At 70.2% G+C, this 55,983-nt stretch carries 52 protein-coding genes (2 of these 52 running past the window's edge); 24 read left to right on the forward strand and 28 right to left on the reverse strand.

The genetic code is table 11. The annotated features are described in order from the left end of the window. Together galE and galT are read right to left on the reverse strand one after the other, a co-directional pair. Window positions 1-521, reverse strand: the 5' portion of a protein-coding gene (galE, locus tag ACIBJG_RS11970; RefSeq protein ID WP_399307312.1) for a UDP-glucose 4-epimerase GalE. 460 nt of this gene lie to the left of the window's left edge; only the first 521 of its 981 coding nucleotides appear in the window; the start codon lies at window positions 519-521; the stop codon falls past the left edge of the window. Next, window positions 518-1,561, reverse strand: coding sequence for a galactose-1-phosphate uridylyltransferase (gene galT, locus ACIBJG_RS11975; protein ID WP_399307314.1), 1,044 nt, complete (start codon window positions 1,559-1,561; stop codon window positions 518-520). The genes galE and galT overlap by 4 nt, the downstream gene beginning before the upstream one ends. Window positions 1,562-1,784: 223 nt before the next feature. On the opposite strand from galT, the gene ACIBJG_RS11980 reads away from it, so the two are divergent. After that, window positions 1,785-3,455: a sodium:solute symporter family protein gene (locus ACIBJG_RS11980; protein ID WP_399307316.1), complete on the forward strand. Its 1,671-nt coding sequence runs from the start codon at window positions 1,785-1,787 to the stop codon at window positions 3,453-3,455. 15 nt (window positions 3,456-3,470) lie between these two features. Beyond that, window positions 3,471-3,767 carry a hypothetical protein gene (locus ACIBJG_RS11985; protein WP_399307317.1) on the forward strand — a complete coding sequence of 99 codons (297 nt, stop codon included), beginning with the start codon at window positions 3,471-3,473 and terminating at the stop codon, window positions 3,765-3,767. A 34-nt stretch (window positions 3,768-3,801) separates the two neighbouring features. Here ACIBJG_RS11985 and ACIBJG_RS11990 read toward each other — a convergent pair whose 3' ends face one another. The 5 genes from ACIBJG_RS11990 to ACIBJG_RS12010 all read right to left on the reverse strand — a co-directional run bounded on the left by ACIBJG_RS11990 (window position 3,802) and on the right by ACIBJG_RS12010 (window position 12,606). Then, on the reverse strand, window positions 3,802-4,497 hold the full coding sequence (locus ACIBJG_RS11990) for a LuxR C-terminal-related transcriptional regulator (RefSeq protein WP_399307319.1): 696 nt from the start codon (window positions 4,495-4,497) through the stop codon (window positions 3,802-3,804). 272 nt (window positions 4,498-4,769) lie between these two features. Next, complete coding sequence (locus tag ACIBJG_RS11995; RefSeq protein WP_399307321.1) at window positions 4,770-6,662, reverse strand: PQQ-binding-like beta-propeller repeat protein; 1,893 nt, start codon at window positions 6,660-6,662, stop codon at window positions 4,770-4,772. 112 nt (window positions 6,663-6,774) lie between these two features. Beyond that, entirely contained in the window at window positions 6,775-8,619 is a 1,845-nt protein-coding gene (locus tag ACIBJG_RS12000) for a PQQ-binding-like beta-propeller repeat protein (protein ID WP_399307323.1), read from the reverse strand. A gap of 251 nt (window positions 8,620-8,870) precedes the next feature. Further along, a complete protein-coding gene (locus tag ACIBJG_RS12005) occupies window positions 8,871-10,622 on the reverse strand; it encodes a PQQ-binding-like beta-propeller repeat protein (protein WP_399307325.1) in 1,752 nt (583 codons plus the stop codon). Window positions 10,623-10,800: 178 nt separating this feature from the next. Continuing rightward, window positions 10,801-12,606 (reverse strand): ABC-F family ATP-binding cassette domain-containing protein, encoded by a 1,806-nt coding sequence (locus ACIBJG_RS12010; protein ID WP_399307327.1) that lies wholly within the window; start codon window positions 12,604-12,606, stop codon window positions 10,801-10,803. Between the two features lie 194 nt (window positions 12,607-12,800). On the opposite strand from ACIBJG_RS12010, the gene ACIBJG_RS12015 reads away from it, so the two are divergent. From ACIBJG_RS12015 to ACIBJG_RS12025, 3 genes are all read left to right on the forward strand, one after another. Continuing rightward, window positions 12,801-13,445: a lipoprotein gene (locus tag ACIBJG_RS12015; RefSeq protein ID WP_399307329.1), complete on the forward strand. Its 645-nt coding sequence runs from the start codon at window positions 12,801-12,803 to the stop codon at window positions 13,443-13,445. 96 nt (window positions 13,446-13,541) lie between these two features. Then, window positions 13,542-13,793: a type II toxin-antitoxin system Phd/YefM family antitoxin gene (locus ACIBJG_RS12020; RefSeq protein WP_399307331.1), complete on the forward strand. Its 252-nt coding sequence runs from the start codon at window positions 13,542-13,544 to the stop codon at window positions 13,791-13,793. Next, window positions 13,790-14,050: a Txe/YoeB family addiction module toxin gene (locus tag ACIBJG_RS12025; RefSeq protein WP_399307333.1), complete on the forward strand. Its 261-nt coding sequence runs from the start codon at window positions 13,790-13,792 to the stop codon at window positions 14,048-14,050. Before ACIBJG_RS12020 ends, ACIBJG_RS12025 begins: the two co-directional genes overlap by 4 nt. Here the strand turns inward: ACIBJG_RS12025 and ACIBJG_RS12030 are convergent. The 6 genes from ACIBJG_RS12030 to rsmI all read right to left on the reverse strand — a co-directional run bounded on the left by ACIBJG_RS12030 (window position 14,038) and on the right by rsmI (window position 19,533). Then, the gene (locus ACIBJG_RS12030; RefSeq protein WP_399307335.1) at window positions 14,038-14,943 is read right to left on the reverse strand and encodes a 4-(cytidine 5'-diphospho)-2-C-methyl-D-erythritol kinase; all 906 of its coding nucleotides are present in this window, start codon (window positions 14,941-14,943) and stop codon (window positions 14,038-14,040) included. The two genes, ACIBJG_RS12025 and ACIBJG_RS12030, sit on opposite strands and share 13 nt — an antisense overlap. Next, window positions 14,940-15,833 carry a 16S rRNA (adenine(1518)-N(6)/adenine(1519)-N(6))-dimethyltransferase RsmA gene (rsmA, locus tag ACIBJG_RS12035; protein WP_399307337.1) on the reverse strand — a complete coding sequence of 298 codons (894 nt, stop codon included), beginning with the start codon at window positions 15,831-15,833 and terminating at the stop codon, window positions 14,940-14,942. The genes ACIBJG_RS12030 and rsmA overlap by 4 nt, the downstream gene beginning before the upstream one ends. After that, complete coding sequence (locus tag ACIBJG_RS12040) at window positions 15,830-17,023, reverse strand: ubiquitin-like domain-containing protein (RefSeq protein ID WP_399307339.1); 1,194 nt, start codon at window positions 17,021-17,023, stop codon at window positions 15,830-15,832. Before ACIBJG_RS12040 ends, rsmA begins: the two co-directional genes overlap by 4 nt. A 116-nt stretch (window positions 17,024-17,139) precedes the next feature. Continuing rightward, window positions 17,140-18,006, reverse strand: a complete 867-nt coding sequence (locus ACIBJG_RS12045; protein ID WP_399307341.1) for a TatD family hydrolase — start codon at window positions 18,004-18,006, stop codon at window positions 17,140-17,142. Between the two features lie 66 nt (window positions 18,007-18,072). After that, entirely contained in the window at window positions 18,073-18,477 is a 405-nt protein-coding gene (locus ACIBJG_RS12050; RefSeq protein ID WP_399307343.1) for a hypothetical protein, read from the reverse strand. 159 nt (window positions 18,478-18,636) lie between these two features. After that, on the reverse strand, window positions 18,637-19,533 hold the full coding sequence (gene rsmI, locus ACIBJG_RS12055; RefSeq protein ID WP_399307345.1) for a 16S rRNA (cytidine(1402)-2'-O)-methyltransferase: 897 nt from the start codon (window positions 19,531-19,533) through the stop codon (window positions 18,637-18,639). Between the two features lie 53 nt (window positions 19,534-19,586). On the opposite strand from rsmI, the gene ACIBJG_RS12060 reads away from it, so the two are divergent. From ACIBJG_RS12060 to ACIBJG_RS12090, 7 genes are all read left to right on the forward strand, one after another. Then, window positions 19,587-21,365 carry a dolichyl-phosphate-mannose--protein mannosyltransferase gene (locus ACIBJG_RS12060; protein ID WP_399307347.1) on the forward strand — a complete coding sequence of 593 codons (1,779 nt, stop codon included), beginning with the start codon at window positions 19,587-19,589 and terminating at the stop codon, window positions 21,363-21,365. A 133-nt stretch (window positions 21,366-21,498) separates the two neighbouring features. Next, a complete protein-coding gene (locus ACIBJG_RS12065) occupies window positions 21,499-23,148 on the forward strand; it encodes a penicillin-binding transpeptidase domain-containing protein (RefSeq protein ID WP_399307349.1) in 1,650 nt (549 codons plus the stop codon). Window positions 23,149-23,280: 132 nt separating this feature from the next. Beyond that, entirely contained in the window at window positions 23,281-23,790 is a 510-nt protein-coding gene (locus ACIBJG_RS12070; protein ID WP_399307351.1) for a YbaK/EbsC family protein, read from the forward strand. Then, window positions 23,787-24,638, forward strand: a complete 852-nt coding sequence (locus ACIBJG_RS12075) for an EamA family transporter (RefSeq protein ID WP_399307353.1) — start codon at window positions 23,787-23,789, stop codon at window positions 24,636-24,638. The genes ACIBJG_RS12070 and ACIBJG_RS12075 overlap by 4 nt, the downstream gene beginning before the upstream one ends. A gap of 44 nt (window positions 24,639-24,682) precedes the next feature. Further along, window positions 24,683-25,045, forward strand: a complete 363-nt coding sequence (locus tag ACIBJG_RS12080; RefSeq protein WP_399307355.1) for a VOC family protein — start codon at window positions 24,683-24,685, stop codon at window positions 25,043-25,045. A 310-nt stretch (window positions 25,046-25,355) separates the two neighbouring features. Then, on the forward strand, window positions 25,356-26,465 hold the full coding sequence (locus ACIBJG_RS12085; RefSeq protein WP_399307357.1) for a DUF1996 domain-containing protein: 1,110 nt from the start codon (window positions 25,356-25,358) through the stop codon (window positions 26,463-26,465). A gap of 116 nt (window positions 26,466-26,581) precedes the next feature. Beyond that, window positions 26,582-28,339, forward strand: a complete 1,758-nt coding sequence (locus ACIBJG_RS12090; RefSeq protein WP_399307359.1) for a discoidin domain-containing protein — start codon at window positions 26,582-26,584, stop codon at window positions 28,337-28,339. Between the two features lie 100 nt (window positions 28,340-28,439). On the opposite strand, the gene ACIBJG_RS12095 is transcribed toward ACIBJG_RS12090, so the two are convergent. The 5 genes from ACIBJG_RS12095 to ACIBJG_RS12115 form a co-directional block, all read right to left on the reverse strand. Further along, window positions 28,440-29,234, reverse strand: coding sequence for an SDR family NAD(P)-dependent oxidoreductase (locus tag ACIBJG_RS12095; protein ID WP_399307361.1), 795 nt, complete (start codon window positions 29,232-29,234; stop codon window positions 28,440-28,442). Then, a complete protein-coding gene (locus ACIBJG_RS12100; RefSeq protein WP_399307636.1) occupies window positions 29,231-30,391 on the reverse strand; it encodes a serine hydrolase domain-containing protein in 1,161 nt (386 codons plus the stop codon). Before ACIBJG_RS12100 ends, ACIBJG_RS12095 begins: the two co-directional genes overlap by 4 nt. Window positions 30,392-30,508: 117 nt before the next feature. Further along, entirely contained in the window at window positions 30,509-31,288 is a 780-nt protein-coding gene (locus ACIBJG_RS12105; RefSeq protein ID WP_399307364.1) for an energy-coupling factor ABC transporter ATP-binding protein, read from the reverse strand. Beyond that, entirely contained in the window at window positions 31,285-32,046 is a 762-nt protein-coding gene (gene cbiQ, locus ACIBJG_RS12110) for a cobalt ECF transporter T component CbiQ (protein ID WP_399307366.1), read from the reverse strand. The genes ACIBJG_RS12105 and cbiQ overlap by 4 nt, the downstream gene beginning before the upstream one ends. Beyond that, window positions 32,046-33,110, reverse strand: a complete 1,065-nt coding sequence (locus ACIBJG_RS12115; protein ID WP_399307368.1) for an energy-coupling factor ABC transporter permease — start codon at window positions 33,108-33,110, stop codon at window positions 32,046-32,048. The genes cbiQ and ACIBJG_RS12115 overlap by 1 nt, the downstream gene beginning before the upstream one ends. Window positions 33,111-33,297: 187 nt before the next feature. Between ACIBJG_RS12115 and ACIBJG_RS12120 the strand changes: the two genes are divergently transcribed. Further along, window positions 33,298-33,675, forward strand: coding sequence for an SsgA family sporulation/cell division regulator (locus tag ACIBJG_RS12120; protein WP_399307370.1), 378 nt, complete (start codon window positions 33,298-33,300; stop codon window positions 33,673-33,675). Between the two features lie 159 nt (window positions 33,676-33,834). On the opposite strand, the gene ACIBJG_RS12125 is transcribed toward ACIBJG_RS12120, so the two are convergent. Together ACIBJG_RS12125 and ACIBJG_RS12130 are read right to left on the reverse strand one after the other, a co-directional pair. Next, complete coding sequence (locus ACIBJG_RS12125) at window positions 33,835-36,072, reverse strand: MMPL family transporter (RefSeq protein ID WP_399307372.1); 2,238 nt, start codon at window positions 36,070-36,072, stop codon at window positions 33,835-33,837. A 130-nt stretch (window positions 36,073-36,202) separates the two neighbouring features. After that, a complete protein-coding gene (locus ACIBJG_RS12130) occupies window positions 36,203-36,775 on the reverse strand; it encodes a TetR/AcrR family transcriptional regulator (protein ID WP_399307374.1) in 573 nt (190 codons plus the stop codon). Window positions 36,776-36,943: 168 nt separating this feature from the next. On the opposite strand from ACIBJG_RS12130, the gene ACIBJG_RS12135 reads away from it, so the two are divergent. From ACIBJG_RS12135 to ACIBJG_RS12150, 4 genes are all read left to right on the forward strand, one after another. Next, window positions 36,944-40,258 (forward strand): S41 family peptidase, encoded by a 3,315-nt coding sequence (locus tag ACIBJG_RS12135; protein ID WP_399307376.1) that lies wholly within the window; start codon window positions 36,944-36,946, stop codon window positions 40,256-40,258. Between the two features lie 401 nt (window positions 40,259-40,659). Next, window positions 40,660-41,658, forward strand: a complete 999-nt coding sequence (locus ACIBJG_RS12140) for a MarR family transcriptional regulator (RefSeq protein WP_399307378.1) — start codon at window positions 40,660-40,662, stop codon at window positions 41,656-41,658. 318 nt (window positions 41,659-41,976) lie between these two features. Further along, window positions 41,977-44,091 (forward strand): RNase A-like domain-containing protein, encoded by a 2,115-nt coding sequence (locus ACIBJG_RS12145; protein ID WP_399307380.1) that lies wholly within the window; start codon window positions 41,977-41,979, stop codon window positions 44,089-44,091. 25 nt (window positions 44,092-44,116) lie between these two features. Continuing rightward, entirely contained in the window at window positions 44,117-44,782 is a 666-nt protein-coding gene (locus ACIBJG_RS12150) for a contact-dependent growth inhibition system immunity protein (protein WP_399307382.1), read from the forward strand. A 70-nt stretch (window positions 44,783-44,852) separates the two neighbouring features. Here the strand turns inward: ACIBJG_RS12150 and ACIBJG_RS12155 are convergent, their stop codons facing one another. After that, window positions 44,853-45,404 carry an ATP-binding protein gene (locus ACIBJG_RS12155; protein WP_399307384.1) on the reverse strand — a complete coding sequence of 184 codons (552 nt, stop codon included), beginning with the start codon at window positions 45,402-45,404 and terminating at the stop codon, window positions 44,853-44,855. Continuing rightward, the gene (locus tag ACIBJG_RS12160; protein WP_399307386.1) at window positions 45,401-45,619 is read right to left on the reverse strand and encodes a hypothetical protein; all 219 of its coding nucleotides are present in this window, start codon (window positions 45,617-45,619) and stop codon (window positions 45,401-45,403) included. Before ACIBJG_RS12160 ends, ACIBJG_RS12155 begins: the two co-directional genes overlap by 4 nt. A 120-nt stretch (window positions 45,620-45,739) precedes the next feature. On the opposite strand from ACIBJG_RS12160, the gene ACIBJG_RS12165 reads away from it, so the two are divergent. Together ACIBJG_RS12165 and ACIBJG_RS12170 are read left to right on the forward strand one after the other, a co-directional pair. After that, window positions 45,740-46,621, forward strand: a complete 882-nt coding sequence (locus ACIBJG_RS12165) for a helix-turn-helix domain-containing protein (protein ID WP_399307388.1) — start codon at window positions 45,740-45,742, stop codon at window positions 46,619-46,621. Beyond that, window positions 46,593-46,775, forward strand: a complete 183-nt coding sequence (locus ACIBJG_RS12170) for a DUF397 domain-containing protein (RefSeq protein WP_399307390.1) — start codon at window positions 46,593-46,595, stop codon at window positions 46,773-46,775. Before ACIBJG_RS12165 ends, ACIBJG_RS12170 begins: the two co-directional genes overlap by 29 nt. 18 nt (window positions 46,776-46,793) lie before the next feature. On the opposite strand, the gene ACIBJG_RS12175 is transcribed toward ACIBJG_RS12170, so the two are convergent. Together ACIBJG_RS12175 and ACIBJG_RS12180 are read right to left on the reverse strand one after the other, a co-directional pair. Then, window positions 46,794-47,222, reverse strand: a complete 429-nt coding sequence (locus ACIBJG_RS12175; RefSeq protein ID WP_399307392.1) for a nucleoside deaminase — start codon at window positions 47,220-47,222, stop codon at window positions 46,794-46,796. Further along, window positions 47,219-48,070, reverse strand: coding sequence for an LLM class flavin-dependent oxidoreductase (locus ACIBJG_RS12180; protein ID WP_399307394.1), 852 nt, complete (start codon window positions 48,068-48,070; stop codon window positions 47,219-47,221). The genes ACIBJG_RS12175 and ACIBJG_RS12180 overlap by 4 nt, the downstream gene beginning before the upstream one ends. Window positions 48,071-48,164: 94 nt before the next feature. Between ACIBJG_RS12180 and ACIBJG_RS12185 the strand changes: the two genes are divergently transcribed. From ACIBJG_RS12185 to ACIBJG_RS12200, 4 genes are all read left to right on the forward strand, one after another. Beyond that, a complete protein-coding gene (locus ACIBJG_RS12185) occupies window positions 48,165-48,638 on the forward strand; it encodes an Lrp/AsnC family transcriptional regulator (protein ID WP_399307396.1) in 474 nt (157 codons plus the stop codon). Window positions 48,639-48,704: 66 nt separating this feature from the next. Beyond that, window positions 48,705-49,037 (forward strand): hypothetical protein, encoded by a 333-nt coding sequence (locus ACIBJG_RS12190; protein WP_399307398.1) that lies wholly within the window; start codon window positions 48,705-48,707, stop codon window positions 49,035-49,037. A gap of 539 nt (window positions 49,038-49,576) precedes the next feature. After that, on the forward strand, window positions 49,577-50,605 hold the full coding sequence (locus ACIBJG_RS12195) for a ricin-type beta-trefoil lectin domain protein (protein ID WP_399307400.1): 1,029 nt from the start codon (window positions 49,577-49,579) through the stop codon (window positions 50,603-50,605). A 275-nt stretch (window positions 50,606-50,880) separates the two neighbouring features. Further along, complete coding sequence (locus ACIBJG_RS12200) at window positions 50,881-51,642, forward strand: lysostaphin resistance A-like protein (RefSeq protein ID WP_399307402.1); 762 nt, start codon at window positions 50,881-50,883, stop codon at window positions 51,640-51,642. A gap of 161 nt (window positions 51,643-51,803) precedes the next feature. On the opposite strand, the gene ACIBJG_RS12205 is transcribed toward ACIBJG_RS12200, so the two are convergent. From ACIBJG_RS12205 to ACIBJG_RS12220, 4 genes are all read right to left on the reverse strand, one after another. Continuing rightward, window positions 51,804-52,052, reverse strand: coding sequence for a hypothetical protein (locus tag ACIBJG_RS12205; RefSeq protein ID WP_399307404.1), 249 nt, complete (start codon window positions 52,050-52,052; stop codon window positions 51,804-51,806). A gap of 88 nt (window positions 52,053-52,140) precedes the next feature. Continuing rightward, entirely contained in the window at window positions 52,141-53,046 is a 906-nt protein-coding gene (locus ACIBJG_RS12210; RefSeq protein ID WP_399307406.1) for an SDR family oxidoreductase, read from the reverse strand. Beyond that, window positions 53,043-53,996, reverse strand: coding sequence for an alpha/beta fold hydrolase (locus ACIBJG_RS12215; protein WP_399307408.1), 954 nt, complete (start codon window positions 53,994-53,996; stop codon window positions 53,043-53,045). The genes ACIBJG_RS12210 and ACIBJG_RS12215 overlap by 4 nt, the downstream gene beginning before the upstream one ends. Further along, a complete protein-coding gene (locus ACIBJG_RS12220) occupies window positions 53,993-55,519 on the reverse strand; it encodes a flavin-containing monooxygenase (protein WP_399307410.1) in 1,527 nt (508 codons plus the stop codon). The genes ACIBJG_RS12215 and ACIBJG_RS12220 overlap by 4 nt, the downstream gene beginning before the upstream one ends. Window positions 55,520-55,712: 193 nt before the next feature. On the opposite strand from ACIBJG_RS12220, the gene ACIBJG_RS12225 reads away from it, so the two are divergent. Further along, on the forward strand, window positions 55,713-55,983 hold the 5' end (the start) of the coding sequence (locus tag ACIBJG_RS12225; RefSeq protein ID WP_399307637.1) for a MerR family transcriptional regulator. Its footprint extends 368 nt past the window's final position; 271 of the gene's 639 nt are visible here — the first part of the coding sequence; its start codon is at window positions 55,713-55,715; its stop codon lies off the right edge, out of view.

Raw genomic sequence — 55,983 nt, forward strand, 5'->3', positions numbered from 1 at the left:
CCCGCCACGTTGAAGTAGCGCAGCGAGACGGCGGCCAGGCCGTGGGCGGCCGCCTCTCCGGTGATCATGTGGTCGACGGCGAGCTTGGTGGCGCCGTAGGGGCTGGTCGGGGCGGTGGGGTCGGCCTCGGTGATGGGGCTGGAGACCGGTTCGCCGTAGGTGGCGGCGGTGGAGGAGAAGACCAGCGTGCGCACCCCGGCGTCGCGCATCGCGGCGAGCAGGGCGGTGGAGCCGCCCACGTTGTTGACCCAGTACTTCTCGGGGTCGGCGACGGACTCGCCGACCTGGGAGTACGCGGCGAAGTGCAGCACCCCGTCGTAGGACGGGTCCAGCCACTTCGCGGCGTCCTGGACGCGGCCCTCGATGAACTCGGCGCCGGCCGGGACGCCCTCGCGGAAGCCGGTGGAGAGGTCGTCGAGGACGGTAACGGTGTGTCCCGCCTCCAGCAGGTGCTGGGCGACCACGCTGCCCACGTATCCCGCGCCGCCGGTCACCAGGTACTTCTTCGGGGACTTGCTCACTCGCTCGCTACCTCTCGCAGTCGCTGGGCCGCGGTCTCCGGCGGCACGTCGTTGATGAACACGCTCATGCCGGATTCGGAACCCGCGAGGAACTTCAGCTTGCCGGAGGTACGTCGGATGGTGAAAAGCTCCAGATGGAGCCCGAAGTCCTCCCGCCCCTCGACTCCGAACGGTGCCTGGTGCCAGGCGGAGATGTACGGGGTCGGCGGCTCGCCGGGGCCGAAGATCCGGTCGAATCGCCTCAAGAGTTCCAGATAGACCTGTGGGAATTCCGTGCGGGCGGCCTCGTCGAGCTCCCGCAGGTCGGGGACGCGGCGGCGCGGGTGGAGGTGGACCTCGTACGGCCAGTGGGCGGCGTACGGCACGAAGGCCACCCAGTGCTCGGCGGCGAGGACGATCCGCGAGCCGTCGGCCTCCTCGCGGGCCACGATGTCGTCGAAGAGGTTGCCGCCGGTCTCGGCCCGGTGGGCCGCCGCGGAGCGGAGCATCAGCTCGGTGCGCGGGGTGACGAAGGGGTAGCCGTAGATCTGGCCGTGCGGGTGTCCGAGGGTGACGCCGATCTCGGCGCCCCGGTTCTCGAAGCAGAACACCTGCGTGACCTGCGGGAGCTCGGCGAACTCGGCGGTCCGGTCGGTCCACGCCTCCAGGACGAGGGCGGCCTGCTCCTCGGTGAGGTCGGCGAAGGAGGCGTCGTGGTCGGAGGTGAAGCAGACGACCTCGCAGCGGCCGGAGTCACCAGCGAGGGAGGGAAAGCGGTTCTCGAAGACGGCGACGTCGTAGTCCGGCTCCGGGATCTCGCTCCGCCGGCCCTCCTGCGAGGGGCAGAGCGGGCACTCGTCGGCCGGGGGGTGGTAGATGCGGCCCTGGCGGTGCGAGGCGATGGCGACGCTGTCGCCGAGGAGCGGGTCGCGGCGGACCTCGGACGAGGTGGAGACGGGGTCGAGCGGTCGCCGGTCCACCGCGTCGCGCACGACGTCGTCACGGCTGTCGTAGTAGATCAGCTCCCGGCCGTCGGCAAGCGTCGTAACCGTCTTCTTCACCAGACTCCTCCCAAACAGAACCAAACACAATGAACCACAAGCCAACAGGCTCGTCAATGAGTCCCCACCCACGGCGTGACGGGAATCTCGCAGGGTGGAGACCGGCCTTTTCGGCAATGCGATCACAATCCAACAAAGAACCTCATCGGAACTGTTCAGTTTCTGAACACAAGAGCGTAGTTTCCTTCGGGTTCAGTTCGCGCAACGAAGCGAGTACCCCCACATGCAAAATCTGGCTGCAGGGCTCCGGCTCCCCACGAACGGGCTCGACTACACGATCCTGGCGATCTACTTCGTCGTCGTTCTCGGCATCGGCTTCGCCGCTCGGCGAAGCGTCAGGACGAGCCTCGACTTCTTCCTCTCCGGACGGTCACTGCCCGCATGGGTGACCGGTCTGGCCTTCGTGGCGGCGAACCTCGGCGCCACCGAGATCCTCGGCATGGCGGCGACCGGCGCGCAGTACGGCGTCGCGGTCGTCCACTGGTACTGGATCGGCGCCATCCCGGCGATGGTCTTCCTGGGCCTCGTGATGATGCCCTTCTACTACCGCTCGAAGGTGCGCTCCGTCCCGGAGTTCCTGCTGCACCGCTTCGACAAGTCGGCGCATCTGCTCAGTTCCATACTCTTCGCGTTCTCGGCGGTACTGATCGCGGGCGTCAACCTGTACGCCCTGTCGATCGTCGTGGAGGCGCTCCTCGGCTGGCCGCAGTGGGTCGCGATCGTCGTCGCGGGCCTCTTCGTCCTGATCTACATCACCATCGGCGGGCTCTCCTCCGCGATCTACAACGAGGTGCTGCAGTTCTTCGTCATCCTCGCCGCGCTGATCCCGCTGACCGTGCTGGGCCTCAAGCGCGTCGGCGGCTGGGACGGGCTGAGCGACTCGCTGGAGTCCAGCCACGGGGCGAACTTCATGACCGCCTGGGGCGGCACCGGCATCGGTGACGCCAACCCGCTCGGCGCCAACTGGCTGACGATCATCCTGGGCCTCGGCTTCGTGCTCTCGTTCGGCTACTGGACGACGAACTTCGCCGAGGTGCAGCGCGCCCTGTCCGCGAAGAACCTCTCGGCCGCCCAGCGCACCCCGCTGATCGCCGCGTTCCCGAAGATGTTCATCGTCTTCCTCGTGATGATCCCGGGCCTGGTCGCCGCCGTGGTCGTGCCCAACATCGGCACCACCGGCTCGGACACGACCTACAACGACGCCATCCCGCTGCTGATGCGGGAACTGCTCCCCAACGGCGTCCTCGGCATCGCGGTCACCGGTCTGCTGGCCGCGTTCATGGCCGGCATGGCGGCCAACGTCTCCTCGTTCAACACCGTGTTCACCACGGACATCTGGGCGCGGTACGTGAAGAAGGACCAGCCGGACGCGTACTACCTGAGCTTCGGTCGCAAGATCACGGTGCTCGGGGTGCTGGCCTCCATCGGCACGGCGTTCATCGCCTCCAGCTTCTCCAACATCATGAGCTACCTCCAGACGCTGTTCTCCTTCTTCAACGTCCCGCTGTTCGTCGTCTTCATCATCGGCATGTTCTGGAAGCGCGCCTCGATGAAGTCGGGTGTCTGGGGCCTGCTGGCGGGCACCACCGCCGCGATGGTCAACTACTTCGTCATCTACAAGCAGGGTGTCATCGACATCCCCACCGACCAGGGCGCCAACTTCGTCTCCGCGATCGTCGGGTTCGTCGCCGGTGCGGTCGTCATGGTCGCCGTCACGCTGTTCACGGCCCCCAAGCCCGAGGCCGAACTGGCCGGTCTGGTGTACGGAACCGAGTCCCCGGAAGCCGACGAGTTGCCCGAGGAGGGCGACGACGCCTGGTACCGCAGGCCCGCGCTGCTGGGCTGGGGCGCGATCGTGCTCGCCGCCCTGTGCTACGTCCCGTACTCGTTCTGATCGGAGTAACCCACCATGTCCGACCTGCACAAGGAAGTCTCCGACCTGGAGCGGAAGTCCGCCACGGCGGCCCGGCTGTTCGACATCCGGATGATTATCGGCGGTCTCTTCGTCGTCTACGGCGTCATCGTCACCATCGCCGGGATCAACCCGTCCGACGCCGACCTGAAGAAGGCCGAGGGCGTACACATCAACCTGTGGACCGGTCTCGCCATGCTGGCCCTGGGGCTGTTCTTCCTGGTCTGGCTGAAGCTGCGCCCGGCCCAGCCGCCGGCCGCCGCCCCGGACACCACGGACGCGCCGGGCGACTGAGGCACCCTCACCACCCGCAGGGGCCGGACACCGGTCAGCCGACGGTGTCCGGCCCCTGCGGCGTCCCCAGGGCCGCCCGGTCCAGCAGGCCGGTGCGGGCGGCGAGCGCCGCCGCCTCCAGCCGGGAACCGACGCCCAGCTTCATCAGCACGCGCTGTACGTGGGTACGGGCGGTGCTGGGCGCGATCCGCATACCGGCCGCGATCAGCCGGGTGTCCTCGCCCTCGGCGACCCGGACCAGGACCTCGACCTCGCGCGGGGTGAGCATCCGCAACAGCCGCCGGCCCTCGTCGTCCGGCTGCGCCACCGGGTTGAGCAGCTCGGCGAAGGCGCCCTGGAGCAGCTGCGGCGCGATCGCCGTCTCCCCGGCCCGCGCCTTGACCATCGCCCGCTCGACGCCCTCGATGCGCTCGTCGTGCCGTACGTATCCGGCGGCGCCGGCCGCGAAGGCGGCCGCGATGCCGCGCGGGCTGGGCACGGGCCCGAGCACCACCACGGCGATCTGCGGGCGTTCGCGCCTGATCCTGGCGATCGGGTCGAAGGTGCCCGGTTCGGCGGGCGCCGCCGTGCCGAACAGGCAAATATCGGGCGCCCTGCTGACGACCAGTTCCGCCGCCCCGGAGGTGGGCGCGGCGGCGGCGAGCACCCGGTGCCCGCGCAGTTTCAGTGCCGAGGCCAGCGCCTCGGCGAGCAGTCGGTGGTCGTCGATCACCATGAGCCGTACGCCCATCGGGCAACCCCCCTCGCACCGGCAGGCCCCCCGGCCCTCTCTAGACCCGGCAAGTTACACGCTTGTTCGAGGCGGCGGGCACCTTAACGGCCAGAAGGATCGAGATAGCCGACTTCGGGTGGTTCGGCAGCGAGTTGATGCCCCATCATGGCCGAATTCTGCTTGTTGGGCGTCTGCATGCCGACCATCGCGGACCACCTTCTGCGGGGATCCTGAACGGACGGAGGGGGTGGAGCCGGCCGGCTCCACCCCCTCGCGCGTGTGTCCCGCGGTCAGTTCGTGCTGAACGAGACGACGAGGTACTCCTTGTCGTTCAGCGAACTCTCCCTGGGCTTGCTGACCATCGTCTCCGAGATGTACAGGTTGCCGCCGCCGTAGATGTACTCGGCGTAGTCCGCGGAGAAGCTGGTCTCCGCGTCCCGGACGGACTCGTCGCCCGGGTTGTCCATCAGCACGGTCGGCTTGAAGGTCGCGCCGTCGATGGAGACGACCTGGCCGCCCTTGTCGTAGGGGGGCTCCTTGTACGCGATGAGGTTGCCGCCGTCCATGCGGAGCGGGAACATCGTGTACCGCTCGCCCGCGTCGGCCCGGTCGCTGGTCGGCTTGCCGGTGGTCAGGTCGAACGAGACGATCTCGTTGGTCCTGCCGTAGTCGCTGGAGGTGCCCTCGTGCTCCTCGGTGGGCACGTACACGCGGTTGTTGCCGACGGCGACGTGCTGGCAGCTCTCGACCTTCGTGGAGCGGCAGCTCGCCGCGTACTTCTCGCCGTCCGCCGCGATCCGGGTGAGCAGCTTGCCGCTGGCCGCGTCGATCGAGAAGAAGTCCGAGATGCCGCTGCCGTCACCCGCGGTGTCGCCGACGTCGGCGGCGACGACCAGCGGCTTGGTGGAGACGATGCTCGCGTAGTCGACGCCGGGCGGCATCTTGTACGAGGAGAGCGGGGCCCCCGAAGTCGGGTTCAGGGCCTGGATGATGAGCTGCGTGTCGTCGTACGTCCCGCACTTGCGGACCACCGCGAGCGCCTCGCCGCCGCCGTATCCCTTGTCGTAGCAGCCATCCGTGCTGACCTTCGGCTTCCAGCGCTCGGCGCCGGTGTTCAGGTCGAAGGCCGCGCCGCCCTCGGTGCCGCCGGCGGCGACGGTGCTGCCGCTGAGGGTGACCTCGTCGAACCGGACCGGGCGGTCACCGCCGGTGGACGCGGTCACCGGCTTGTTCCACAGGAGCTTGCCGGTGCTGAGGTCGATGGCCCCCACCTGGTTGCAGCTGGGGTACTTGTTGGCCGCGGACCGCTTGGCCTCCTCGAAGACGATGGCCGTCTTGAAGTCCTTGCTCATGTGCCGGGAGGCGGCGCAGAGCTGGCCGGCCAGCGGGATCGACCAGAGCTTGGTGCCCTTGGCCGGGTCGTAGCCGACGATCTCGTTGACGCCCGTCTTCACGTACGCCTTGTCGGTCAGCCAGGAACCGGCGACCGTGGTGACATCGGTGACCTTGGGCTGCGGGAGCTGGAAGCCGACGCCGGACTTGGTGTCGGCCGGGGCCTTCTCCTTGCCGCCGCCGCCCGGGCTGCCGCCCGAGCCGCCCTTGCTCTCGCCGGTGGTGCCCTCGCCGGTGGTGCCGGCGGAGGTGGAGGCCTCGTCCTTCTTGTCGTCGCCGTCGCTCGACGCGAACCAGACGCCGCCGCCGATGATCAGGGCCACGGCGACCACCGCGGCGACGATGATCGTGGACTGGGTGGAGAACTTCTTCGGCCCGTTGCCGCCGGGCTGCTGCGGCTGGTACGGCTGCTGCATCGGCGTGGTCGGGTAGCCGTAGCCCTGCTGCGGCGGCTGGCCGGGCGGGAATCCGTACCCCTGCTGCGGCTGGCCCTGCGGGGGCGTCTGCGGGAATCCGTAACCGGGCTGCTGCGGCTGGCCCTGCGGGTAGCCGTAGCCGGGCTGCTGCTGGGGCGGGCCCGCGGGCGGCGGGGTGCCGTAGCCGCCCGGTGCCGGGGGCGGCGGGGTGGCCGACGGCTTGCCGAACGGGTCGGCGGGCGGCGGCGTCGGCGCACCGAAACCACCGGGCGGCGGGTCCTGTGGGGCACCGAATCCACCGGGCGGCGGGTCCTGGGGCGCGCCGAACCCGCCCTGTGACGGGTCGTGGGGCGGCGGCTGGGGCGGCTGCGTCATGGCGTTGCGTACCTCGGGAGAAGGGGAGTCGGTCGGTGGGCCGGAGCCGGTCGCGGGCGGGTCTGCCGTCGTCCGCGACCGGTGGTGTTCCTGCGGGCGCCGTGGGGAACCGTTACTTGCCGAAGGCCATCATGGTCTTCGTCTCCATCTCTTCCTCGTCGTTGGTCGCGCTGACACGCCCGCTGACGATGAACGAGCGGCCGCCCGCGTACCGGACCCTCTCGCTCCAGAACGAGCTCTCGATCTCCGATGTGGAGGCCGGGTGCTGGAGCAGCATCTTCGGGGTGCCGCCGGAGGGCGCCAGGGTGGCGATGCCGCCGCCCTTGCCGTAGCCGGCGTCCACGTAGAGGATCACGTTGCCGCCGTCCATCCGCAGCGGCCTCATGGTCTGCTCGGCCGGGGCCTTCGCCTTCCACTTCGTCTTGCCGGTGTTCAGGTCGAAGGCGACGACCTGGTTGGTGCGGGCGGATCCGCTGGTGTCGTCCTCCGTGCGCAGGTAGAGCGTGTTGGCGTCGGCGGTGACACCGTCGCAGCCGTCGACAGGCTTGCCGAAGATGGCGAAGGCGTTGCCGCAGGACATCGGGAACTTGTCACCCTTGTCGCTGGTGATCTGGGAGCGGAGCGTGCCGTTGTCCCGGAGCGCGAGGATGTTCCACTTCTTGTCCTTGCTGCTGCTGCCCTTGCTCAGCGACACGACGAGCGGGCTCACCGAGTAGATGTTGTCGACCTCCCAGCCACGGGGCGGCTTGTAGGTCCACTTCGGCTTGCCGGTCTTCGGGTCGATCTCCTCGACCTCGTGCTGCGGGTTGTAGGGGTCATCGGTCCGGCATTTGGTGGCGGCGATCAGCTTGGCGCCGCCCGCGAAGGCGAACGGCTGGCAGATGCCGTCGCGCTTGCCGAACAGTTCCTTGCCGTCGCTGACCTGGTAGGCGTTGGAGCCGCCGGAGCGGCCGACCGTCAAAGTGTTGCCGCTGATGGCGAGGGAGAGGTCCGACATCAGGTCGAAGAGCCCGCTCTTCTTGACCTCCTTCTTCCACCCCGCCTTCCCGGTGGTGAGGTCGATCAGCTGGAGGGCGGAGCAGTCTGCCTTGTCGGTCGTGCCGTTCTTCACCGCGATGACGATCTTGCCGTCCGCGGTGGGCTGCGACGGCGCGGAGCAGATGTCCGCGGGCAGCTTCAGCGTCCACTTCTGCTTGCCGTCGGCGACCGAATAGCCGGAGACCGTGCGGTACATGCCCTTGACGATGGTGTCGCCGACGATCCACGGGCCGTACACGTCCGCGCCGTTGCGCGGCAGGTCGACGTCGTTCTTCTGGAGCCAGAGGACCTTCGCCTCGCCGGGCTTGCGTCCGCCGTTCAGGTCGTCGTCGCCCTCACGGCCGGTGCCGTTGCCGTCGCCCTCGTCGACGGACGCCGAGGTGGTCGGCTTCAGGACCTCTTCACTCTTCTTCGCTACGGGCTTCTTGTCGTCGCCGCCCCCGCTCGTGGCCAGGTAGACGCCGCCGCCGATGACCAGAAGTGCGGCGACCGCGGCACAGATGATCACGAGCGGCTTGCCCTTGAAGGGGCTGCGGCCGCCGGGACCCGCCGGGCCGCCGCCGACCGGTGCGCCGGGGTACTGCTGCTGCGGATAGCCGTAACCGGGCTGCTGCGGCTGGCCGTACGGGCCGGGCTGCTGCGGCTGGCCGTAGGGCCCCTGCTGCTGGGCGTACGGGCCCGGTTGCTGCGGCTGGCCGTACGGTCCGGGCTGCTGCTGGGCGTACGGGCCCGGCTGCTGGGTGTACGGGCCCGGCTGCTGGGGGTAGCCGTAACCGGGCTGTGCGGCCGGCGCCTGGGGCGGCTGCGCGGGCGGCGGTGTCTGCGGCGGGCCCTGGGGCGGCTGAGGAATCCCCTGCGGCGGCTCCTGCGGAGCGCCGAAGCCTCCCTGCGGCGGTTGCTGGCTGGGCGGCTGGGTCATCAGCGCGTCCCCCTTCATGCGGTCCGGTGCCCGGTCCGGACTCCCCCGCGATCGCGCCGGAACTCCGGGAGTCGGCGAAGACCCCCTGAAGTGCAGGCGAAATGGAGCGAATCGGGCATGGATCCCGCAGTGATACGTCAGTCGAGCGGGCCTTCTTTGTACCACCCGGCCCGCCACCGGCTCCGGTTCGGTCCACCCCTGTTCCCAAGGGAGAACCGCGCCGTGATGCCGCCGTTACGCCTAATCGACCGTCAGTTGCCGAAGGCCCCGATGGACCGCGCTTCGACTTCCTCGTCGTTCGAGCCGCTGATCCTCTTGTGCGTGAAGAAGGAGCGTCCGCCCGAATAGGAGACGAACGGGTTGATGAAGTCACGTTCGAACGGGAAGGCCGCTACCGGGTGCCGCAGCACCATGCTCCAGTCGCCGCCGGTAACCGGCACGGAGGCGATGCCGCCTGCCGCACTCTTGGTGCCCGCGAGGGACATCAGAAGCTTGCCGCCCTCCACCCGCAACGGGGTGAGGGCCTGGTCGGCCGGGGAGCTGACCGCCCACGTGAACTTGCCGTTGGACAGGTCGAAGGCGGCGACCTTGTTGCCCTCACCGGCCTTGACGTCGACGGGCCCGGTCGCCATGTAGAACGCGTTGCCGGCCGCGGCCACCCCGACGCAGCTGTCGAGGTTGGAACCCTGGACCCGCAGGTCCTTGTCGCATTGACGCAGCAGGTTGCCCGGCCCGCCGGAGAGCTGGGTGCGGTAGGTGCCGTTGGCGTTGAGCACGAGGACGCCCCACTTCTCCTCCCCCTGCTTGAGCGAGACCACGATGGGGTCGGCGGAGTAGATCTGCTCGACCTGCCAGCCCTTCTTGACCTTGTACGTCCACTGCACCTTGCCGGTGGCGGGGTCGATCCGCTGCACCTGGTGTTCCTTGTGGTCGTCCGCGGCGGTCTGGCAGCTCGCCGCGGCGATCGCCACGGGGCCGCTGGCGAAGCCGAACGGCTGGCAGTTGCCGGGCAGTTTCCCGAACAGCACCTTGCCGTCGCTGACGCGGAAGGCGTCGGTCCTGCTGGTACGTCCCACGGTCACGGTGTCGCCGTTGATCGCCATCGCGAGGTCGGAGAGCCCGTCCCAGGCACCGTCGCGGACGTACGCCTTGCGCCAGCCGAGCTTGCCCGTCCGGAGGTCGACCATCTGCAGGTTGTCGCACGAGGCGTCGCTCGCGGTGGTGTGCTCGATACCGATGACTATCTTGCCGTCGGCGGTGGGCTGGGTGGGCGCCGCACACGCACTGGTGGGCAGCCGCACGTTCCACTTGACCGTGCCGTCGGCGACCGAATAGCCCGTGATGTGGCGGTACATGGCCGTGACGACGGTGTCGCCCGCGAACCAGGGGCCGTACACGTCCTCCCCGCCGTCCGCGAGGTCGACGCCGCCCTTCTGGATCCAGAGGAGCTTCGCCTCGCCCGGCTTGCGCTCGGCGTTGACGGCGGCGGCCTCCTCGCGGGGGGTGACCGTACCGTCGTCGTCACCGTCCCCCTTGCCGTCGCCCTGGTCCACGGTCGGCGAGGGTGAGGGGTTCGGCTGCCCCGAGTCGTGGCCCGCGCCGACCGCGGGCTTCTCGCCCTTGCCGCCCCCGTCGGAGGCGAACCAGATCCCGCCGCCGGCCAGGAGCGCCACCCCGAGCACCGCGGCGACGATCACTCCGGTCCTGCCACGGAGGCGCCCGCCGCCCCGGGGCCCGCCGGACTGCGGCGGCTGCGGGGCCGGCTGAGGCGGATACCCGTAGCCCTGCGGCTGCTGCTGGCTGTACGGGCCGGGCTGAGTGCCGTACGGGCCCGGCTGGTTGCCGTACGGGCCGGGTTGAACGCCGTACGGACCCGGACCCTGCTGACCGTACGGACCGGGCTGCTGCGGCGGGGCGGCCGGTGGCGGGTACGACCCGGGCGGCGGGTCGTAAGGAGCTCCGAACCCACCCTGCGGCGGCTGCTGTCCGGGCGGCTGGCTCATCGGCCCGTCCCCCTGTTCCGTTGTCGTTCCGTCGGTGCGCGTGGTGCCTGTGGTGCGACGACGCGGTCCGGCTTACGCACCGGGCAAGGTTTCTTTCTACCACCCGCCCCACGGACCCCACAGGCCCCATCCGGCACGGCAGTTGTACCTGCCGGGCCGCTGGGCGCCCCGCGACCGGTCAGGCGTCCTCGGCCAGTTCCAGCCAGCGCATCTCCAACACATCGCGTTCCGCGACCAGTTCGCGCAGTTCGGCGTCGAGCTTCGCGACCTTGTCGAAGTCCGTGGCGTTGTCGGCGATCTGGGCGTGCAGCGTCGTCTCACGCGTCGACATCTTGTCGAGCTGCCGCTCGACCTTCTGGAGCTCCTTCTTGGCCGCGCGGGCCTCCTGCGGCGAGACGCCCGGTGCGGGTGCGGCGGCCCGGGGGCCCGCGGCGGGCGCCGCGGTCCCGGCCATCTGCAGCCTGCGCTCCAGATACTCGTCGATGCCGCGCGGCAGCATCCGCAGCGATTTGTCGCCGAGGAGCGCCAGCACCTTGTCCGTGGTCCGCTCGATGAAGAACCGGTCGTGGGAGATCACGATCATCGACCCGGGCCAGCCGTCGAGGAGGTCCTCCAGCTGGGTCAGGGTCTCGATGTCGAGGTCGTTGGTGGGCTCGTCGAGGAAGAGGACGTTCGGCTCGTCCATCAGCAGCCGCAGGATCTGCAGCCGGCGCCGCTCACCGCCCGACAGGTCGCCGACCGGCGTCCACTGCTTCTCCTTCGAGAAGCCGAACTGCTCGCAGAGCTGGCCCGCGGTCATCTCCCGGCCCTTGCCGAGGTCGACCCGGTCGCGCACCTGCTGCACGGCCTCCAGCACCCGGAGGTTCGGGTTGAGCTCCACGACCTCCTGGGAGAGGTAGGCCAGCTTCACGGTCTTACCGACGACGATCTTCCCGGCCGCGGGCTGCGCCTCGCCCTGCGTGCGGGCGGCCTGTTCCAGCGCCCGCAGCAGCGAGGTCTTGCCCGCGCCGTTGACCCCGACCAGACCGATCCGGTCGCCGGGGCCGAGCTGCCAGGTGAGGTGGGTCAGCAGCGTCTTGGGACCGGCCTGGACGGTCACGTCCTCCAGCTCGAAGACGGTCTTGCCGAGCCGGGCGTTGGCGAACTTCATCAGCGCGCTGGTGTCACGGGGCGGCGGTACGTCGGCGATCAGCTCGTTGGCCGCCTCGATGCGGTAGCGCGGCTTGGACGTACGGGCGGGGGCACCGCGCCGCAGCCAGGCCAGCTCCTTGCGCATCAGGTTCTGCCGCTTGCCCTCTTCGGTGGCGGCGATCCGCTCCCGCTCTGCCCGGGCGAAGACGTAGTCGCTGTAGCCGCCCTCGTACTCGTGGACCGTGCCGCGCTGGACGTCCCACATGCGGGTGCAGACCTGGTCGAGGAACCACCGGTCGTGGGTGACGCAGACCAGGGCGGAGCGGCGGGCGCGCAGATGTCCGGCCAGCCAGGAGATGCCCTCGACGTCGAGGTGGTTGGTCGGCTCGTCGAGGACGATCAGGTCCTGTTCGGCGATGAGCAGCTTGGCCAGCGCGATCCGGCGGCGCTCCCCACCGGAGAGCGGCGCGATGACGGTGTCCAGGCCCTGCTCGAAGCCGGCCAGGTCGAGGCCGCCGAAGAGCCCGGTCAGCACATCGCGGATCTTGGCGCTGCCCGCCCACTCGTGGTCGGCGAGATCGCCGATGACCTCGTGCCGGATCGTGGCCTTCGGGTCGAGCGAATCGTGCTGGGTCAGGACGCCGAGGCGCAGCCCGCCGTTGTGGGTGACCCGGCCGGTGTCGGCCTCCTCCAGCTTGGCCAGCATCCGGATGAGGGTCGTCTTGCCGTCTCCGTTACGACCGACGACACCGATCCGGTCCCCCTCGGACACGCCGAGGGACACACCGTCGAGCAGCGCACGGGTGCCGTACACCTTGCTGACCTGCTCGACATTGACGAGGTTGACGGCCACAAACGCTCCAGCTCGAAGGAGAAACACTGACCTTCAGCGTAGTCGCCACGGCGCGGGACTCCTGACGAGCGCCCGCTCACCCGTGCGGGACGGGGTCGCGTACGGCGCTCTCGTGGTCACCCCTGTGCGGTACCTTGCCCGAATTGATCAAGGTCCGGGGCCGGTCCCCTGGCGTCATCGGGGTGGGGAACTTCATGACACGACGTACGGTTCGCGGGCTGGCGCCCGTCCTGCTGGCAGCCGTGGCGCTGACCGGCTGCTCGTCGGGGTCCGGCGACGGGGCGAAGGCGGACACGAAACCGGGCGGCGCCCCGGCGAAGGCCACGGCGAGCAGGTCCGCGGCCAAGGGCGGCACGGTCGGGGGCTCCGGTTCCGGATGCGAACTGCCCGTCGTCTTCGACACGGCACAGCACTGGAAGGCGAAGGCCGTGGCACCCGAGGAGGCGGGCCCGGAGTTCGCCGCGCTCGGCGTCCAGGGCCCGGTCTCCCTGGTCTGTGAGATCGACGCGAAGCCCGCCGGGCACATCGGGTTCCTGCGGGTGTGGCAGGGCGACGACAAGAGGGGCTCGGCGCGCCAAGCCCTGGAGGGCTTCGTGAAGGCGGACGAGAACGCCTCGAAGATCACGTACAAGCAGTCCACGGTCGGGAAGCTGCCCGTGACCGAGGTCGGCTACACGATCTACAGCAAGATCATGGAGGAGTCCCGCCCGGCCCGCGCCTTCGCCGTCGCCACCCCGGACGGGCCGGTCGTGGTGCACCTGGGCGGGCTGGACGCGCAGGAGCACAAGGGGATGCTGCCGGCGTTCGAGCTGGCGAAGGGGAGCGTGCGGCTCGGCTGAGGCCGTGACCGTACGCGTATCGCCGTTGCCTCCTCGGTGCGCTGTACGTACACTTTCCTGTACGTACAGCATCCTGTACATACCAAGGAGGCAGCCATGCGGACGATGACCTACACCGAATCGCGGGCCAAGTACGCCGAAACCCTCAGCGCGGTCGTCGACGACCGCGAAGAGGTCATAGTGACGCGTGCCGGGCATGAGCCCGTGGTGATCGTGGCGCTCGACGAGTACGAGGCCATGAAGGAGACGGCCTACCTGTACCGGAGCCCCGAGAACGCACGTCGCGTGCTGGCGGCGATCGATGATCTCGAGAACGGTGGCGGCTCGGTTCGGGAAATCGTCGAATGAAACTTGTCTGGCACGAGACCGCGTGGGCGGACTACGTGTGGTGGCAGGCCCAGGACCGGAAGACCCTCAAGCGGATCAACGCCCTGCTCCTGGACATCACCCGCAACGGGAACGAGGGCATCGGCAAACCGGAGCCCTTGCGGCACGGGTTCCACGGGTACTGGTCCCGGAGGATCAGCGACGAACACCGCCTCATTTACCGCGTGGTCGAGGACGAGGTACGCATCGCCTCCTGCCGCTACCACTACGGCCGCTGAATCGTCGCCCCCGGCGCCGGCGACGCCGCGATCCGGGCGGTGCGGCAGGTCCCCGAGGCGGTCAGCGCGTCGGCGACCTTGCGGGCCGACGCCTCGTCCTCGGTGAGGAACGCGGTGGTCGGCCCGGAGCCCGAGACAAGCGCGGCCAGGGCGCCCGCGGCGGTGCCCGCGGCCAGGGTGCCGGCCAGCGAGGGCCGCAGCGACAGCGCGGGGGCCTGCAGGTCGTTGCTGAGGGCTGCGGCGAGTGCGACGGGGTCGCCGGCCCGCAGCGCCTCCATGAGCGCGGCGGACGCGGTGGGCTCGGGCACCTGCGTGCCCGCCGTGAGCCGGTCGAACTCGCGGTAGACGGCCGGGGTGGAGAGGCCGCCGTCGGCGACCGCGAAGACCCAGTGGAAGGCGCCGCCGACCTCGACCGGGGTGAGCTGCTCCCCGCGGCCGACCCCGAGGGCCGCCCCGCCGACCAGGCTGAACGGCACGTCGCTGCCCAGCTCGGCGCAGATCCCGAGGAGCTCCTCGCGGGTGGCGCCGGTGGACCAGAGCGCGTCGCACGCCAGCAGCGCGCCGGCCGCGTCCGCGCTGCCGCCGGCCATGCCGCCCGCGACGGGGATGTCCTTGGCGATGTGGATGTGGACATCGGGTGCGATGCCGTGCCGTCCGGCCAGCGCGGTCGCGGCGCGGGCCGCGAGGTTGGAGGCGTCCAGCGGCACCTGGCCGGCGTCCGGGCCCGAGCAGGTGACGCGCAGCCCGTCGGCCGGGGTGACGGTGACCTCGTCGTACAGGCCGACGGCGAGGAAGACGTTGGCCAGGTCGTGGAAGCCGTCGGGGCGCGCGGCGCCGACCGCGAGCTGGACGTTGACCTTGGCGGGGACCCGGACGGTGACGCTCTCGCTCATGCGGGCAGCTCCGGCTCGTTCTCGGCGATGTCCGGCTTGTTCTCGGCGATGGCGGCGAACTCCTCGACCGTGAGGGCCTCGCCACGGGCCTGCGGCGAGATACCGGCCGCGACGAGCGCCGCTTCGGCGGCGGGCGCGGAGCCGGCCCAGCCGGCCAGGGCCGCGCGCAGCGTCTTGCGGCGCTGGGCGAAGGCGGCGTCGACGACCGCGAAGACCTCGGCCTTGCTCGCCGTGGTGGCGACGGGCTCGGTCCGGCGCACCAGCGAGACCAGCCCGGAGTCGACGTTCGGCGCGGGCCAGAAGACCTTGCGGCCGATGGAGCCGGCGCGCTTCACGTCGGTGTACCAGTTGGCCTTCACCGACGGCACGCCGTAGACCTTGTTGCCGGGCCTGGCGGCCAGCCGGTCGGCAACCTCGGCCTGCACCATGACCAGGGTCCGCTCGATGCTGGGGAAGCGGTCGAGCATGGTGAGCAGCACGGGCACCGCGACGTTGTACGGAAGGTTGGCGACCAGCGCGGTCGGCGGCGGGCCCGGCAGTTCCCGTACGGCCATCGCGTCCGAGTGGACGAGGGTGAACCGGTCGGCGCGCTCCGGCATCCGGGCGGCGACCGTGGCCGGCAGGGCGCCCGCGAGCACGTCGTCGATCTCGACGGCGACGACCCGGTCGGCCGCCTCCAGCAGCGCCAGGGTCAGCGAGCCCAGCCCGGGGCCGACCTCCACCACCACGTCGTCCGGGCGGACCTCCGCGGTGCGCACGATCCGGCGGACCGTGTTGGCGTCGATGACGAAGTTCTGACCGCGCTGCTTCGTGGGGCGTACGCCCAGCGCTGCGGCCAGCTCGCGGATGTCTGCGGGGCCCAGGAGGGCGTCGGGCTCTGTGGTGCTCACCTGTTAAGCCTACGGGCTGTCGCCTTCCCGGCCGTCCCGCCCGTCCCGCCCGTGCGGGGGCCGGTGCCGGCCTTCACGACCCGGCTGACCGGCTCCCGTACGACCTCGGTGGCCAGCACCCGCGGCTTCTGCCGGACGCCGTTGACGGTGCGCAGGGCGTACATGACCCGGCGCGAACCGTCCCGCCCCTCCCGTTCGACCATCTCCGTACCGGCGGCCAGGTCCCCGTCCCCGGAGCGTTCCACGGCGTACGGCAGCAGTTCCTCGCGCACCACCCGGGTGGTGACGATCCGGAGCACCGAGACGGTCTGTCCTTCGCGCGGGAAGCTCTCCGGGGCCACGGACGTGGTGTCCTCGCCGCGCAGGACCACTCCGGCGCGGGCGACGGCCTCGCGGACGGTGGCGGCGTTGGTGCGGACGGTGTGCTCGCGGCCGTCGGCCATCACGGTGACGGTGCGCTCGGTGCGCACGTCCAGGGTCAGCCCGGTGCGCCCGATCGGCGCGGCCCGGGAGACGGAGAGGTAGGCACCCTCTTCCCGGACGCCCAGCCGGCGCAGGGCGGCGCCGACGGTGCGCTCGGAGGTCCAGACCCGGCGCCGCACCCCGTCGAGCGTGAGCGTCACCGGGCGCGGGCCGCCGACGGTGATCACGTCACCGTTGCCGAGGCGGGTGCCGGGGGCCGGGGACACCGCCGCGTCGTCGTCGATGCCCTGCTCGGCGAGGAGTTCACCGACGTCGTCCGCGAAGGTGTGCAGGGTGCGGGGCTCCCCGTCGACGTCCAGCGTCACGGCCTTGTCCTCGGCGACGAACGCGGTCGTCCCGCCCGCCAGGAACGCGACCACGAGGGCCTGCGGCACCAGGCGGCGCAACTGCTCGGGACGGACGGCCGCCCGGCGCCGCCTGGCGCCCCGCCGCGGCCCGGACCGGCCACCGGGGACCGGCACGGGGAGGGCGGTGACGGTGAGGGCCTGCGCGGTGCGGCCCGCCCCACCGGTCGCGGCCGCGGTCCGCCCCGCCGGCATGTCGACGACGGTCGGCGTGCGCCGGGGCCACGCGGCGAGTGTCAGCTCCTCGTGCGGCGGTACGGGGGAGGGGCCCGGTACGACGACGGTGGCGGGGCCGCGCGTTCCGGCCACCGCCGTACGTCCCCTGCCGCGTGCTGCACGGTGACTGCCCTGCGAATTGCTCACGACGCTCGCTCCAGAAGATCCGTACCGGCCGGCTCACTCTTGCGCGCCCGGGACGATAGCGGAGCGATGCGTCACTCTCCAACGCGACGCGACTACCCAGCGTGGTGGACCTTCGCTCAGTAGTCGAACGCGCGAGCCGTGTTGTCGGCGATCGCCGACGCCAGGGTGTCCTCGTCGACGCCCCTGACGGCGGCCATGGCGCGGAGCGTGACCGGAATCAGGTAGGGCGCGTTAGGCCGTCCGCGGTACGGGGCGGGGGTGAGGAAGGGCGCGTCCGTCTCGACCAGGACCAGTTCCACGGGCGCCACGGCCAGCGCGTCACGCAGCGGCTGGGCGTTCTTGAACGTCATGTTGCCCGCGAAGGACATGAAGTACCCGGCGTCCGCGCAGATCCGGGCCATGTCCGCGTCGCCGGAGTAGCAGTGGAAGACGGTCCGCTCGGGGGCGCCCGCCTCGGCCAGGACGCGCAGCACATCGGCGTGCGCCTCGCGATCGTGGATGACGAGCGCCTTGCCGTGCCGTTTGGCGATCTCGATGTGGGCCCGGAAGGACTCCTCCTGGGCGGCCATGCCCTCGGGGCCGGTCCGGAAGTAGTCGAGTCCGGTCTCGCCGACGCCGCGTACGTGGTCGAGCGCGGCCAGGGCGTCGATCTCGGCGAGCGCCTCGTGGAGCGCGGCGGTCCCGCCGCCCTCGCGCGCGCCCTGCCGCGACCAGTTGTCCGGGTCCCCGTGCACGATGCGCGGCGCCTCGTTGGGGTGCAGGGCCACGGCCGCGTACACACTCGCGTGCGCGGCGGCGGTCTCGGCCGCCCAGCGGGAGCCCTTCACGTCGCAGCCCACCTGGATCACGGTCGTCACGTTCACCGCGGCGGCCCTGGCCAGGCCCTCCTCGACGGTGCCGTCCTGCATGTCCAGGTGGGTGTGCGAATCGGCGACCGGCACCCGAAGGGGCTCGGGCAGCGGCGGGGCTTCGGTACGGCTCATGGCCACGATCGTACGAGGACCGTGGCCGGTGACGTCACCGCGCGGGCCTCACCGCGCGGGCGGGCCTCACCTGCGCTGGAAGGGGTGGAGCAGGTCGGAGAGGTGCCAGTGGTGGTCAGCCGCGGGAACGGCGGTGGCGGCGACGGCGGCGACGGGCTCGCCCCCCGGCGCCTCGGCGGGCTGCGGCGGCCCGGCGGGCGACTGCAGGCGGTTCTGGTGCTGGAGCAGCTGCTGCACCGTCGACACCCGGCCGGCCCGCATGATCCGCACGACGTGTCCGCCGCAGTTCGTGCAGGTCGGCGTGGAAAGCGGGGACGGAACGCGTTCGCCGTCCGCCTTGTAGACCACGAATGCGTGGTTCGAGGTGTCGACGTGGTGCTCTATTTCGTAGGCCTGTTCCCAGCCGTGTCCACACCTCATGCAGGCGAAGGCATACGCCTCGTGCACGGTGGTTGCTGCGATCTCACTCATGCCTGCTCCTCTTGTCCGCCGGACAAGCACTCCGGAGAATGCGTCCTGGATCCAGTGGACGCCTTTACCGGCGGGAGCGCACCGGGCCCTGTCGAGTGTTGGAGCGATTTTGGCCTTCTCGTGGCAAAAGGCCCCGGAACGCGGCTCGTGCTTTGCTTTTCACGATAGTCCTTTGCCGTCCGCTGGGCCGGTCCGAGCCGCGTTCTTTGCTGCGACGACCGCGTCGAACACCTCGCGCTTGGGCAGCCCCGCCGCCGCGGCGACGGCGGCGATCGCCTCCTTGCGCCGCTCCCCCGCCTCCTCGCGCACCTGCACCCTGCGCACCAGCTCCTCGGCGTCCAGCTCCTCGGCCCCGGACTCGGGCGCGCCCTCGACGACGACGGTGATCTCGCCGCGTACGCCCTCGGCCGCCCACACGGCGAGCTCGCCCAGCGGGCCGCGCTTCACTTCCTCGTACGTCTTGGTCAGCTCCCGGCACACCGCGGCGCGCCGGTCGGCGCCGAAGACCTCGGCCATCGCGGCGAGGGTGTCGTCGAGCCGGTGCGGGGCCTCGAAGAACACCATGGTGCGACGCTCGTCGGCGACCTCGCGGAGCTTGCCGAGGCGTTCACCGCCCTTGCGCGGCAGGAAGCCCTCGAAGCAGAACCGGTCCACCGGCAGCCCGGACAGCGCGAGCGCGGTGAGCACCGCGGACGGGCCCGGCACCGCGGTGACCCTGATGTCCTTCTCCACGGCGGCGGCGACCAGCCGGTAGCCGGGGTCGGACACGGACGGCATTCCGGCGTCCGTGACCAGCAGCACCCGGGCGCCGCCCAGCAGCGCCTCGACGAGTTCGGGCGTACGGGCCGACTCGTTTCCCTCGAAGTAGGAGACGACACGCCCCGTCGTGTGGATGCCCAGCGCCTGGGTCAGCCGGCGCAGCCGGCGGGTGTCCTCCGCGGCGACGACGTCGGCCGTCTCCAGTTCTGCGGCAAGGCGTGGCGGGGCGTCCGCCACATCACCGATGGGGGTCCCTGCGAGTACCAGCGTTCCAGTCGTTCCAGTCACAACGTCCATCCTCCCAGCACGGGCGGCACCACTCGCACAGATGCGTTCCCTACGATGGCGCGGTGACGAGTACTGCGCCCGAAGCCCGGCAGGGCCAAGACGCCGGGGAACAGCACGGCCCGGAGCCGACTTCCTGGCAGCAGCGGCTGCGCCGCTTCGGTCATTTCCCGCGCCCCGGTATCGGGCTGCGGGAGCGGCTGGTTCCGCCGTACACGCGCCCCGGGGGCCAGTTGTGGGCCGTGCTCGGGATGCCCCCACTGCTCGCGGAGCGGCTGGTGCGCTGGTCGGCGTGGGGCGGTCCGCTGCTGGTGGCCGCGGTCGCCGGGCTGCTGCGGTTCTGGAAACTGGGCAGCCCGCACGCGGTGATATTCGATGAGACGTACTACGCCAAGGACTCCTGGGCGCTCATCAAGCAGGGGTACGAGGGTTCGTGGCCCAAGGACGTCGACAAGCTGATCCTGAACGACCCGTCGCAGGTGCCGGTGCCGACCGATCCGGGCTACGTGGTGCACCCGCCGGTCGGCAAGTGGATCATCGGGATCGGTGAGCAGCTCTTCGGTTTCACGCCGTTCGGCTGGCGGTTCATGGTCGCCGTGCTCGGCACGCTGTCGGTGCTGATGCTGTGCCGGATCGGCCGCAGGCTGTTCCGCTCGACGTTCCTGGGCTGTCTGGCGGGCGCGCTGCTCGCGGTGGACGGGCTGCACTTCGTGATGAGCCGCACCGCGCTGCTCGACCTGGTGCTGATGTTCTTCGTGCTGGCCGCGTTCGGCTGTCTGCTGATCGACCGGGACTGGGCGAGGCGCCGGTTCGCGGCCGCGCTGCCGGTAGACGAGGACGGCGTGCTGCGGCCGGACACCGGGGTCGCGGAGGGGCTGCGGCTCGGCTGGCGTCCGTGGCGGGTCGCGGCCGGGATCTCGCTGGGTCTGGCCTTCGCCACCAAGTGGAACGGGCTGTACATCATGGTCGCGTTCGGCCTGATGACGGTGCTGTGGGATGTGGGCGCGCGGCGGACCGCGGGCGCGGTGCAGCCGTACAAGGCGGTGCTGAAGCGGGATCTGCTGCCGGCGTTCGTCTCCACGGTGCCGGTCGCGGTCCTCACGTACATCGCCTCGTGGACCGGCTGGATCATCCACAACGACCCCGACCACCACGGCTACTACCGGGACTGGGCGGCGACCGACGGCAAGGGCGGCAGCTGGACCTGGCTGCCGGACTGGCTGCGCAGCCTGTGGCACTACGAGAACCAGGTCTACGAGTTCCATGTGAACCTGACGTCCGGTCACACCTACCAGTCCAATCCGTGGAGCTGGATCGTGCTGGGCCGGCCCGTCTCGTACTTCTACGAGGAGGAGAACGGCTGCGCCCGGTCGTCGACCGGCAAGTGCGCGCAGGAGGTCCTGGCGATCGGCACGCCGCTGCTGTGGTGGGCCGCGTGCTTCGCCCTGCTGTACGTGCTGTGGCGCTGGTTCTTCCGCCGCGACTGGCGGGCGGGCGCGATCGCCTGTGGGGTGGCGGCGGGATGGCTGCCGTGGTTCCTGTACCAGGAACGCACCATTTTCCTTTTCTACGCGGTCGTGTTCGTGCCCTTCCTCTGCCTCGCGGTCGCGATGATGATCGGCGCGATGCTGGGCCCGGCGGCGGGTACCGGGACGAAACACGAACTGGGCCTGGCGAGGAGCGATCCTTCGGGCGAACGGCGGCGGACACTGGGGGCCGTCGCGGCCGGCGTACTGGTCCTTCTGATCATCTGGAATTTCATCTATTTCTGGCCGCTGTATACCGGGACTTCGATTCCGGAGGATTCATGGCGGGATCGCATGTGGCTGGATACCTGGATTTGACCGGTCTGTTCACGCGAAGCCGGATCGCATTCCGATAACAACCCGCCCCCCTGTCACGGCAGTCCCGTAAAGTGCCCGGAAAAGCCCCCTTGAACGTGTTCAAGGGGGCCTCCTGGGGAGGGGGACCGCAGAGATGCGCAGTGGAGCGAAGGTTGCCGTGGTCGGCGGGGTGTTCGCGGTCGTGGTCGGCGGGGTGGGGTACGGGGCGTACAACATCCTGGACGGGCTCGGCGACAGCGGTGTCGGGGGCGGCACGGACACCACGGCCAGCTCGTCCGAGGTGAAGACGGGACCGGTCACGAAGGACGAGATCGACGAGACGTCGAAGAAGTTCCTCGCGGCGTGGGCGAAGGGAGACGCGGCCGTCGCGGCCGAGCTCACCAACAACAAGGGCGACGCCGAACCGGCACTGGCCGCCTACAGCGAATCGGCCCATGTCACCGAGGCCGTGATCACCCCGGGCCCGGCGACCGGCTCGAAGGTGCCGTACACGGTCAAAGCGACCGTCTCCTACGAGGGGAAGACCAAGCCCTGGTCGTACGCATCCGAGCTCACCGTCGTACGCGGCCTGACCACGGGCAGCCCGCTCGTCGACTGGATGCCCTCCGTGATCCACCCGGAGCTGGACAAGGGTGAGTCGCTGGAGACGGGCGAGTCGAAGACCGCGTCGATCGAGGCGGTCGACCGCAAGGGCGACGTGCTCACCAAAGAGAAGTACCCGTCACTGGGCAGCATCCTGGACGACCTGCGCAAGAAGTACGGGCAGAAGGCCGGCGGCACCACGGGCATCGAGACGTGGATCAACAGCGCGAACGCCGACGGTGCGGACAAGACCCTGCTGACCCTGGTCAAGGGCAAGCCGGGCCGGGTTCCGACCACGCTGGACGCGAGAATCCAGGCGGCGGCGGAGAAGGCCGTGAAGAAGTACGACAAGTCGTCCGTGGTGGCGGTGGAGCCGTCGACCGGTGCGATCCGTGCCATCGCCAACAACCGGACGGACGGCTTCGACGCGGCCCGGCTGGCTACGGTGGCACCCGGCTCGACGATGAAGATCGTGACGGCCGCGATGATCATCCAGAACGGGCTCGGCAGCGCGAACTCGCCGGTCGAATGCCCCCCGGATGTGACATGGGAAGGGGTGCCGTTCCACAACCTGAACAACTTCTCCATGCAGAACCCCACCCTGCAGCGGGCGTTCGCCAAGTCCTGCAACACGGCGTTCATCAAACCGATATCGCCGCTGGGCGACAAGCGGGACACCGCGCTGTCGAACGAGGCCTCGCAGTACTTCGGGATCGGCGGCAACTGGCAGACGGGCATCGAGACGTTCGACGGCGACGTGCCCGCCTCGACCGGCGCCGAGACGGCGGCCTCGTACATCGGCCAGGGCAAGATCCGGATGAACCCGCTGAACATGGCCTCCATCACCGCCACCGCCGTCGAGGGCCGGTTCCGGCAGCCCTACATCGTCCCGAAGGAACTGGACAACCGGAAGTTCGCCACCGCGAGCCCGCTGCCGGGCGGGGTGTCGGATCAGCTGAGGCAGATGCTGAAGTACACCGCCACTAATCCGGAAGGCACCGCCACGCACGCGATGGCGGGCGTGGGCGGCAACAAGGGCGGCAAGACCGGCTCGGCGGAGATCGACGGACACGCCACGTCCGACAGCTGGTTCACCGGCTTCAGCAACGACCTCGCGGCGGCGGCCCTCGTCCAGTCCGGCGGCCACGGCGGGGACGCGGCCGGTCCGGTCGTCGCAGAGGTCCTGCTCGCAGGGCCGTGACGGCTGCGGGCCCTACCGCCCGTGCCCCGAAGTCCCCCTTGGATCCGCCGTGCGGCAGGGGCTTGCCGTACGTCCCGCCCGGTCCGGGAATCGCCTCGCCCGCCGCGGACCATGGCCGATAGCGTGCGGGGCATGAGCACTTCCGACACCAACGCCTCGGCAGGCACCGCCGCCGCCCATCCCCGATTCGCCGAGGCCCTGCACGAGCTCGGCCTCGACGTCGAGATCCGCCGCTTCCCGGAAGCCACCCGGACCGCAGCCGAGGCGGCGGCCGCCCTCTGCTGCGACCTGAGCGAGATCGTCAAGTCGCTGATCTTCGAGGCCGACGGGGTGCCGGTGCTGGTGCTGATGGACGGTTCCTCACGGGTCGATGTGGAGCGCGTACGGCAGGAGCTCGGTGCGACGAAGGTCAAGCGGCCGGGAGCGGAGGTCGTCCGCGAGGCCACCGGTTACGCGATCGGCGGCGTACCGCCCTTCGGGCACCGCACCAGGACGCGGGTGCTGGCCGACCGCGGGCTGCTCGCCCACGAGGTGGTCTGGGCGGCGGCCGGTACCCCGTACACGGTCTTCCCGCTCGACCCGCAGACGCTGATCAAGCACGCCGGCGGCAGCGTGGTGGACGTGCGCGAGCAGACCGCATGACACCGCTCGTCGCCATAGCCGTCCTGATCGCCGCGTTCACGCACGCCGGCTGGAACGCCATCGCCCACGCGATCAAGGATCAGCTGGTCTCCTTCACCCTGATCTCCGGCGGCGGCCTGCTGATCGGCGCGGCCGCTGCGCTCTTCGTCCCGTTCCCGGCGGCGGACGCCTGGCCGTACCTGTTCGTCTCCGCCGCCCTGCACGTGGCGTACATGCTGCTGCTGATGCGGTCGTTCACCCTGGGCGACTTCGGCCAGATGTATCCCATCGCACGCGGCACGGCCCCGCTGGTGGTCACCGTCCTGGCCGCCGTCTTCGTGGGCGAGCGCCCGGACGCCTGGGCCACGGCGGGCGTCGCGGTCGCCTCGGCCGGACTGGTGGGGATGGCCCTCTGGGGCATCCGTGGCTCCGGAAAGCGTCCTCACTGGCCGGCGATCCTTGCCGCGCTGGCGACCGGTCTCGCCATCGCCGGCTACACCACGGTGGACGGCGTCGGCGTACGCACCTCCGGCAGCTCCCTCGGATACATCGCCTGGCTGATGATCCTGGAGGGCATCGCCATCCCGCTGTACGCCCTCTACCGCCGCCGCTCCGCCCTTCCCGCCCAGCTCCGCCCGTACGCGGTACGCGGCCTGCTCGGCGCGGCCCTGTCGGTGACGGCGTACGGCCTCGTCCTGTGGGCCCAGACGCGGGCCGCCCTCGCCCCGGTCGCGGCGCTGCGCGAGTCGTCGATCATCGTGGGCGCGGCCATCGGCACGGTGCTCTTCAAGGAACGGTTCGGCGCCCCGCGCATCGCGGCGGCGGGGCTGATGGTGGTCGGCATCGGGCTGATGCTGCACACGAGTTGAGCACGGGGCCCGGGCACCCGGCCGCGCCCCCGACGGAGGACGACATGTTCCACGGCATCCGCACGATCATGGTCTTCGCCGAGGACCCGGAGACGTCGGCCCGCTGGTGGGCAGCCACCCTGGGGACCGAGGTGCACGTCGACGACGACGGCACGGCCGTCTACGCCTGGCTCGACGTGGCCGGTGTGGAGTTCGGCTTCCATCCGCTCGACGAGCAGCGCAACAGGCGCGGCGGCAGCCCGGTCCCGTACTGGGCGGTCACCGACCTCGACGAGGTCCGCAGCCGGCTCCTCGACGCGGGGTGCACCCACCACCGGGGCCCGTTGGACATCGGGGACGGTACCGGCCGCCGCATCGCGCAGCTCGTCGATCCCTTCGGCACCGTGATCGGCATCGACGGGTTCTGAACCGTCCGACTCCCCGTCCTTGACGAGCGCCTGCCGGAAGACTGCGCTCACTGCGCCCAGCCGTCGTCGACCGAGCCGATTCCCACGATCGTCCCGGCATCCGGGGTTGTCGCGCGAACGGGTCGTCCGAGCAACTCCCCGCAGGCCAGGGGGCATTACCGAACGGCACACGCCTCCCCGGTACGACTCCGGGCGGGACACGTGCCGTTCACGAACTATTGACACGCTCTCGTCAGGAGCGGAACACTCCGGACTGGGAGAGCGCTCTCCCACCCTCGCGCATCCCCCACCCACGCAGCAGGAGGTCTCCATGCCACGGAGGTCGAGAACCCTCACCGGACTGCTCTTGTTCACCTCGCTGACCCTGACCACGGCGGGCATCGCCTCAATCGCGGCGACGGCGAACGCGTCCCCCGAATCGCCCGCCGCGGCGGCGGGCACGCACACCGGACACGCCACGTACTCCATGCCCGGGATGCCCGGCATGGCCGCGTCCACCCAGGCCTCGGGCGACGACCCGGACGGGGACGGCTACATCATGGCCGACCCGCCGGTCACCGGGGTCACCCCGTCGACGAAGGTCCCGCCGCAGGCGTACTTCCACGAGTTCCAGGCCAAGTGCGCCCCGACGCACACCGCTCCGGACGATCCGATCGTCTACCCGGGGCAGCCCGGCAAGTCCCACGACCACACGTTCATGGGCAACACCACGACGAACGCGAACACCACCACCGCCTCACTGGAGACGGGTGACACCACCTGCCTCGCACCCGGCGACAAGTCCGGGTACTGGATGCCGAGCCTGTTCGACGGGGACACCAAGATCCTCCCCGAGGGCGTCCAGACCATCTACTACAAGTCGGGCGTCACCGACTACACCAGCGTGCGGCCCTTCCCGCGAGGGCTGCGGTACGTCGTCGGCAGTCCGATGCAGACCCAGGAGGAGTTCAAGAACCTCAAGGGCACGGTCGAGGGCTGGGAGTGCGGCGACAGCTTCAAGAACTACGACTTCCCGGCGACCTGCCCCGACCGTCAGGACGTCCAGCTCAACCTGCGCCTCCAGGCACCCAGTTGCTGGGACGGCATCCACCTGGACACCCCGGACCACAAGAGCCACATGGCCTACCCGGTGGCGGGGGGCGCCAACTACAACTCCTGCCCGGCCGACCACCCCGTCGCCCTGCCGATGATCGAGTTCAAGATGGCCTGGCCGGTCAACGGCGACATGTCGGAGGTGAGACTGGCGAGCGGCGCCGGCTACACCTTCCACTACGACTTCATGAACGGGTGGGACGCCGCCACGCTCGACGCGATGGCCACCCACTGCATCAAGGGCGGCCTGCAGTGCGACCCGCACGGGTACGACGAGAACCACCCCGGCGCGGGCGCCGTGCTCGACGAGAACTACGAACTGCCGTAGTCCGCACCCCCACACCTCCCCCACGGGATGAGGGGCCCTCTTTTTCGGCCTCTCGAGGAGAGCGCTCTCCGGCATCATGTACGTCACTCCTTCCCCCACCCGCAAGGAGCACGAGAATGCACCATCCCCCCACCCGCCGGACCAGGCGCCTGGTGGCGTCGCTCGCGGCGGCGGCCCTGCTCGGCGGCGGTCTGCTCGCCGTGCAGGCGCCCGCCGCCCAGGCGGCCGGCAGCGTCGTCGAGGTCACCGGATCCCAGGGCAACTGGGCGCTGAGCGTGGACGGTTCGCCGTATACGGTCAAGGGCCTGACCTGGGGACCAGCGGTCGCCGACGCGCAGAAGTACATGCCCGACGTGAAGTCCATGGGCGTCAACACCATCCGCACCTGGGGCACCGATGCCACCAGCAAGCCGCTGTTCGACACGGCGGCGGCCAACGGCATCAAGGTGATCGCCGGCTTCTGGCTCCAGCCCGGCGGCGGCCCCGGGAGCGGTGGCTGCGTCAACTACCGGACGGACACCCAGTACAAGAACGACATGCTCGCCGAGTTCCCCAAGTGGGTCGACACCTACAAGGACAACCCCGGCGTGCTCATGTGGAACGTCGGCAACGAGTCGACGCTCGGCCTGCAGAACTGTTACGGCGGCGACGAGTTGGAGGCCCAGCGCAACGCGTACACCACCTTCGTCAACGACATCGCGAAGAAGATCCACCAGGTCGACCCCAACCACCCGGTGACCTCGACCGACGCCTGGACCGGCGCCTGGCCCTACTACAAGAACAACGCTCCCGACCTCGACCTGTACGCGGTCAACGCCTACGACGCAACCTGCACCATCAAGTCCGACTGGGAGCAGGGTGGTTACGACAAGCCCTACATCGTCACCGAGACGGGCCCGGCCGGAGAGTGGGAGGTCGACGACGACGCGAACGGCGTCCCGACCGAGCCGACCGATGTCGCCAAGGGCGAGGGGTACAAGAAGGCCTGGGGCTGCATCACCGGGCACACCGGGGTCGCGCTCGGCGCCACGATGTTCCACTACGGCGTCGAGGACGACTTCGGCGGCGTCTGGTTCAACCTGCTGCCCGGCGGTGAGAAGCGGCTCTCGTACTACGCCGTGAAGAAGGCGTACGGCGCCGACACCTCGGGCGACAACACGCCGCCGGTGATCACGGACATGGCGGTGGAAGGTGCCACCACCGGCGTCCCCACCGGCAGCGACGTGAAGGTCAGCACCCGCACCAGCGACCCGGACGGCGACGCGATCACGTACCAGGTCCTCTTCAGCAGCAACTACATCGACCAGAACAAGGCGCTGGTCCCCGCCGAGACCAAGGACAACGGCGACGGCACGCTGACCGCGAAGGCCCCGGGCAAGACCGGTGTCTACAAGGCCTATGTGAAGGCCACGGACGGCCACGGCAACGCGGGCATCGAGACGAAGTCGGTCAAGGTGATCCCGCCGAAGGTGGACGGGACGAACATCTCCCAGGGCAAGGCCGCCACGGCGTCCTCGTTCCAGACCGACCCGACGGGCGGCTGCCCGTGCGGCGCGGCCAACGCGGTGGACGGGAAGTTCGACACCCGCTGGGCCAGTGACTGGAGCGACCCGCAGTGGGTCCAGGTCGACCTCGGCGCCTCGATGAGCTTCAAGCACGTCCAGCTCGCCTGGGACCCGGCGTTCGGCAAGGCGTACGACATCCAGACGTCCGAGGACGGTCAGAGCTGGACGACGGTCAAGTCGGTGACGGACGGCAACGGCGACATCGACGACGTCGACGTCAACGGCACGGGCCGCTACGTGCGGATCAACGGCACGGCGCGCGGCTCCGGTTACGGCTACTCGCTGTACGAGTTCGGTGTCTACAGCTGACGTGGCGAAAGCGCCACCTGAGCGTACCCGTGTGAGGGAACGGGTACCCGCGCACCGGCCTTCCGGGACTGCCCCCGGGAGGCCGGTGCCGCGTGACGCCCTACTCCTGCGCGAGCGCCTGCCGGAAGCCCGTGTTCACCGCGGTGAGCCCGCCGTCCACGCACAGCGTCGTACCGGTGACCCACGCCGCGTCGGACGAGGCGAGGAAGGCGACGGCCGCCGCGATGTCCTCCGGTTCGCCGACCCGGCCGAGCGGGTAGAGGCCGCTCACCCGGGCCAGTTCGGCCTCGCGGCCGGCCCAGGCGTCGGTGCGGACCGTGCCGGGTGTGACCAGGTTGACCCGCACCCCGCGCGGTCCCGCGTGGCCGGCGAGGGTACGGGTGAGGCTCGCCAGGCCCGCCTTGGCGGCGCTGTAGGCGTGGTTGCCGAAGTCCTGCACCCCGTTGACCGAGCCGATGCTGACGATCGCGCCCCGGCCGGACGCCGCGAGATGCGGAAGCGCCGCCCGCGCGCACCGGTAGGCGCCGCTGAGCGTGATGTCCAGGTCGCGCTGCCAGACCTCGTCCGGCTCGTCCTCGAACAGCGCGGTGTCGGGCGTGCACGCGTAGGCGTTGTTGACCAGCACGTCGAGCCCGCCGAACCGGGAGACGGCATGTTCCACCGCCGCCTCGACGGCCGCCCGGTCGGCGACGTCGCAGCTCAGCGGGTCGGCCGCGCCGCCGCTCTCCCGGATCTCCGCCGCCACCGCCCGCGCCCGGTCGCCGTCGAGGTCGGTGACCAGGACACGGGCGCCCTCGGCGGCCAGCCGGCGGGCGGTGGCGGCGCCGATGCCCTGGCCGGCGCCGGTGATGAGGACGCGGGATCCGTCGAAGCGCGAAGGCGCGGCAGGAGTCATAGGGCCGAACGTAGTGCGCGCACCAGTGCCTGGGCACGGGGGTCGGCGGTGACTCCCTTCTGCAGACCGTTCGTCACATAGCCGAAGGCGATGCCGGATTCGGGGTCGGCGAATCCCAGCGAACCGCCCCGGCCCGGGTGGCCGAAGGAGCCCGGGGAGAGGAGCGGGGAGCCCGATCCGTGGAGCATGTAGCCGAGTCCGAAACGGGTGTTGACGACCAGAACCCGGTCCGGTCCCGCCGACTCCTCGGTGCGGGCCAGGGTGAGGGTGGCCGGGGCGAACAGCCGGTGGCCGTCGACCGGGCCGATCATCGCGGCGTAACAGCGGGCCAGGCCACGGGCGGTGGCGATGCCGTTGGACGCGGGCAGCTCGGCGGCCCGGTAGCCGCGGTCGTTCTCGTCGGGGAACGGATGGATGGCGCCGAACGCCCGTCGGGTCAGCGAGTCCGGGTCGCGGTAGGCGTCGACGACCGAGCGCTTGGGACGCATCCGCAGCGCACCCGTGCCGTCGCCCGCGGGTGCCTCGACCGGGCCGATCCGGCCGACCCGGTGCGCCTCGTCCGCCGGGATCCCGAACCAGAAGTCCAGGCCGAGGGGGCGGGCGATCTCCTCGGCGACCCAGCGGCCGACGGTCCGGCCGGTGACGCGCCGCACCAGTTCGCCGACGAGCCAGCTGTAGGTCTGCGCGTGGTAGCCGTGGTCGGTGCCAGGCTCCCACTGGGGGTGCTGGGCGGCTACCGCCCGCGGACCGCTCACCCCGTCGGCCGCCTCATCGGGGGTCAGCGGGCGGTCCAGGGCCGGGATTCCGGCCCGGTGCGCGAGGAGATGACGGACGAGGACGCGTTCCTTGCCGTTCGCCTTGAACTCCGGCCAGTACGTGCCGACCGGGGCGTGCAGGTCGATCTGGCCGCGCTGGTGCAACAGCAGCGGGACGGCGGCGGCGATGCCCTTGCCGGCCGAGCGGACGATCTGCACGGTGTCGACGGCCCACGGCTCGGCGCCGTCGACGTCTCTGGTGCCGGCCCACAGGTCGACGACCTTCTGCCCGTGCCGGTAGACGGTGACCGCTGCCCCGCGGTCGCCGCGCTGTTCGAAGTTACGGATGAAAGCATCCCGGACCGGTTCGAATCCGGGCGCCGCCGTACCCCGTACGTCCACGCCTGTTCCTGCGCTCCCGCTCATCCCCCCATGGTGCATTGCGCCGCAGGTCGGACGAGGGGCGGGTCACCCGATGTTCACCGTCAGGGAACGCGAACCGTCAGGGAACCCGAACCGTCACGGAACCCGAACCGTCACCGACCGCGGGTCGAACCCGAACGGGAGCTCCAGCCGGTGCGCTCGCATGAGTTCCTCGTCGCACAGGAGGTCCTGCGTGCGGTCGTCGGCGGCGATGACGCCGTCGCTGAGGATGACCGCGCGGCCGCAGAGCTCCAGGGCGTACGGCAGGTCGTGCGTCACCATCAGCACGGTGACGTCCAACGAACGCAGGATGTCGGCGAGTTCGCGGCGGGAGGCCGGGTCCAGGTTGGAGGAGGGCTCGTCCAGGACGAGGATCTCCGGGCGCATGGCGAGGACCGTGGCGACGGCGACGCGGCGGCGCTGGCCGAAGGAGAGGTGGTGCGGCGGCCGGCTCGCGTACTCCTCCATGCCGACCTGCCGCAGCGCCTCGGTGACGCGCTCCTCCAGTTCGGCGCCGCGCAGCCCGCCGGAGGCCGGTCCGAAGGCGACGTCCTCGCGGACGGTGGGCATGAAGAGCTGGTCGTCGGGGTCCTGGAAGACGATGCCGACGCGGCGGCGGATCTCGGCGAGGTTGCGCTTCTCCACGGGGAGCCCGGCGACCCGGACGGTGCCGGCGCCCGCGTCGAGGATGCCGTTGAGGTGGAGGACGAGGGTGGTCTTGCCGGCGCCGTTCGGGCCGAGCAGGGCGACACGCTCGCCGCGCGCGACGGTCAGGTCGACGCCGAAGAGCGCCTGGTGGCCGTCGGGGTAGGCGTAGGCGAGGCCGCTGACCTCCAGGGAGGGCGGCACGGAAGTGGCGAGGGGCTGCTGGCTCATACGGTCCATCCCAGCAGACAGATGACGAGGGCGAGCACGGGGAGTGCCGCGGCGTATGCCCACTGGGTGCGCGAGGCCGTCACCTCGTCGATGACCGGCATCGATCCGGTGTAGCCACGGCTGACCATCGCGAGGTGGACACGTTCGCCGCGCTCGTACGACCGGATGAAGAGAGCGCCCGCCGACTTTCCGAGGACACCCCACTGCCGTATCCCGCGTGCCTCGAATCCGCGCGAGCGGCGGGCGATGGACATCCGGCGCATCTCGTCGGTGATCACATCGCCGTACCGGATCATGAAGGAGGCGATCTGGACGAGCAGCGGCGGCAGCCGCAGGCGCTGGAGGCCGAGCAGCAGGGAGCGCAGTTCGGTGGTGGAGGCGAGGAGGACGGAGGCGGCGACGCCGAGGGTGCCCTTGGCGAGGACGTTCCAGGCGCCCCAGAGTCCGGGGACGCTGACGGAGAGCCCGAGGACGTGTGTCTGCTCGCCGGGGACGACGAACGGCATGAGCAGGGCGAAGGCGACGAACGGCACCTCGATCAGCAGCCGCTTGAGGAGGAAGCCGGCGGGGACGCGGGCCACGGCGGCGGCGCCCGCGATCAGCAGCGCGTAGAGCCCGAAGGCCCATACCGCCTCGCGCGGGGTGGTGACGACGACCACGACGAAGGCGAAGACCGCGGCGAGCTTGCAGTGCGGCGGCAGGTCGTGGACCGGCGAGTGCCCGTGCCGGTAGAGCTTGTGGGCGTGCCCGGCGCCCATCAGACCTTCTCGTCGGTACGGGAGCCGGCGGCGTCGGGCTCGTCCTGCGTACGGCGACGGCGGCTGACGACGTAGAACGCACCGCTGCCGACGACGAGGGTGGCGCCGACGCCGATCACTCCGGCGAGTCCGCCGGACATCCGGGCATTGGAGACGTCCTTGACGCCGTAGTCGGCGAGCGGGGAGTCCTTGGCGGCGTGGTCCCTGGCCTCCTTGTCGATGCCCTGGTCGGTGGCGACCTTCTCCAGCCCGTCCGGGTTCGCGGAGGCGTAGAAGGAGACGAAACCGGCGAGCACGAGGGCGGTGACCAGGCCGGTGGCCCACAGGCCCCGGGTGGAGCGGTGGGCGGGGGCGGGTTCCCGGACAGGAGCGGGCGCGTCGACGAGTTCGCCGTCGACGCGGAGCTTGAGCGGGGCGGTGAGGCCGCGGGCGCCGTGGACCAGGTCGGGCCGGACGGCGATGACGGCGCCGACGGTCAGCGCGGTGATCGCGGCCTCACCGAGGCCGATCAGGACGTGGACCCCGACCATCGCGGTGAAGACCTTGCCGATCGGGATGTCGGTGGTTCCGCCGATCCAGTACATCAGTGTGAACGCGGCGGCCGCGGCCGGTACGGAGACCAGCGCGGCGACGAAGGACGCGGCGGTCATGGAGCGGCGGGTGCGCGGCAGCACGCCGACGAGACCGCGGAAGAGGGCGTACGCGACGACGGTGGTCACGATGCCCATGTCGAGGATGTTCACACCGAGCGCGGTGAGCCCGCCGTCGGCGAAGAGGATGCCCTGCATCAGCAGGACGACGGATATGCAGAGCACTCCGGTGTACGGACCGACCAGGATCGCGGCCAGGGCCCCGCCGAGCAGGTGCCCGCTGGTGCCGGCCGCGACGGGGAAGTTCAGCATCTGCACGGCGAAGATGAAGGCGGCGACCAGCCCTGCCAGGGGGGCGGTGCGTTCGTTCAGCTCGCGCCTGGCCCCCTTCAGGCTGACGGCCACCGCACCGGCGGCCACGACTCCGGCGACGGCGGACACGGGCGCGTTGATGAATCCGTCGGGTACATGCATGGGGGAGGCTCCGCTTCCTGCGTTCCTGTGTTGCTGCGCGGGGTCATGAACCTCTCAATGATAGGGCCTTGTTGCGAACCATTCGCAAGAGCAGGGATGTCACAACTGCCCAGGGTTCCCACAGTGCCCTTTTACGAAAATATGGGACATTGGAGGACGAAGACGTATACACAGGAGGAGCCGGCCCATGTCCCCCGTGATCAAAGAACATGCCCGCGCCCGGCTCGTCACCGACGCCCGCGACCTTCCCGTGGTCCCGGTCGAGCTGCGTTACGACACCGCCGGCGCCGCCGACGCCCCCGACACGATCCATGTCGCCTTCCCCGGCGGCACGGAGTGGCCGATCCCGCGCGATCTGCTGGAGCGCGGACTGCGCTCCCCCGTCGCACACGACAGCCTCCGGATCTGGCCGTGCGGCCGGGCCCAGCTGGTCGTCGAACGCCATACGGCGGACGGCGTCGACGTGGTGCAGTTCGACTGCGCGCCGCTGATCCGCTTCCTGCGACGCACGCGCAGCCGGGCCGGGACCGGGGCCCCGACCGCGCCCGAGACCGCGCCCGCCTGACCCACGACGACATGACGAGAGCCCCCGTGCACAGGTGCACGGGGGCTCTCGTCGCCCCGGTCCCCCGTCCCCACAGGTAACCGGCGCTTCCGGGGCCGCGTTCCGCTCAGACGCGGCCCCGGGGTTCAGCGGCTCATCGACCGGTTCGCACCGGTCGCGTCACACGCGGGTCAGCTCGCGCTCGCCCCCGGTGTCCGGACCGGCGTCACCGGCGTCACCGGCGGAGGTGGCGGCCAGCTCCTTGCGCAGGCCCTCACCCTCGACGTCGACGTTGGGCAGCACCCGGTCCAGCCAGCGCGGCAGCCACCAGGCCCGCTTCCCGAGCAGCGCGAGGACCGCGGGCACGATCGCCATGCGGACGACGAACGCGTCGAAGAAGACGGCGATGGCGAGCGAGAAGCCGATCATCTTGATCATCGACTCGCTGGATCCGATGAATCCGGAGAAGACCGCCATCATGATCACGGCCGCGGCCGTGACGACCCGGGCACCGTGCTTGAAGCCGGTGACGATGGCCTGGCCGGGCTTCTCGCCGTGGACGTACGCCTCACGCATCCGGGTCACGAGGAAGACCTCGTAGTCCATCGCGAGACCGAAGACCACACCCACCATGAAGATCGGCATCATCGACATGATCGGACCGGTCTGCTCGACCCCGAACAGTCCGCCGAGCCAGCCCCACTGGAAGGCCGCGACGACCGCGCCCAGGGCCGCGACGACCGAGAGCAGGAAGCCGAGTGCCGCCTTCAGCGGCACCAGGATCGACCGGAAGACCACCATCAGCAGCAGGAAGGCGAGGCCGACGACGAGGGCCAGGTAGGGCAGCAGCGCGTCGTTCATCTTCTCCGAGAAGTCGATGTTCATCGCGGTGGCACCGGTGACCAGCACCTCGGCGCCGGTGTCGGACTTGATGTCCTTGCCCGCGTCGCGGATCGCGTGGACCACGTTCTCCGTGTCGACGGAGCTCGGCCGGTCCTTCGGGACGACGGTGATCATCGCCGCGTCGCCGGCCTTGTTGAAGGTGGCCGGGGTGACGGCGACGACACCCTTCATGCCGGAGATCTCGTCACCGACCTGCTTCGCGGCGGTCTTGCCGTCGGAGCTGTTCGCCGTGTCGACGACGACCAGCAGCGAGCCGTTGAAGCCGGGGCCGAATCCCTCGGAGAGCAGGTCGTAGGCGCGGCGCTGGGTGGTGCTCGTGGGCTGGGAGCCGTCGTCCGGCAGACCCATCTCCAGCGACGCGGCCGGTACGGCGATGGCGCCCAGACCGAGGACACCGACCAGGAGCACCCACACCGGCTTGCGCAGCACGAACCGCGCCCAGCGGGTGCCCATGTTCGGCTTGGCATCGGGCTTGTTCTCCGCCTCGGCGGCCTTGCGCGCCTTGCGTCCCACGATCCGCTTGCCCACGAAGCCCAGCATGGCCGGGACGAGGGTGAGGGCGATGAGGACGGCGATCGCGACCGTACCGGCCGCGGCGAAGCCCATCTTCGACAGCATCGGGATGTTGACGACGGCCAGCCCGACCAGGGCGATGACGACGGTGAGCCCGGCGAAGACGACCGCGGAACCGGCCGTGCCGACCGCACGGCCCGCGGCCTCCTCGCGCTCCCGGCCCTCGGCCAGTTCGGCGCGGTAGCGGGAGACGATGAAGAGCGCGTAGTCGATGCCGACCGCGAGGCCGATCATCATCGCGAGGGTGGAGGTGGTGGAGCCGAGGTCCAGCACATTGGCCAGTGCCGTGATCGACGAGACGCCGATGCCGACACCGATCAGCGCGGTGAGCAGGGGCAGCCCCGCCGCGATCAGCGAGCCGAAGGTGACGACGAGCACCACCGCGGCCAGCGCGATGCCGATGACCTCGGTGGCGCCGGTCTCCGGCATCACCTGGAGCGCGTCACCGCCGATCTCCACGGTCATCCCGCTCTTCTGCGCCGCCTCACCCGAGCCCTCCAGGGCGTCCCGGGTCGCATCGGTCAGCTCCATCGAGTTGACCTTGTACGTCACCGAGATGTACGCGGTCGAGCCGTCCTTGGAGACGGCCTTTCCGGCGTACGGGTCGACGACCGAGGCGATCTGGTCCGAGCCGGACTTCAGCCCGGCGGTGATCTTGTTGACCTCGGCCTTGTTGGCCGGGTCCGTCATCTTCTCGTTCTCGGGGGCCTTGAAGACGATGCGCGCGGTCGCGCCGTCGGCGCTGGCCGCGGGGAATCGCTGTTCCAGCAGGTCGAAGGCCTTCTGGGCCTCCGTACCCGGGATCGAGAAGGAGCTGGAGGTGGCGGTGGACGCGGTGGCCGCGCCGACTCCGGCGACGGCCAGCAGCGCCACCCAGATCAGGGCGACATAGCGGCGGCGCCGGAAGGCGAGCCGTCCGAGTTTGTAGAGGAATGTGGCCACGGGGGCGTACTCCCGGTCAGGTCGTTGAGTGGAAAAGGGCGTGAGGAACCAGCCCGACGACGAGAGCGGCGTGTCAGGTGGGGCTTTGGCGCTTCGGTGCTTCGGGGAGAGGGCCGTGGGGACGGCGGGGTCAGACTCCGAGAGCGGGGAGGATCACGGAGTCGACGTAGTCGAGAAGAAACGCCCGGTCGACGGCGCGGTCCTCGACCAGCTGCCGAGCGGCGAGAGCGCCGATCAGCATATGCGGTACGTACTTCAGCGCCGGATTGTCCGGACGCAGCTCACCCCGGCCCACGGCACGGCGCAGCAGCAGGTCGAGGCCGGTCATTTCCGGTTCGATCAGCAGTTCGCGCAGGGCCTGGAGGAGATCGGGGTTCTCGTGGACGGCATGGCTCAGACCCCGCATCAGCGCGGCGTCCTTCTCCATCTGGCAGTCGTCACTGCGGCCCAGGACGGCATGGAAGTCACCGCGCAGCGAGCCGGTGTCGACCTCGCCGAGGGTCACCGGCTTGTTGTGCCGCAGGGCCGTGACGACGAGCTCGGGCTTGCTCCCCCACTGGCGGTAGAGGGTGGCCTTGCTGGAACGGGTACGGGCGGCGACGGCGTCCATCGTGAGCGCGTCGTAGCCGACCTCGCGGAGCAGGTCGAGCACGGCGGCGTACAGCTCGCTCTCACGCTCGGGCGTGAGCCGTGTGCGTGCCATGGGTCGACCTCCTGTTCCATGAGCTCGCGTGTTTCGCACGTCAGTCAATCGAACGAAACTGTTTCGTACACATCGACGTTACCCCGCGCACCGAGCGAAACGGAATCGTTTCGCTTGTGTTCCGCACCACAAGTTGCCGGGGCCCCCTCGCACCGAAAGCATTGGGGGGTGAGTGACGACGTCTCGTATCTCCGGTTCCCGCACCTCCACGACGATCTGCTCTGCTTCGCGGCGGAGGACGATCTCTGGGTGGCACCCCTCGTCCCCGAGGGCGAGGTGCCCGGACGCGCCTGGCGTGTGACCGTCGACCGCACCAGAGTCAGCCATCCGCGCTTCTCGCCCGACGGAACCCGGATCGCCTACACGACCTGGCGCACCCTCGACCCGGAGATCCATCTGGCACCGGTCACCGGCGGCCCGTCCCGCCGGCTCACCTACTGGGGATCGACGGACGCCCGGGTCTGCGGCTGGACCCCCGACCCCGGGGACACCGCGCAGATCCTCGCCGTCTCCTCGCACCGGCAGCCGTTCTCGTACTTCTCCTGGGCGTACGGCGTGCCCACCGACGGCAGCCCCGGCGGCCGGCTGCCCTGGGGTCCGGTCTCCGACATCGCGGTCGGCGAGATCGACGGCGAGCGCCGCACGCTCCTGCTCACCGGAAAGCCGCCGCACGAGCCGGCCGCCTGGAAGCGGTACCGGGGCGGGGCGACCGGGCGCCTGTGGCTGCACGGCGAACGGCTGCTCCCGGACATCGGCGGGCACCTCGAGTCACCGATGTTCGTCGGGGGCCGCATCGCGTTCCTCTCCGACCACGAGGGCGTCGGCAACCTCTACTCCTGCCGGCCCGACGGCAGCGACCTGCGCCGCCACACGGACCACGACGCGTTCTACGCCCGGCACGCCTCCAGCGACGGCCGCCGCGTCGTCTACCAGTGCGCGGGTGAGATCTGGCTGGTCGACGATCTGGAGTCGCCCGATGCCGTGCCCCGGAAGCTGGAGGTCCGGCTCGGCGGCCCGCGCGCCGGGCGCCGGACCTACCAGGTGGCGGCCGCGAGCAACATCGACTCCCTCTCCGTCGACGAGACCGGCCGAGCCAGCGCCGTCGCGGTACGCGGCAGCCTGTACTGGCTCACCCACCGCGACGGCCCCGCCCGCACCATCGCCGACACCCCCGGTGTCCGGGTCCGGCTGCCGGAGATGCTCGGCAGCGGCGGTCAGGTCGCGTACGTCACCGACGCGGAGGGCGAGGACGCCATCGAGATCGCCTCCCTGCCGCGGGCCAGCGGGAACCGCGCCCCGCGCCGGCTCGCCTCCGGCCGGATCGGCCGGGTCCAGGAACTGATCGCCGACCCGGACGGCGAACGGCTCGCCATCGCCTCGCACGACGGCCGGCTGCTCCTCCTGGACACCGGCATCCTGGACACCGGCGCTCTGGAAACCGACGAGGAGACGTCCACCGGCGAGCCCACCGAACTGATCCGCTCCGTCAACGGCCCGGTCCGCGATCTGGCGTTCTCCCCGGACGGCGCCTGGCTGACCTGGTCGCACCCCGGCATCGGCCGCTCGCTGCGCAAGATCAAGCTCGCCCGCATCCAGGGCCCCGGCGCCCCCGCGATCGTCGACGTCACCAACGGCCGCTTCGAGGACGAGAACCCCGTCTTCACGGGCGACGGCCGCTACCTCGCCTTCCTCTCCTGGCGCGGCTTCGACCCGGTGTACGACGTGCACACCGGCGACCTCTCCTTCCCGCTCGGCTGCCGCCCCTACCTCGTCCCGCTCTCCTCGGCGACCCCGTCCCCCTTCGCGCTCTCCCCCGACGGCCGGCCGGCGGCGGGCGGCCTGGACCCGGTGGACTCCGACGAGGCGGAGGCGGCCGAGGGCTGCACGGTCACCGTCGAGTTCGAGGGCCTGGAGAGCCGGGTCACACCGTTCCCGGTCTCCGCCTCCAAGTACTCGGCGCTGTATCCGGTCAGCGGCGGCGGCCTCGTCTGGCTGCGCTGGCCGATCTCCGGCGCGCTCGGCGAGACGTTCGCCAACCCGGCGGACATGTCAGGCCGGCCGACCCTGGAGTACTTCAACATCGCGAAGGCGAAGAAGACCGAACTCGTCGACCACCTCGACTGGTTCGCCGTCAGCGGCGACGCCTCCCGCCTCGTCGTCATGGACGACGGCGAACTGCGCGCCGTCCCCGCCACCGAGCCCGGCGACAACGACTCCACGGTCTACATCGACCTGCGCCGCATCCTGCACGAGGCCGACCCGCCGGCGGAGTGGCGGCAGGCATACGGCGAGGCGGGCCGCATCATCCGCTCCTACTTCTGGGAGCCGGACATGTGCGGCATCGACTGGCCGGCCATCCTCGACCAGTACCGCCCCCTGATCGAACGGGTCGCCACACCCGACGAGTTCGCGGACCTGCTCCGCGAGGTCCTCGGTGAACTGGGCACCTCGCACGCGTACGTCTCCCCCGCCCGCCGCAACGAGGGCCCGCCGCACTACCAGCGGGCGATCGGCCTGCTCGGCGTGAACTTCGTGTGCCGCGAGGGCGACTGGACCCTCCAGCGCATCCTGCCCGGCGACTCCTCGGACTCCAAGGCCCGTTCCCCCCTGGCCGGTACGGGCATCCGCGAGGGCGCGGTCCTCACGCATGTCGACGGCCGCCCGGTCGACCCGGTCACCGGCCCCTACCCCCTGCTCTCCGCGGCGGGCGGCACCACGGTCGAGCTGACCTTCAGGCCCGCCGAGGGCGGGGGCCGCTCGCGCCGCGTAGCGATCGTCCCCCTGGTCGACGAACGGCCGCTGCGTTACCAGGACTGGGTCGCCAAACGCCGCGAGGTCGTCCGCGACCTGAGCGGCGGCCGCTGCGGCTACCTCCACATCCCCGACATGGGCGGCTCGGGCTGGGCCCAGTTCAACCGGGACCTGCGCCTGGAGGTCTCCCGCCCGGCCCTGATCGTGGACGTACGCGGCAACGCGGGCGGTCACATCAGCGAACTGGTCGTCGAGAAACTCACCCGCACGATCCTCGGCTGGGACCTCACCCGCGACGCCCAGCCGGTGTCGTACGCCTCCAACGCCCCCCGCGGCCCGGTGGTCGCCCTGGCCGACGAGGCGACGTCCTCCGACGGCGACATGATCACCGCCGCGTTCCGGCTGTTGAAGCTGGGCCCGGTGGTGGGCCAGCGCACGTGGGGCGGGGTCGTCGGCATGACGGGCCGCCACCGCCTGGGCGACGGCACGGTGATCACGGTGCCGATGAACGCGGCCTGGTTCGACACGTACGGCTGGTCGGTGGAGAACCACGGCGTGGAGCCGGACCTGGAGGCGCTGCGCACGCCCCTGGACTGGGCGGAGGGCCGGCACGCGGTGCTGGACGACGCGGTACGGGTCGCGTTGGACCTGCTGGCCGCGCACCCGCCGGCGACGCCGCCGACGTACGACACGGCCCCGGACCGGCGACGTCCGCCGCTGCCGCCGCGGTAGGGGCAGGGGCGGGAGCGGTGAGCTTCGAGACCCGAGGTTCGAGATACGAGCCCCGAGATTCAAGGTTCGAGCCCCGAACTCCGAGCTTCGAAAGGCCCTGTTCACTCTTTCGTGGGTACGCGACGGGGGCTCGGCCCGAGTCTCGACGCTCGGGACCCGAGCCCCGAGTTTCGAGTGCCGAGATTCGAGCGATGCCTGACAACCGGTAGGTAAAAGAAGGAGGTTGGGGAAACCCTCCCCACCTCCCTACCCCGTAACGGCGAGCAAGTGTGACAATTTGTGACCGACTTGCGGCAGAGCGTCGCAACTGCTTACGGTGCCCACGACGTAGCGACCCCGACGCGGTGTTGATGCACCGGCCGGGGTCTCACCCAAGATCGACCGCAAAGAAAGACGATCTCGTGGCTACCCCGAACCTTAGCTCTGCCCTGCCGACACCCGCAGTCCCGGCTCCGGCCCCGTGCCCAAAGGCCAGCCCCGGCTACGGCAAGCGTTCCGTCCCGGACCAGTGCCCGCCCCGAGCCGACGACTTCGCGTTCCTCCCGGAGCGGGAGCGGTACATCGCCGCATACGTCGACACGCTCCCCGAGGGCGCCGCGATGAACATCAAGTCGCTCGCCAAGCAGCAACCCCTGTACGGGCAGATGGCCATCGGCAGCGCGCTGCGGGCCCTGGGCGTGGCCGGTCACCTGCGCCAGGCGCGGTGCGCGGTCGGCGACGGCGACACCCTGCGCTGGGTCACCCGTACCTTCTGGTCGCGGACGGCCCGCGACAACGAGTGGTGGAACACCTTCCTCACCGCCGAGGCGAGCCACCGCCTACTGCAACCGGTGATCACATCGGCCACGCCCCCACCGCCGTGGGTCCCGGCCGAGCCCGCAGCCCCCGCCGCATCCGAGGAGCCCGCGCCCACCCCGCTCGTACCGCAGCAGCGCACCTCCCCGGGCGACGCGTCACCCGCCTACCTCGCCCTGACCCGGCTGGGGCCCACCGACAAACGCCTGGGCCTCTCCGAGGACGACTGCCGAGAGCTGGAGGAGCTGGCCGCCGAGTGGTTCGCACGCGGTGCGGACGCCGACTACCTCGTCCACACCGTCACCGCAGGACTGCCCGCGACCGTGGACTCGCCCCTCGGCTTCGTCAGGAAGCGCCTCGTCACCAAGCTCCCGCCCCACCGATCCGCCGCCCCGGCACCCGTACCGCCGGGCACTTCAACGCCCCGCCTGATGGTCGAGTGCACCGACTGCGGCGCACCCGGCAAGGCCGAAGCATTCCGCGACGGCCTGTGCGGGCCCTGCCGCCAGCCCGCCGATGCCCCTGCCGCGGAACCGGGCCCGGACATCGAGCGCAACGTCCAGGCTCACGTGACGCGGCTTCGCGAACAGCTGAAGCTGCGCTGACGACGTCCCGCCCACCCGCCGGCTGACGAGGCAACAGTCAGCCGGGACCCGAAGTCAGAACAGAGCGCTCACGGATGGCACCTGGATTGACCACACCGCCGCCAGTGGCGGACTGCCCCGCCCTCTGCAAACTGCACTACAACGCGGCGTCGACTCCCGCGAGAGAGTCGAAAGGACTCAAACCAGACCATCTCACTTACCTCGGCGCGGAGTTGCCTCCGCCCCCTTGTTCGACACCCAGCCACGCGTCTAACATGATGTTCGCTTTTGCGAATTTCAAACGCGCTTCGAAGGTCGGGGGTGGGCATGACGGTGGTGATGGCAGCTGCTGCTGTCTGGGGTGTGCTTCAACTGTTCGCACTGGCATGGCCTGCGCGCTCCGTAAGACTTTCGACAGTGCTGCTGGCCTTCGCGGTGGGGGTGTACGGGTGCGGTGTGGCGACGGCTCTACTCCAGCTCACCTACACCCGCCTGTATGCGGACCAGTCCGGACAGCCCCTGACCGAGGTGGTGGGGTCCTCCAGCTACACGGTTGCACCCTGGCTGGAGGAACTGATCAAGGTCTCCCCCCTGTTGCTGGCCGGCCTCTACACCAAGGTCCGCAGACAGTGGGGGCTCACCGACTTCGTCGTGCTGGGCGCCGGGCTCGGGGCCGGTTTCGGCCTGCTGGAGGCCGTGCTCCGGTACGGCTTGGAACCAGACCGCGCGATCCCGCGCGAAGGCGGCGGGTGGATGATCCCGGACAGCCTCTTCCCGCCGTACATCCCAGGTCCGGCGCAGGTGTTCACCGCCTGGCTGCCCGGCCCCACCGGCCAGTCGGCCATCGTCGGGCCACAGGTCGCCGAAACCTTCTCCCATCTCGTGTGGACAGCTTTGGCAGGACTGGGCGTCGGCTTGCTGTGGCGAACCCGGGGTTGGGCACGCGTGCTGGCGGCGCTACCGGTGGCAGCCGCGTCCGCGCACCACGCGGTGAACAACTACGCCGCCGAGAAATCCACAGAACAGGCCGAGCAATGGCTGGAGACGCTGAACGAGCTCGCCTGGGCCGCCCCCCTGCTGTGCCTGGCCATCGCCATGACCATCGATGTGTACCAACTACACAGCGGCAAACGCACCGTTCCGGGAGTGCTGACGACCGCCGAGCGCGCTGACGGCGACTCGGCCGCCGCAATGCTCCGCTACGCGTCCTGGCGCCCGCGATGGACTCTGCTCGTCGCTCTTCGCTACATCCGGCTGCGCCGCTCCCTGCTGTACGCCGCCGCTCTCTCACCTCCGCACGAGACCGAGCCGCTACGCGAGGCAGTCGCCCGGATCACCGAACAGATGGACGCCACCGACCGGCAGAGTGCGTGGCGCCCCGAAGAGATACGAAAGCACCTCAAGGTCGCCCGGGCCGGCACTTCCGAGCGTAGATGGCTGCTCCTCATCCCGTGCATGCTCATACTCCCCGGACTGCTCTTCCTGGGCGTCGGCTCGTTCAAGTCCACTGCCCAACTCCAGGATTACTTCACCACCGGCAACGGCCCAAAGATCCTGATGGGCTTCGGAATCGCGGCCCTGGCCTGGATCACCTGGCAACTGATCACCCTGCTCCGCGCCTGGCAGCCGACCTCGATCCAGCCTCACGGTGAACCCCTGGCCGCGCACCGCTTCCGCATCGCCACGGCCCTGGGAGGAGCCACCACCGGCCTTCTGCTCCTCTACCGAGGACTCGGCGACGCCGGCCCCGCCGGAAAGGCCATCCCTACGCTCCACCTGCTCGAAGCCCTCGACAACTTTCTGGTCTACCTCGGCTTCGCCCTCCTCCTGTTCTCCCTCCTCGCCCTGTTCCCGCCCGGCGGTCTCGCCCTTGCCGGCGTCGGAGCAGTCGGCGCCGTCACGGCCGAAGCCGCCATCAATGCCGCTCTACTCGGTACCTCCGGCATCGTCCTCATGACCGCAGGCGCGAGCGACGGCCTTTCCAACGTCGTCGGTTCTCCAGAGACGCCGACCCAGAACGCGTGGCCGCGCAGCAAGCGGAAGGGACCGGTCAAACCCAAGCACCGGGCTGACGTCAAGGGGGATGAGGGCAAGAACGGATCCCACACCCTCAAGCGTCACGTCCAGAAGACAACCCGGGACATGCGCAACCGCCTGCGAAACGAACCCCGACTCGACGCCGACTCCCGATTCCTGAGTGATGCGGACGCCCAACGCTTCGCGGACGAGACCTTGCTGCGCAACCAGAGAAAGATCGACAACTGGCTGCAGGGCAAGAGGACGAAACTTGATTTGGAGGCGTCCTTCGACGAGACCACAGGACTCCGCTTGACACGCTCAGGCTTCAAACACGGCGGCTCACCCCAAGAGGTGAGGTCGGTTCGTGTCATTCTGAAGCGGGACCTCAATGCACCAGCGGGTTTCCGGATTCTGACCTCGTACCCCACGCCCTGACGCGAGACCTGAACGGAGCCCTCACATGACATCATCCCCCAGCCCTGGATCTCGCTTCCACGAGGTCCAGGAACTCCTGGCGGCGTACGCGGCGCACACCTACACGTTCACCGACACCTCTGAGACCCCTGGACCGGCACTGTCCGCGTACCTCAGAATCGCTTCCGCGGACCCGGAGAGGGCGGCTACCGCCGTACATCAACTCGACGACATTCTCCGGACCGGCCTGCATTCCCCTGAGATCGCGAACGAGATCGCACTGTTCCCAGAGATCGAACCATCATCGGGCCGCAGCGTTGAGGACTGCCTCCGCATCATCCGTGAACATCTGGTCCGCCAACTCCAAAACTCCGCCCGGAAAAGCTGGACGCTGCCACGAACCGCGTGGGAGTGCCGAGAACGCTTCCCCGAACTGAACCAGTTCCTAGGCGCCTATTTCCATCAAGACTTCTCTGATGAGTACACGTCCTACAGCGAGGCCATCGACGACTACCTGTCAGGAGCATCGGAATCCGACTTGGACCAACTTCTTCGAGACATCACGGAGCTGCTCGCCATGGCCAAGACAGACAGAGACCTCAAGAAGACTGCCTCAATCCTGGGCCTGGACGTGTCACCGCCGCCAGGAATCAGTCTCCGGCAGTGGCTCAACGACGTAGCGAAGGTCGTTTATCTCCAGCAGAACAAGTGACGTTACCTGGCCGCCGCTGTCCACCCAGCACCTGAACCCGATGCCATCGGCCGCAACGAATCCAGCCAGATCACCCGGTCAACCCGGAGTTGAGAGTGATCTGGGCGGCTACACATGTGCGCAAGGCCGTCCCGGCCACATCCGCCGCGCCCACTTCGCTCTCATCTCCCCGATGACTTCGGCACCGGGAGGGGAACGGGTCCGGGCGGCAGCTGGAAGCAGCCCACTCGACGTCGGGGTGCTGGACGGGCGCCCGCAGCTCGCACCACACCGCCTTCCCGTACGGTCCCTGCTCCACGCCCCACCGCAGCGACAGCGCGTCCACGAGCAGCAGCCCGCGCCCCGACTCGTCGCCGCTGCCGGTTGAGCGGAGCACCGGCCAGACGCCCGGCGCCGGGTCGCTCAACTCGACCCGGACGCGACCGGTGTGCGTGCCGCTGACCCGGAGCGTGACGGGAACCCCCTCGCCGAGATGCACGATCACGTTGGACAGCAACTCACTGACGCAGAGCGTCAGATCACTTACATCCACGCCCGCGAACCGCGCCCGCAGCATCCGCCGGACCTCCGGTACGGCCTTCGGTACGGCAAGGAGGTCGACCGCGAGCGGCAGCACGGTCATCCGGCTTCCGCCGGTCGCAGCGCCTCGGCCAGCCGGCGTGCGGTGGCCGCGTTGCAGTTGCCGAGCGCGATCAGCGGTGGCCGGGTCGTGCGCGCGGCAAGAGTCAGGGGGTCGACGCCGAGCGAGGGGAGGGTGATGCCGTGCGTGGTGAGCGCGGCACGGAGGGCGTCGATCGCCGCGCCGATGTCGTACGTGACGTCCTGCGAGTCGTCCATGAGGGGCCCGTACACCTTTCGTTGCTGACTGTGACGAACACCTCACACGCTGCCGTACGGACCTCTACCGTGAAAGGGGTTTCCGCTCCACAGAGCACAGCGCGAAAGGCGGTCGGCAGGGTGGCCACACGCAAGGAGATCGACGGATCGGCGGGAGTCCCGCAGTTCTACGGGAAGGAGCTGCGCTTCAAGAGGGAGGAAGCGGGCCTGACCCTGGAGAAGCTGGCGGACGGCAGCTTCTTCGGCATCACGTACCTGAGCGAGATCGAGCACGGGCATCGGCGGATGCCGGTGGAACTGGCGCAGCATGTGGACCGGGTGCTGGGGACGGACGGGTTCTTCGAACGGCGTTGTGAAGACGTGCGGGAAGCACGCCGCAAGGGCCATGCCCAGTACTTTGAGCGCGTTCTGGAGACGGAGAAGCAGGCGCTGACGATCGGGCAGTGGTCGCCCACCGTCATTCCCGGCCTGGTGCAAACGGAGGCGTACATTCGCGAGCTCTTCCGGGCCGAACGCGTGCCGGGCCTTCCCGAAGAGACGGATGTGATGGTCCGTGCCAGGCTCCAACGGGCCCAACACCTACTGGAAAGGGGCAATCCGGAGTATTGGATCGTCATGCCCGAGACCTTGCTCTGGCAACCGGTCCTGCCGCCGCCGCAGATGGCTGAACAGCTTGAACATGTGGCAGCTCTCACCAGAAGCGGACGGATCATTTTGCAGATCGTTCCGTGGAACACGGGGGCCCACGCCCTCATGTACAACAACGCCATGCTGCTGGACTTCGCGGACGCGCCTCCGCTCTTCTACACCGAAGGGCAGTACCACGGGAACACGATCGACGATCCGGGGATCGTCAAGCAGTATCGGAGGTCCTACGATCTACTCAGGGCCGCCGCCGAGTCGCCGGACTCATCCCTGGCAGTGCTCGAAGCATCGACAGAGGACTATCGAAATGGTGCGCACCCCACTCGACTTGTACGGCGCAGACTGGCGGAGGAGTAGCCACAGCAACGCCAATGGCGGCGACTGCCTCGAGGTCGCCGAAGGCCACCCCGGCCTCGTCCCCGTACGCGACTCCAAGCGCCCCCACGGCCCCGTGCTCATCGTGAACACAGCCGCATGGACGCCCTTCGTCGAGGCGGTCAAGGCGCCCTGACCGCCGGACGAGCGGTGGTCAGCCGTAGTACGGCTCCATCACCGCCCGCGCCTCCTCCAGCAGCGCCGGACCCTCCTGCGGCACGGGCCGGCGGCCGTTGCCCGGCCTGATGTCCAGGAGCTGTTCGCCGGAGAGGGCGAACACCACGCGCCGCAGGCCCGCCTGCTGGATGACCGCCGCGCACATCGTGCAGGGCTCGCAGCTGGTGTACATCGTGGTGGCCGCCGCCGTGACCGCGTCGAGTTCCCTCGCCGCCCATCGCGCGAGCTTCAGTTCCGGGTGCGCGGTGATGTCCCGGTCGGTGAGCGTCGTGTTGCGGTCCTCCGCCAGGACCGTCCCGTCCGGGGCCGCCAGCAGCGAGCCGAACGGCGGGTTTCCGCTCTCGCGTGCCTCGGCCGCGAGAGCGATGGCGCGCCGCAGGAGGGCGTGGTCGCCGGGCGTGGTCATGACTGCTCCTTCAGGTTCAGGTGCGCGGCCACCGTGGCGAGTGCCTGCCGGGCCGGCTGCGGGTGACGGGTCTCGTGGGGGTCGCCGTTGTACGGGTCGAGGACGACCGTGTCGGCGCCCAGCAGCCGCAGTTGGTCGAGATCGTCCATGATCTGGTCGAACGTGCCCTCACCGGCGAGGCGTTCCGGGCCATCGACCGGTGCCGTGGTGGGCCGGAGCACGATCCGGGGAGCGAAGGCGGGCACCGGAAGGCCCTGTTCGTACGCGGCCGACTTCAGCCGGTCCGCCGCCTCCCGGAGCCAGGGCATCGTGCACCGCAGCGGATGCCAGGCGTCGCCGAGCCGCACCGCCCGGCGTAGGCCCGCATCGCTGTTGCCGCCCACCCATACCGGGATCTTCCCGGTTCCGTACGCGGCCGTGTCGGCCCAGGCCGCCCGCAGGTCCCGCAGGGCGGCGTCGGTCAGTCGTCCCCGCTGCTCGAAGGGGAGGCCGAGGGCGGCGAACTCCTGCCGTGCCCAGCCGATCCCGACGCCGAGGACGAGACGGCCGCCGCTCAGGTCGTTCAGGTTGGCCGCCATCCGGGCGGTGAGCAGCGGGTGCCGGTAGGGGGCGATGAGGACCGTCGTGCCGAGCCGGATCCGGGTGGTGCGGCCGGCCAGCCAGGACAGGGTGGTGAAGGGCTCGTAGAAGGGGGCCGGATACTGCTCGGCGACGTCGGGCGTGATGGCGATGTGGTCGGAGACCATCAGCAGGTCGAAGCCCAGTCCCTCCACGGTCTGGGCCCAGCTGTGCAGGACTCCGGGGTCGGTTCCGGGTCCGAAATTGAGGACGTTCACACCGATCTTCACCCAGTCGAGCCTAGCCAGGCCATACGGTCCGGCAGAAGAGATTCCTGCCTGTCCAGGCGCAGTTCACCCGTGGATCCCCCGGTAGTCTGCGCGAATGGCCGAGAATCTTGATGCGACCGACTGGGCGATCCTCGACGAGCTCCAGCGCGACGGCAGGCTCGCCTTCACGGAGCTGGCCCGGCGGGTGAACCTGAGCGCGTCGGCGACGACGGAGCGGGTGCGTCGGCTGGAGGCGGTCGGAGTCGTCACGGGGTATCGCGCGGAAGTGGATCTGGAGCGGGCCGGATATGTGGCCCTGGCGGTCGTCCGGCTGAAGTACCCGGGGAGCCGGCACGAGCCGTTGCACCGGATGCTGGATGCGCGTCCGGAGATCCTGGAGTGCCTGCGTACCACCGGGGACGACTGTTACGTCCTGAAGGTGGCGGCCACATCGATGGCGCACCTGGAGGAAATCGTCGACGCGCTGGCCGAGTTCGGGAGCACGACCACCAACCTCGTCTTCAGCCGGACCCTGCCGCCCCGCGGCCCGCGAGAGCCCCGTGCTCTGCCTTCGAAGGCATCAACGTGACGCCGCCTATGTCTCCGGTCCTACGATCAAGCTCTACGGCCCGTTCGAGACCCACGTGGGGGCGCAATGTCAGAGGTCGCTCAGTGGCTCAAGGACTGGCATGCCGCCCATGAACACGAACTCCGCTCCCGTGGGATCGGCTCTGCGGTGAAGTTGCCGGTCCCCGGAATCCCGTCCCGGGGACGGCCGAAGGCCACGGCGGTGAAGCTCACGCTGGAATCGGGCGAGCGCACGGGGATGGTGTCCCTGTGGGAGTCGGGGGCCACTTCGCTGCTCTTCATCGACACCGGCACCGAGCACACCTGGCAGGACCACCCGGTGCTCACCTCGGAACACGACCTGCCACGGATCCTGGCGCCTCTCGTGAAGCTGGTCGAAGCAGCTGCCGGAGGCAGCTGAAGGGACCGGCCGGTACGTACGGCACCCGCGCCCGCACGATCTGACTGCCGCCCTCCTCGCTGACTGCGAAACGATGCGGTCGTCCGCACGGGCGAGCCGCCGCCATCCCGGCCCCTTCTGCTGGACAGCGGAGCGAACACGGTCTCCCTGGTCGAGGACCAGCACCACTACCGGCCGGAGCCGCACAGCCACCAGGCGGCCTTCGGCGCCTGCCACCGGTACGGCCGACGTCTCGGCGTGACGAGCCCTGTCCTCCCGACGAAATCGGACCCGGCCGAAGTTCGTACGACATATCGCGAACCGTTCCCGCCAACTCACCGTCTATCAAGCGGCGTGTTCACCTTCCTTCTGCAGGGTGTGCGGCGATTGGATAGGGATTGATCCACTGCACTCCTCCTCACGCGCCCCGAGGGCCTCTGCCCTCCGGGAAAGCGCTGTATGAACCGCCTGCCGAAGCAGGGGGAGGCATGCGCTGTTGGTCGCCTTCTCGTTCCGAGCACTCCTCAGGGCTCGACCTCATATTCAGGGAGCACAACCGAATGTCAGAGCTGCCGAAGCGAAACGTCTCCAGATCCGACAGCTCACGGCCGGCCAAGCCCCTTCGAAGCAACGATGCGCTGAACCTCGATTCCGCCCGTGCCGCACTCGCTCGCGCCATCGCGGCGCAGCGCGCCGAGAGCACCGAGGGCGGCGAGACCGAGGCGGGACGGAGCGCACCGGCGCAGGGGCGCACCGAGCCCGGACTCCCGCGGTCCTCCGCAGAGTCGGTGTCCGCTCATGAGATACCGGCGGCTGCTTCCCCCCGTCGCTGGGCGTTCCTGCGACGGAGGTGGGTTCTGGCTACGGCCGCCGCCGTGGCGGTCGCCGCGGTCGTCGCGGGGGTGGCCGTCACGGTCGGCGGGGGCTCCGACAGCTCCGGCCGGCGGGCCGACGCGCCCGCCGAAGGGCTCGTGGAGTCCGACAGCGAGTACGAGGGAGCCGGGGGGCAGTCACTCCTGCCGGGAGCTCCGACGGCGGAGCAATCAGCATCCCCCTCCGTCACCCCGTCCGTCGCCTCCTCTCCGTCATCGGGCAAGAGCGCCCAGGCCACGCCCCACCCGGGCAGAAGCACTGCCGCCACGGGGTCCGGCTCGTCGTCGGCCACGGGCGCCCCCGCTACGGGCAGCGCCACGAAGCCGGGCAGCGACAACGCCGGCGGCTCAACCACGGTGAAGGGCGTCGCTCTGGCCGTCCAGGCCTCGGGCAAGTGCCTGACCGGTGCCGGTTCGGGAGCGCAACTTCTGGCATCCGCCTGCGGAGGTTCGGCCGGCCAGTCCTGGAGTCCCCAGCCCGACGGCAGTCTGCGCCAGGGCGGCCTCTGCGTGACCGTCACCGGAACCGAGGACCGGACCCCGGTCGTCCTGGCCACCTGCGACCGGTCCTCCGTCCAGCGCGTCAGCCTTTCCGGTACGGCGCTGGTGTCCGCGTCCACCGGCAAATGCCTGGATCTCTTCGGAGGCGCGAGCGGCACCCAGATCGTGCTCTGGGAATGCAACGGCCGTGACAACCAGCACTGGACCGCCTCCTGACCGCCGCGCGGAGGACAGCCCGGACGCTCCGCGTCACACCGTGAACGCCTCGCCCTTCGCGGTGGCCGTCGCCCCGTTGTCCCCCGGCAGAGCTACGCGAACTGTCCACTCACGGGTGATTCGCAGACGCCGCCGCTCTCATAGCGTTCATGGCAGGCCGCCGGAAGGCGCGCGGCCGATGGCATACGGAGATCACCTTGAATACGGCTCACATCGCGTCGCCCCCACCCACAGGCCGGGAGGGTAGCCACTTCCTCCGGTACCCCCTCGTCTGGATGCTGATCGGCATAGTCGGGGTGGGCCTGGCGTCCAGCCTGGCGTCGGTCGGTGGGGTCGTCGCCATCGTGGGCGCGGTCGTGGCAGTTGGCATCTACTGGGCGGTCATGCACTACGTCGCCCGGCGGAGCACGCCGGAGATCGCGAAGCCGGGAGCCGTGACACAGACGCTGTCCGGTGCCGCGATCGGCTTCGGGTTCATCACCGTGTCGATGCTCATGCTCATCACCGAGTTCTCGTTCGACGAACGGCCCGGTAACGGCCTGTCGATCGTGGCGAGCATGGCCGCGATGTCGCTCGGCGCCGCCGTGACCGAGGAACTGCTCTTCCGCGGCCTCGCCCTCCAGGCACTGGAAAAGCTGTGCGGCAGCTGGGCGGCTCTGACGACCACCGCGGTGCTGTTCGGCGGACTGCACATGGCCAACCCCGGCGCCACGCTGTGGAGTTCACTCGCGATCGCCGTCGAGGCCGGCGTCCTCCTCGGCGCCGCGTTCCTGTGGAAGCGCAACATCTGGTTCGCCGTGGGGCTGCACTTCGCCTGGAACACCGCCCTCGGCCTGATCGGCATCCCCGTCTCCGGCCACGCCTCCGAGGGCCTGATGACCACCACTCCGGACGGCCCCGACCTGCTGACCGGTGGAGACTTCGGCCTGGAGGCGTCGATCGTGCCCGTCATCGTCAGCCTGCTGATCGCGATTCCCATGCTCATCGCCGCCCGCCGGCGCGGAAACATCGTGCCCATGCCCCGCGGGCGCCGCTGAACACCCGCCGCCCGTCACCCGACGGACGCGCGCTGCGGCACGGGCTCAGGCCGAGCCCGCCCCGCAGCGCGCCGCATCCGCCACGCGGAAGGGGCGCGCCCGGTCGGAACCGGGCGCGCCCCTCACCATGTGACGCGGAGAACGCGTCTGTCGTGCGTACGTCAGTGGTCGAAGCGCTCACGCATGTCGTCCGCCGCACCCTGGGCCTTGTCACGACCCTGCTCGGACGCCTGGCGGGCCCGGTCGGACGCGTCCTGGCGACGGTCCTGGCCCTGACCCTGGCGCTCGCCCTGGCCCTGGCCCTGGCCCTGGCCCTGGCGCTGGCCTTCGCCCTTGCCGCCCTTCATCTTCTTCTGACCCTGGTCGGCAAGCTCCTGCGCCTTGTCCTTGAACTGGTCGGCGATGCCCATGCTGTTCACTCCTATGTGGGGGTGCGTGGGGGTGGCCCCTGTGGGGCCTCGACCAGAGTTACACGATGGGACATTCATCGCATTTCGATCACTTACGCTGCGTATCCGACGCCGCCCGCGATGCCCGTTCGTCCTGGTCAGCCGCACCCCCGGCACCCACGAGGCCCTTGCCGACGCCCTCCAGTCGGGGGCCGAAGCGCTTCATCTCCCGCTGACCGACCGCGGCGATCAGGCTCGGCAGGTAGCCGCGTACGGACTGCATCCCGCGCAACCACCACTGGGCGTACACATGCGCCGAGCGCCGCTCGATACCGGCCACGATGCGGTCGACGGCCGGACCCAGCGGGTATGTCCGGTTGGACGGCCACGGCAGCCGCTGGCGCAGCTCCCGCATCACGTCGTCCTCGTCCGCGCCACGCACCATGTCCGTGTCGGTCCAGGAGAGGTAGCCGACGCCGACCTTCACGCCCCGGTAGCCGACCTCCGCCCGCAGGCTGTGCGCGAACGCCTCCACGCCCGACTTGGAGGCGCAGTACGCCGTCATCATCGGCGCGGGGGTGATCGCGGCGAGCGAGGCGATCTGGAGGAAGTAGCCGCGGCTCTCCATCAGGACCGGCAGGAACGCCCGGCCGGTGACCGCGCCGCCGATCAGGTTGACCTCGATGACCCGCCGCCAGGCCACCGGGTCGGAGTCGACGAACGGCCCGCCCGTGGCGACACCCGCGTTGGCGACGACGATGTCGATCTTCCCGAAGCGTTCCTTGACCTCCTGCGCGACCCGCGCCATCGCCTCGTGGTCGGTGACGTCCGCGTGCCAGTGGTCGCTGTCCCCGTGCAGCCGCTCGGAGACCTTCTTCAGCTCGTCCGGCTCCAGGCCGACGAGCGCCAGCTTCGCCCCGCGCGCCGAGAGCTTGCGCGCCAGCAGCTCACCCACGCCGCGCGCCGCGCCCGTGACGACGACGACCTGTCCTTCGAGACTGCGCCTGCCGCTCATACGACCTCCTCCTTGCTCTCGGCCTTGCCTTCGCCATCCTTCGTGCCCCGTACCGGGAGGTACGCGGTCACCAGTTCACGGATCTTCGCCGTGACGACCTCCGGCGCCTCGACCGGCGTCATGTGGCCCATGCCCGTCAGCTCGGTGAGGCCGAGACAGTCGGGCAGCGCCGCCGCGATCGCCCGGGCGTGGACGGGCGGGGTCAGCCGGTCGTCCGTACCCGCGATCACCGCGGTGGGCACCCGCAACTCCCGTACGCCCTCGTCGAGATCGAGGTCCGCGAGCACGTGCCCCCAGGCGACCCGGGCCGCTCGCGGGCAGTCGTGCACGATCCGTGCGCAGGCGTCGACCCGGCCCGGGGCCGAACCGGCTCCCATCGTCCCGTACTTGAGGATCCGCCGGGAGACCGGTGTGACCGGTCCGAGCGGCGCCCGCGCCCCGAGGATCGCACGCGTCATCCGGGTCCGCACGGCGCCGGGCCGCAGCGGCACGACCAGGGACTCCGCGATCAGCCGGGAGCTGCCCGTGCTGCACAGCAGCGCGGCGGCCGCGTGCTCGCGCAGCCCGGCCCGCCGCGAGGCGGACATGATCGTCATGCCGCCCATGGAGTGCCCGGCCAGGACGGCCTTCTCCCCCGGGGCGAGGGTGGCGGCGAGCACCGCTTCGAGGTCGTCGGCCAGCGCCTCGGTGCTGTATCCCGCGCGCCCCACCGACGGCGAGGCGCCGTGGCCACGCTGGTCGTAGGCGATGACGCGGTGGTCCACGGCGAGGTCGCGGATCTGGGCGTCCCAGAAGTGGGTGTTGCAGGTCCAGCCGTGGGCGAGGACCACGGCCGGGGCGCCGTCCTGTCCGTGCACCTCGACGTGGATGCGGGAGCCGTCGGCGGAGACGGCCATCAGTTCCCGTACGGGCAGCGGCCGGGGGTTCGCGTCGTGCAGCGGCCGGCTCATCCCGCCACCTCCTCGGTGACGGCGACGGCCTTCTTCGCGTCCCGTTGCGCGGGCACCCGTACGACCTCGTACTCCGCGAGATCTACGTTCCGCGTCACCCTGCGGAACTCGGCGGTGGTGCCGGGCCAGACCGTGGTGTTGCGGCCGTTGGCGTCCATGTACCAGCTGTCGCAGCCGCCGGTGTTCCAGACCGTGCGCTTCATGCGCTCCTGGACACGGCGGTTCCACGCGCCGACGGACGAGCGGCGCGCGTCGAGTGCGACACGGCCGCCCAGCACGTTCAACTGCCGCATGTAGTCGGCCATGTAGTTCAGCTGGGCCTCGATCATGAGGATCATCGAGGAGTTGCCGAGCCCGGTGTTGGGGCCGATGATCGTCATCCAGTTGGGGAAGCCGGCCGCGCTCGCACCACGCAACGCCTCCATGCCGTCCTTCCACGCCTCGGCGAGCGTGACGCCGTCCGCGCCCACCACTCGCTCGGCGATCGGCATGTCGGTGACGTGGAAGCCGGTGCCGAAGACGATGGCGTCGACCTCGGTCTCCGTACCGTCGGATGCCACGACCGTGGAGCCGCGCACCTCGCTCAGTCCGGAGGCGATCACGTCCACGTTGGGCTGGGCGAGCGCCGGGTAGTAGGCGCTGGAGAGCAGGATGCGCTTGCAGCCGATGCGGTACGAGGGGGTCAGCTTGGCCCTCAGCGCCGGGTCCTTGATCGCCCGCGCCATGTTGGACTTGGCTATCCGCTCCACCAGGCCCAGCTGGTCCGGGTGCTTGGTGAACGCGCCGACCTGCAACTCCCGTATGCCCCACAGCAGTCCGCGTCGTGCGGTGCCGGTGAAGGGGAGCGTGCGGTGCAGCCAGCGCTCGGCGCCGCTGATGGCGCGGTCCATGCGCGGCATGACCCACGGCGGGGTGCGCTGGAACAGCGTCAGCCTGCCCACTTCCGGCTGGATGGCCGGCACGATCTGGATCGCGGAGGCGCCGGTGCCGATCATCGCGACGCGCTTGCCGGCCAGGTCGGCGCCGTGGTCCCAGCGGGCGGAGTGGAAGACCTTGCCGGGGAAGTCGGCGAGCCCCGGGATGTCGGGCATCTTGGGGTCGGAGAGCGGACCGGTCGCGGAGACGACGACGTCGGCGACGACCGTCGTACCGTTCGCGCTCTCGATGACCCAGTTCAGCGCGTCGTTGTCCCAGCGCATCATCTTCACCTCGTGGTTCAGCCTGAGGTGCGGCCGGAGTCCGAAGGTGTCCGTGACGTGCTCCAGGTAGGCGCGTATGTGCTCCTGCCCGGAGAAGGTGCGCGGCCACTCGGGGTTGGGGGCGAACGAGAACGAGTAGAGGTGGGACGGTACGTCGCAGGCGCAGCCCGGGTAGCTGTTGTCGCGCCAGGTGCCACCGACCGAATCGGCCCGCTCCAGGATCACGAAATCGGTGATGCCTTCGCGGCGCAGCCGGACGGCGGCCCCAAGACCACCGAACCCGGATCCGATCACCGCCACGCGTACATGTTCGTGCTCGGCCATGCTGCTGCCTCCCGCGGTACGTCCACGACCCTGCCAGCAATCACTGGCATTGTTGGGAGAGTAGAGCAGCTTCGTACCGATGGGTAGGGGGCCGACGAAGGAAAGTTACCGGCGGTACAACAAGCAGCCCCCGTCACGGAGAGGCCGGTAGGGTGCGGATGTGGCAGAAGGACGCGAGCACCGTGAATACCGTATGGAGGAGCTGGCCAAGGAGGCCGGCATCCCCGTCCGGACCGTGCGCTTCTACCGGGAACGCGGCCTGATCTCGCCGCCCCGGCGCGAGGGCCGCATCGCCTGGTACGACGACCACCACCTGGCCCGTCTGCGCACCATCGCCGGTCTGCTGGAGCGCGGCCACACCCTCACCGGCATCGCCGACCTGGCCCGCACCTTCGAGAGCGGCCGCGACGTCGCCGAGGTGCTGGGCCTGGGCGAGCCGACCGAGGAGACCCCGGTCCGGCTCA

It is taken from the genome of Streptomyces sp. NPDC050422 (assembly GCF_044458665.1).
In the GTDB taxonomy this organism is placed as follows: domain Bacteria; phylum Actinomycetota; class Actinomycetes; order Streptomycetales; family Streptomycetaceae; genus Streptomyces.

Bases quoted from the DNA above. Each gene is read 5' to 3' on its own strand.
- ACIBJG_RS11980 (WP_399307316.1), top strand. From the start codon at position 1,785: ATGCAAAATCTGGCTGCAGGGCTCCGGCTCCCCACGAACGGGCTCGAC.
- ACIBJG_RS11985 (WP_399307317.1), top strand. From the start codon at position 3,471: ATGTCCGACCTGCACAAGGAAGTCTCCGACCTGGAGCGGAAGTCCGCC.
- ACIBJG_RS11990 (WP_399307319.1), bottom strand. From the start codon at position 4,497: ATGGGCGTACGGCTCATGGTGATCGACGACCACCGACTGCTCGCCGAG.
- ACIBJG_RS11995 (WP_399307321.1), bottom strand. From the start codon at position 6,662: ATGACGCAGCCGCCCCAGCCGCCGCCCCACGACCCGTCACAGGGCGGG.
- ACIBJG_RS12000 (WP_399307323.1), bottom strand. From the start codon at position 8,619: ATGACCCAGCCGCCCAGCCAGCAACCGCCGCAGGGAGGCTTCGGCGCT.
- ACIBJG_RS12005 (WP_399307325.1), bottom strand. From the start codon at position 10,622: ATGAGCCAGCCGCCCGGACAGCAGCCGCCGCAGGGTGGGTTCGGAGCT.
- ACIBJG_RS12015 (WP_399307329.1), top strand. From the start codon at position 12,801: ATGACACGACGTACGGTTCGCGGGCTGGCGCCCGTCCTGCTGGCAGCC.
- ACIBJG_RS12020 (WP_399307331.1), top strand. From the start codon at position 13,542: ATGCGGACGATGACCTACACCGAATCGCGGGCCAAGTACGCCGAAACC.
- ACIBJG_RS12025 (WP_399307333.1), top strand. From the start codon at position 13,790: ATGAAACTTGTCTGGCACGAGACCGCGTGGGCGGACTACGTGTGGTGG.
- ACIBJG_RS12030 (WP_399307335.1), bottom strand. From the start codon at position 14,943: ATGAGCGAGAGCGTCACCGTCCGGGTCCCCGCCAAGGTCAACGTCCAG.
- ACIBJG_RS12045 (WP_399307341.1), bottom strand. From the start codon at position 18,006: ATGAGCCGTACCGAAGCCCCGCCGCTGCCCGAGCCCCTTCGGGTGCCG.
- ACIBJG_RS12050 (WP_399307343.1), bottom strand. From the start codon at position 18,477: ATGAGTGAGATCGCAGCAACCACCGTGCACGAGGCGTATGCCTTCGCC.
- rsmI (WP_399307345.1), bottom strand. From the start codon at position 19,533: ATGGACGTTGTGACTGGAACGACTGGAACGCTGGTACTCGCAGGGACC.
- ACIBJG_RS12065 (WP_399307349.1), top strand. From the start codon at position 21,499: ATGCGCAGTGGAGCGAAGGTTGCCGTGGTCGGCGGGGTGTTCGCGGTC.
- ACIBJG_RS12070 (WP_399307351.1), top strand. From the start codon at position 23,281: ATGAGCACTTCCGACACCAACGCCTCGGCAGGCACCGCCGCCGCCCAT.
- ACIBJG_RS12075 (WP_399307353.1), top strand. From the start codon at position 23,787: ATGACACCGCTCGTCGCCATAGCCGTCCTGATCGCCGCGTTCACGCAC.
- ACIBJG_RS12080 (WP_399307355.1), top strand. From the start codon at position 24,683: ATGTTCCACGGCATCCGCACGATCATGGTCTTCGCCGAGGACCCGGAG.
- ACIBJG_RS12085 (WP_399307357.1), top strand. From the start codon at position 25,356: ATGCCACGGAGGTCGAGAACCCTCACCGGACTGCTCTTGTTCACCTCG.
- ACIBJG_RS12090 (WP_399307359.1), top strand. From the start codon at position 26,582: ATGCACCATCCCCCCACCCGCCGGACCAGGCGCCTGGTGGCGTCGCTC.
- ACIBJG_RS12095 (WP_399307361.1), bottom strand. From the start codon at position 29,234: ATGACTCCTGCCGCGCCTTCGCGCTTCGACGGATCCCGCGTCCTCATC.
- ACIBJG_RS12105 (WP_399307364.1), bottom strand. From the start codon at position 31,288: ATGAGCCAGCAGCCCCTCGCCACTTCCGTGCCGCCCTCCCTGGAGGTC.
- cbiQ (WP_399307366.1), bottom strand. From the start codon at position 32,046: ATGGGCGCCGGGCACGCCCACAAGCTCTACCGGCACGGGCACTCGCCG.
- ACIBJG_RS12115 (WP_399307368.1), bottom strand. From the start codon at position 33,110: ATGCATGTACCCGACGGATTCATCAACGCGCCCGTGTCCGCCGTCGCC.
- ACIBJG_RS12120 (WP_399307370.1), top strand. From the start codon at position 33,298: ATGTCCCCCGTGATCAAAGAACATGCCCGCGCCCGGCTCGTCACCGAC.
- ACIBJG_RS12130 (WP_399307374.1), bottom strand. From the start codon at position 36,775: ATGGCACGCACACGGCTCACGCCCGAGCGTGAGAGCGAGCTGTACGCC.
- ACIBJG_RS12145 (WP_399307380.1), top strand. From the start codon at position 41,977: ATGGCAGCTGCTGCTGTCTGGGGTGTGCTTCAACTGTTCGCACTGGCA.
- ACIBJG_RS12150 (WP_399307382.1), top strand. From the start codon at position 44,117: ATGACATCATCCCCCAGCCCTGGATCTCGCTTCCACGAGGTCCAGGAA.
- ACIBJG_RS12155 (WP_399307384.1), bottom strand. From the start codon at position 45,404: ATGACCGTGCTGCCGCTCGCGGTCGACCTCCTTGCCGTACCGAAGGCC.
- ACIBJG_RS12160 (WP_399307386.1), bottom strand. From the start codon at position 45,619: ATGGACGACTCGCAGGACGTCACGTACGACATCGGCGCGGCGATCGAC.
- ACIBJG_RS12175 (WP_399307392.1), bottom strand. From the start codon at position 47,222: ATGACCACGCCCGGCGACCACGCCCTCCTGCGGCGCGCCATCGCTCTC.
- ACIBJG_RS12185 (WP_399307396.1), top strand. From the start codon at position 48,165: ATGGCCGAGAATCTTGATGCGACCGACTGGGCGATCCTCGACGAGCTC.
- ACIBJG_RS12190 (WP_399307398.1), top strand. From the start codon at position 48,705: ATGTCAGAGGTCGCTCAGTGGCTCAAGGACTGGCATGCCGCCCATGAA.
- ACIBJG_RS12195 (WP_399307400.1), top strand. From the start codon at position 49,577: ATGTCAGAGCTGCCGAAGCGAAACGTCTCCAGATCCGACAGCTCACGG.
- ACIBJG_RS12200 (WP_399307402.1), top strand. From the start codon at position 50,881: ATGCTGATCGGCATAGTCGGGGTGGGCCTGGCGTCCAGCCTGGCGTCG.
- ACIBJG_RS12205 (WP_399307404.1), bottom strand. From the start codon at position 52,052: ATGGGCATCGCCGACCAGTTCAAGGACAAGGCGCAGGAGCTTGCCGAC.
- ACIBJG_RS12210 (WP_399307406.1), bottom strand. From the start codon at position 53,046: ATGAGCGGCAGGCGCAGTCTCGAAGGACAGGTCGTCGTCGTCACGGGC.
- ACIBJG_RS12215 (WP_399307408.1), bottom strand. From the start codon at position 53,996: ATGAGCCGGCCGCTGCACGACGCGAACCCCCGGCCGCTGCCCGTACGG.
- ACIBJG_RS12220 (WP_399307410.1), bottom strand. From the start codon at position 55,519: ATGGCCGAGCACGAACATGTACGCGTGGCGGTGATCGGATCCGGGTTC.